Origin of the sequence: Aquimarina mycalae (assembly GCF_029906345.1) — a bacterium.
In the GTDB taxonomy this organism is placed as follows: domain Bacteria; phylum Bacteroidota; class Bacteroidia; order Flavobacteriales; family Flavobacteriaceae; genus Aquimarina.
Genome location: NZ_JARYGY010000006.1, coordinates 57,672 through 115,342, shown reverse-complemented (window position 1 = coordinate 115,342; position 57,671 = coordinate 57,672). Strand labels below are relative to the sequence as shown.

Here is a 57,671-nt window from a genome sequence, read left to right as displayed (position 1 = left end):
GATTATGCTGCACCATTACCGCAAAGAATCGTAACAATGAAATCATAATTAATCTCACTATAACTCAAGATTATTATACAAAAAAAAGCGTCGTATTAAATTAATACGACGCTTTTTAATTTATGAGCTTGTTTGTTATTTCTTTTTGTCAGTTGCAGGCGGTGCATTTAGTTTCTGACTCATTTCTAATGAAATAGCAGATTTATCAAATGTTAATTTACCAGCTCCTGTTTCGATAACCACAGCATTATTTTTTTCACTGAAATCAAAAACTTTTCCGTGAAGACCACTTTTTGTTACAACGCGATCTCCTTTTTTAAGCTCTGCAGCGAATTTCTTCTCCTTTTTTGCTTTTTGCATTTGTGGACGTATCATAAAGAAATACATCACAACAAAAATTAAAAGTATAAAAGGTAATTGTCCTCCAAATCCTTCCATAAAAATTACTCGCTTACTGGAGTTCCGCTTACTGGTTTAGCTTTTGGAGTTACCATAGCCTTAATCTTAAGAATTTCTTTTCCTGCTTCAGTATTAGCAGTAATAGTAACTTGTTTGTTCTGAGCGTTTGGCTTACCGTTAGAGTTAAACTTAACTAACATTGATCCAGAAGCTCCAGGAGCAACAGGTTCTTTTGTCCACTCAGGAACTGTACATCCACAGCTTCCCTTAGCGTTTACAATTACAAGAGGTTCTTTACCAGTATTCGTAAATGTAAAAGTATGCTCTACTACATCTCCTTCATTGATTGTTCCAAAATCATGCTCTGTTTGATCAAAAGTCATTACTGGAAAATCCTTGTTTTTTGCATCACGATCAGCAGCTTCTGCTACCTTTTCTTCTTTAACTTTTTCTGCTGCATTATCCTTGCAAGACATAAACGTCATAGCAAAAACACCAGCTAAAATTAAGATTCCTTTTTTCATTACTTGGGTTTTTAATTAATTGAGGGTTAAAAATACTATTTTTTTTGAACTACAAAAGTCCACGACCTACTTTATTTAATTTGCCATTCTCCTGATACTCTTTAGATATCTTATCTAGAATACCGTTGATAAATATACTACTCTTTGGGGTACTATATTCCTTAGCAATCTCTAAATATTCGTTAATTGTTACTTTAACAGGGATCGAGGGAAACTTCTGAAACTCGCAAATTGCCATTTTAATTACTGTTTTATCCAATTCTGCAATTCGATCTTTATCCCAATTTGGTGTTTTCCCTTCTATTTCTTTGGTAAACTCTACTCCATTAAGTGCAGTTTTCCTAAAAATGTCTTTAGCAAATTTCTTATCATCTACATCTTTATACAACTTTGGTAAAGACATATGCTCATCATGAGAAGCTTTTACTTTTCTAAGCATTTTGATGATTCCTGTATTAACAAGTGGTAGATCATCAATCCAGGTAAGTTTTTTATCTTCTATATATTCATATAGTTTATCATTAGGAGCAATTATTTCTTTAAAAATATCTGATACAAAATCTTTATCCTCTTTAAAAGAACTCATTTTTGTACTCATATAATCTGCATACAATTCACTCTCACTAATGTCTTTCCATAAAATTTTCACATACTCATCATCAAGATGCCAGCAGTTCATCTTTTTATGCTCCATAGCTTCCTTAAGCTCGGTATTATTTTCTAATAACAAAAGAACTTCGTTATTAATAAATTTTTGATTTGGATTTTTTTCTTCGGAAGTAGCTAAATACTTTTTCTGGCTTTTTTCCAGAAAATCTACTGCATGTTTTCTTATTTCTACCAGAAGTTGAAGATTTATTAAGAATAAATCATACATCTGTTCAATACTAAACAGTAAAAATTTCTCTTCTTTATCTAGGTTGTCACTCTGCGTCTGCTCTAGTGCATAGAGCGACTGCATTACTTTAACTCGAATATGTCTTCTGGTTAACATAAAAAATTACAAAGAACTTTAAATTAAAAAGGACGAAAGTGTAGCTCACTTTCGTCCTGCAAAAATACTATTATTTTTAATCTACCTCTGCTAAAAACTAATTTTTATGAAGTAAATTTTAATAAACTGGTTTATTGATTTTTTCTAGCCGCTATTCTTTCTTCTGCAATACTAACTGCAGCTGCATTGGTAGACATACCAGTTGCTTTAGCTTTATTTAAAATATCCAACGTAGTATTATAGATATTTTCTGTCTTAGTTATAATCTGATCTCTCCCATATCCCTCGATCTCTGCATATACATTAATAATACCTCCAGCATTGATTAAAAAATCTGGAGCGTATACAATTCCTTTTTCTTGTAATAAAGGTCCGTGAATACCTTCTGTAGCTAATTGATTATTCGCTGCTCCAGCAATCACTTTAACCTTTAGCTTATCAATAGTTTCATTATTAATAGTAGCTCCTAGTGCACAAGGTGCATAAATATCGGCAGACTCAGCATATAAATCTTTACCAGTATAAATCTGCACTCCATATTTAGTGCTCACTTGCTCAAGCCTTTCTTGATTTATATCAGTGATAATTACATTTGCTCCTTCTTCCGCAGTCAAACGTACTAGTTCCTCACCTACATGTCCAATTCCTTGTACCAGAATCTTTTTTCCTTCTAAATTATCCGTTCCATAGGCAAACTTGGCAGAAGCTTTCATACCCATATATACACCATAAGCTGTAACCGGAGATGGGTTTCCTGCTCCTCCTTTAGCTTCAGAAATTCCAGTTACGTATGGAGTAACTTCTCTTACGGTATCCATATCAGAAGTTTCCATCCCTACATCTTCAGCTGTATAATACTTACCACCTAAAGTATGTACAAACTCTCCAAAACGCTTCATAAGTTCGGTAGTCTTTATCGTTTTAGGATCTCCCATAATAACAGCCTTTCCTCCACCAAGATTCAATCCAGTAATCGCCGCCTTATAAGTCATACCTCTTGATAACCTCAACACATCATTTAATGCATCCCATTCGGTCTTGTAATCATACATTCTAGTTCCTCCCAAAGCTGGACCTAAAATTGTGTTATGCACTCCAATTATTGCCTTTAATCCTGTATCTTTGTCCTGACAAAAAACAACTTGTTCGTGATCGTTAAAAGACAGTTGGCCAAACACAGGAGCCTCTTTTTTTAATTGATTTGCAGTAAGCACTTCGGTTATCATTTTTGGAAATTTTAAAATGTTATAAATTATATAATAGTCAAAATTGAAGCGCTAAAATAATGTATTTTTACGAATTTCAAATTTTTTGTAGTTAAAGTTTAAGAATTTGTTAATAAATGAATTTCTAAAAATCAACACTTTATGCGTGCATTACGCCATCTAAACAAGTACTTTTTAAAATATAAATACCGTCTTATTGTAGGTTTAGTCATTACAATTATAGCTAGGGTTTTTGCTATTGCTGTCCCTACCTATATTGGAGATATGATTGACCTTTTTAGACAATATATTGATGGTGAAATTACAGATTTAGAAGAATTAAAAAGTAAAGTTTTACTAAATTTATTACTGCTCTTAGGATCGGCATTATTGGCAGCTTTTTTTACTTTCTTAATGCGGCAGACTTTTATTGTAGTATCAAGATTTATAGAATTCGATTTAAAAAATGAAGTTTTCAAGCATTACCAGATATTATCCCTAAATTTTTATAAAAAGAATCGGACTGGGGATTTGATGAATCGTATTAGTGAAGATGTATCTAAGGTAAGAATGTATGTAGGCCCTGCCATTATGTATAGCGTAACTACTATTACATTATTTGTTTTAGTGATTGGATACATGATTACTATAGCTCCAGAATTAACTTTGTATACTGTAGCACCTCTACCTATATTATCTATATCAATATATAAACTCAGTGTAGCCATCCATAAAAGGAGTACCGTTGTTCAAGAATTTTTATCAAAGCTTACCATATTTACTCAAGAATCCTTTAGTGGAATTTCTGTTATTAAGGCTTATGGTATAGAACCACAAACCGTTAAAAACTTTACTAAATTATCCAATACTAGTAAAGAAAAAAACATTGATCTTGTAAAAGTACAAGCACTATTCTTTCCATTAATGGTACTTCTAATAGGTATCAGTAATATTATGGTGATCTATATAGGAGGAAAACAATTTATTAACGGCACTATACAAGATCTCGGAGTAATCGTAGAGTTTATCATTTTTGTTAATATGCTTACTTGGCCAGTTGCAACAGTAGGTTGGGTAACATCTATTATACAACAAGCAGAAGCCTCTCAGGTACGAATTAATGAGTTTTTAAGCCAGGAACCCGAAATTACCAATAGTGTAACAAATAAAACTCCAATAAAAGGTAATATCGCTTTTGATAATGTTTCTTTTACCTATGATGACACTAATATTACGGCTTTACAAAAAGTAAGTTTCGAAATCAATTCTGGACAAACGATAGCTATTATCGGAAAAACTGGAGCTGGAAAATCTACCATATTAGATCTTATCGGTAGATTATATGACACATCAGAAGGTACTATTAAAATTGACGGTACTCCGATCAGAAAATTAAATTTAGAAGATCTTAGAGAATCTATTGGTTATGTTCCACAAGATGCATTCTTATTTAGTGATTCCATAAAGAATAATATAAAATTTGGTAAAATTGATGCTACTGATGAGGAAGTATTGGAAGCAGCTAAAAATGCCGCAGTGCATACTAACATAATCGGATTTGGTAAAAAATATGATACTGTATTAGGAGAAAGAGGAATCACATTATCTGGAGGACAAAAACAACGTGTTTCTATTGCCAGGGCTATTATTAAAGACCCTTCTATTCTTCTTTTTGATGATTGTTTATCAGCGGTAGATACCGAAACAGAAGAAGAAATACTCAATAATCTGAATAGAATTTCTAAAAACAAGACCACTTTTATCGTTAGTCATAGAGTTTCTACTGCAAGAAATGCAGATAAAATTATAGTAATAGAAGATGGAAAAATCATCCAACAAGGCACTCATAATCAACTAATAGACATAGATGGGTATTATAAAGAACTCTATTTAAAACAGCTTAGCGAAAAAGAAATTTGATATTTTGTTGTACGATTAACAATTTTTTTAGATTTTTGATTCCATTGTAACAGACTAATTAATTAAGAAATACGGATTATGAGTGATAATGAAATGTTAGAGAAAGAAGAAATTTTCTCAAAAGTTTTAAGGGCAGGAAGAAGAACATATTTCTTTGATGTAAGGTCAACAAAAGCTGGAGATTATTACCTTACCATTACAGAGAGTAAAAAATTCACCAATGATGATGGGTCTTTTCATTACAAAAAACACAAAATCTATTTATATAAAGAAGACTTTGTTGGATTTAGTGAAATACTAAGTGAAATGACAGATTTCATTGTAAATGAAAAAGGAGAAGAAGTAATCAGTGAAAGACATCAAAAAGATTATCAGAAATCTTATGAGCAAAATACTGAAGAATCTTCTACAGTAAACAAAGAAGTTACTGCTTCAACAGAAAGCTTTACTGATGTAAGCTTTGATGATATATAAGACATAGTTACTTATGTTAAACTTATGCAAACCGCTTCAATCTCTGAAGCGGTTTTTTTTATTTTCGAAAATTATTAAACACGCGGCGGCTACACAAATTATCAAACATGAAGTATTTCTTTACTATTCTCATATCTTTAATTCATTTCATCTCTTTTTCTCAAGACAACTTATCATTAGATTACTACTTACCAAAAACGGTATCGTATAATCCCCAAATACCAACACCGCAAAGCATATTAGGCTTTGTTCCTGGGAAATGGCATGTTACTCATGATAAGCTTGTAGAATATATGAAGGCTTTAGCAGAAGCTTCACCTCGTATTACTATAGAGAATCGTGGAAAAACTTTTGAAGATCGCCCAATTCTCTTATTAACGATTACTTCAGAAAAAAACCATCAAAATATAGAGAATATTAGGTCACAGCATATTAAACTTACAGAAACTAATAGCAATGCAATTGATATAACATCGATGCCAGCAGTGGTGTATCAAGGGTTTTCTATTCATGGTAATGAACCAAGTGGATCTAATGCAAGCTTATTAGCAGCATATCATCTTGCAGCCGCACAAGGAAGTGAAATTGATGAACTTCTTAATAATGTAGTAATTTTATTTGATCCGTCATTGAATCCTGATGGCCTTCAACGTTTTTCTTATTGGGCTAATACTAATAAGAGTAAGAATATAAGTACCGATCCTCAGGATCGTGAGTATAGTGAAGTATGGCCTGGCGGCAGAACCAATCATTATTGGTTTGATATGAATAGAGATTGGTTACCTGTTCAACTACCAGAATCAAGAGCTAGAATTAATACTTTTCATAAGTGGTATCCAAACATTCTAACTGATCACCATGAAATGGGCTCTAATAGTACTTTTTTCTTTCAGCCAGGAATACAATCAAGAACGCATCCATTAACCCCAAAATTAAATCAGGAACTCACTAAAAAAATAGCGAATTACCATGCCAATGCATTTAATAAAATAGGATCATTATATTATACAGAAGAGAACTTTGATGATTTTTACTATGGTAAAGGTTCTACTTTTCCTGACATAAACGGAGGCGTTGGTATTCTATTCGAACAAGCTAGTTCTCGTGGACACGCACAACAAACTGATAATGGAACACTAACCTTTCCATTCACCATAAAAAATCAATTTACCGCAATATTTTCTACTTTAGAAGCCGCAAAATCTATGCGTAAAGAATTGTTACAATACCAAAAAAGCTTTTATAATAACGCAAGAAAAGAAACTTCAAATGGCGCATATCTTTTTGGTAATGAGAAAGATGCTTCGTCTACATATCATCTAGCAGAAATACTAAAAAGACATCAAATCAAAATTTATAATTTAAAAAATAATATTACTGCAAATGGTAAAAAATTTGAAAAAGGATATAGTTATGTGGTACCTAAAAATCAAAAACAAAGTCGCTTGATCAAAGCTATGTTTGAGAAAAGAACTTCGTTTAAGGACAGTTTATTTTATGATATTTCTGCTTGGACATTTCCTTTAGCTTTTAATGTAGACTATATAGAAAAACCTTCCACTATAGATATGGGTTCTGAAATTAAAGATCTAAATTTCAGAACACCCAAGGCAATTAACAAAAGTAATTATGCATATCTTATGGAATGGCATGAATACTATACACCTGCAATTTTATATAAAATCTTAGATAAAGGATTACGTGCAAAAGTTGGTATGAAACCTTTTTCTGTAGAAGGTGATGATTATGATTATGGAACTATTATGATCCCAATTCAAAATCAAAAACTAAATCCCGAAGAAATACATTCCTTTTTGCAAAAAATAGCTTCAAAAAATCATGTGGATATCGTTGGAGTAAGCACAGGATTAACTAAGGGAATTGATCTGGGAAGTAATCAATTCAGAACTTTATCACTTCCAAAAATCGCCTTATTTACTGGTAACGGAATTACGCCATACGATGCTGGCGAAATATGGCATCTTATGGATCAGCGATATAATATTCCTATTACAAAACTAACCACCGATAATTTTGGAAGAAAGGATTTATCGAGATACACACATATTATTTTACCTAATAGCTGGAATCAAACCTTAGGTAAAAATGCTATAGACAAATTAAAAACCTGGATTAGAAATGGAGGTACATTAATCGGCTATAGAAATGCTGCTGGATTCTTTAAAAGTAATGAATTAATGAAAATAGAATTTGCTAAGACAGAAAATAATGCCAAGCGAATTTCTTTTGAACAAAAACAAGATTTCTTTGGTGCTCAGGTAATTGGCGGTGCAATTTTTGAAGCAAAAACAGATAGGTCGCATCCGATTAATTTTGGATATAAAAATGATAAGATTCCTTTGTTTAGAAATACCACTCTTTTTATAAAACCAGATAAGCAGAGTTATAACAATCCGATTCAGTACACTAAAACTCCATTATTAAGCGGTTATGTTAGCAAAAAGAATTTGGATTCTATTGCTGGTTCTGTACCTTTTAGACATCATAACTTTGGGAGAGGTAATACGATATTATTTACTGACAATACTAATTTTAGAGCATTTTGGTATGGAACTAATAAGTTATTAATGAATGCTATTTTCTTTAGTGACGAAATGTAATGTGTCTGTTTCAGATACGTACAAATTATTCTATGTCTGGTATATTCATTAAAGAAAATTAATTCTTGCAATACTATAACTGTTTCCTAAATTCACTATAGTGATATAGCACATCGTCAGGAGCTTCTGTTTGTGGATAGTGACCTATTTCATCTAATATAATCACATCTGCATTAGGTATAATTTCTTTGTAGAATTCTGCCATATGTCTTCCAGAAATTGGATCCACCCCTCCATCTATCAGTCGTTTTGGGACATCGGTATATTGTATTGATTCTCTCCATCGAATTCTATGTGTATCTCTCTCGGTAAGGTATTGTATCAGTTTTGGGATTACATTTTTACCAGAATTATAGGCTATCGTTTCCCAAAATTCATCTATTTCCTGATCACTAGCTTGTGTATGTTGCCCGAATATTTTTTTGAAATTTTTGGCCAACGTATTTCTGCCCATAAAATACTTAAGAACAGTGCCAAATGGAGTAAGTAACATTCTTTGTGTTAATGTCGGAAAATTGGTCTCAGGAAACATCCCTCCATTAAGGAAACAAACAGACTTGATATCGAATTCATAGTTGGGATTCTCCTTCAATCTAGCTAACATTTCTTGAATAACTGTATCTCCAAAATCATGTGCTAGAATATGAAAAGTGGTAATATCTTTTTCCTTTAAAAAACTTTCCCACAGATCGACTTGTGCAGCAATTGTATATTGAAAATCAGTAGGTTTAGAAGAAAATCCATACCCCAACATATCGATAGCATATAGTTTATATTTTTTAGCAAGTGTTCCCCATATCTTATTCCAGTCCCAAGAAGAAGTTGGGAATCCATGAACCAAAATTAGCGGTACTCCTTCTCCTTCTTCCTTATAGAAAATTTGATGGTTTTTATATGAATAATATGATCCTGAGTTTTTCCAATCCTGTAATTTCATCTATTCGTTATTATTTTTAGATGCCAGATGGAATTTGTCATTGATAATTTTAATTAGTACTAACGTATAGTTATGGAGCATTTTGTATTATTTTTTTCCAAACATTTTTTGGATTACCCAAGCAGGTCCTATTAACAAAAACTGTAAATCCTGCGCTGCAGAAGGCTTCTTTCCTTCTAGGTGATGCCCATAGAACTGGCCAATCCACGCAACTACAAAAATAATAACAGACACCATCCATAATGGTGCATATTGACTAATATAATAATTAGCGATAATACAAAAAGCAACAAAAACTAATATCTGTAATGCCATTTTTACCGACAACCTAACGTAGAACAATAGAATAAGTAAGGAAACTACAAAAGCCCAATTTTCTATAAAAGGGTTTTCACCAGGAATAATTGAAGCTAAAAACCCACTAGGGATACTCATGATTAAGCCTACCACAGAAAAAAATATTGCAGGAACACATATAAAATGAATTGCAATATTTGTTTTGTTTTGATGGCTCACAGCATATTCTTGAAACCAAGTATCTAAAGTTTTCATAACTATTGAATTTTAATGTAACTAAGATAGCAATTTTTAGACTTATATAGTATAAAATTGTAATTTCGAAAACTTAAAAACTAGATAAAATGGCTCGTACTCCTTCTAATATGATACCTTTAGGCACAGTTGCTCCAGATTTCATTTTGGTTGATGCTGTCACGAATAATGAGGTGTCATTAACCGATATTAAAGGTAAAAAAGGCACTGTAATTATGTTTATTTGTAATCACTGCCCTTTTGTAATTCATGTAAATGAAGAGATTGTAAGAATAGCAAATGACTATCGTGTTCAAGGATTTGGTTTTGTTGCAATAAGCAGTAATGATATTGAGAAATATCCACAAGATGCACCGCATCATATGTGGAAAACTGCTCAAAAAAACAATTACACTTTTCCTTATCTATATGATGAAACTCAAGAAATTGCTAAGGCTTATGACGCAGCGTGCACACCTGATTTTTATCTTTTTGATGCAGAGTCAAAACTAATTTACAGAGGGCAACTTGATGATTCCAGACCTGGAAACGGGATTCCTGTAAATGGTCGCGATCTTCGTCAGGCATTAGATGCGGTGCTTAAAAACTCTAAAGTTATAGAACCACAAAAGCCTAGTATAGGTTGCAATATTAAATGGAAAGAATAATTCTTAACAAAGTATAGTAAGAAATTTTGAAAATAGTATATCTACATCATTTATACTATGTATTCAATCCTGCAATAATTCTAAGGTGTTCTAAATGATGATTTCCATGCCAAGCATATATACCGATATCTTCTGCTAAAGAAATTGCCACATTCCCTTCTGGGTGAATAAATGTTTTTTCTAAGTCTTCATCAGACAAACCCTTTAAAAAATACACCCATTTTGCATGTAGCGTCTTGATTATATCTAATGATAAATAAATTGGTGCATGTTTAGTATCGGATAATTCTGCCCATCGATCTTCATAGTATGCCTTAATTAATGGAGTATCTTCGGTAAGCGCCCACTTAAATCGGATATACCCATTATGATGACTATCATGGATATGATGAATAACCTGCCTAGCTGTCCAACCTTCTGGTCTATATCGAGTCTCTAACTGTTGCTCTGTAAAACGCAATACCAGATTAGAAATCTTATCTGGTAGTTCTTCAATGTCTTTAATCCAATTAGAAATATGTTCTTTGGTAATCTTATTTGGGCTTTCGAATTTTCCAATAGGATATTGAAGATTCATAGAATATATTTTTATTCTTCTTTTTTATATAGCACCAAATCCGAAGATGAATCTTGCAAATCTTTCACTACTAATTCATACTCGTTTAGCGATTCTATTTTATATTTATAAACGTACTCATCCTTTGGAGAAGAACAATACATTATACTATCTTTAATTTTAACTTTTAACCTTTTTAGAAATTTACCCTCACGAAAATTAAATCGTATCGTTTCTTCAAAAATCATATGCTCATCAGGAAATCGAACATTCACCCATTTTCCTTGTAGCGTTTCATAGGTACTTCTATTCTCAAACTTGTTATCTAGTAGAGCCTTCATTCGTAAACTATAGGATACAAAAACTTCTTCAGGCTCCACATTATCAACTGGTTTTCCAGTTACTTTTTTGTCAATTTCTTCGCCTTTATTAAAAAAGTGATCCGATTCGAATTTAGTAAATGCATTGGAGTAATCCATTACTACTTGTCCAGCTTCATTTCTCCTCTCCATATACTGACGTTGTTTATAGTTTACGTGAATCAATTGATCATTCCAAAAATAAAAGACAGTAACTACCATTGCATTAGGCATCCCAATTTTTCGAATAATTTTCTTCAAGCGTTCATGTTCGTAGTATCCATTAAGTTCTGCGCCATGATCTGCCATTTGATCAAGAAATTCCTCAGGATCCAAAGAAAACACATCAGATTCCATGTAACTATCAATGATTTCTATCTGATCCTTGATATTACTCATGGTCTCCTCATTGCTCTGGGCAAAAGAGAAATTTACACAAAAAAACGTTAAAAAAAATATTAAAATCCACTTCATAACTATCAATAATTGGGGCCCCTAGATTTGTTAACAATTCCCCAAAGGGGTGTAAATATCTAAATTATAGACGGAAAAGTTAAATCTTTTTATCAAAACTTATTATGAATCAAAAAAATATTAACATTTTAAAGCAACGTACAAGTGTTAATCAAACGTTAATAAATTACGACTTTTTTTATAATTAATCAACAAAAAAACCTCTGAAATTAATATTTCAGAGGTTTTTAATTTTGTGTGTATTAATATATTTATTTTACTTCTACTAGTTCTACATCAAAAATTAATGTTGCGTTAGGAGGAATAACACCACCAGCACCACGTTCTCCATATCCTAAAGATGGTGGAATTACAAAACGTGCTTTGTCTCCAACTTGCAATAAAGCAATACCTTCATCCCATCCGGAGATTACTTGCCCCATTCCTAAAGGAAAATCAATAGGTTGGTTACGTTTATAAGAAGAGTCGAAAACAGTACCATCAGGTAGACTTCCTTTATAATGCACAGAAACCGTTTTTCCGTTCTCTGCCTTTATTCCATCTCCTTTTTGAATTATTTTATAGCGTAAACCACTCTCTGTCTTATCAAACCCAGCAGCTAATTCTTCTAATATTTGTTCTGCTTCTTTCTTTGCTGCAGCTTCTCTCTCTGCTTTAGCTCCGTTAAATTGTCTAAATGTTTCGATTGCATTAAAGCTCTCTGCATCAGCTCCAACTCTGATAATCTCCAAAGAATCAATTGTATCTCCTTGAGAAACTGAATTTACCACATCTAATCCTTCTACAACTTTTCCAAAAACGGTATGCTTACCATCTAACCAAGCTGTTTCTACATGGGTAATAAAAAACTGACTCCCATTAGTTCCAGGTCCTGCATTAGCCATAGATAACACTCCTGGTCCGTCATGTTTTAAATCAGGATGAATTTCATCATCAAATTGATATCCTGGTCCACCAGCTCCAGTTCCTTGTGGATCTCCTCCCTGAATCATAAAGTCTGCAATAACTCTATGAAATTTCAGTCCATTATAATATGGTTTACCTTGCGGAATTGCTTGATTTTCCATATTTCCTTCAGCCAAACCTACAAAGTTTCCAACTGTTCCTGGAGTCTTTTTATATTCTAGATTTACAAGGATACTTCCTTTTGTAGTATTAAATTTTGCGTATAATCCGTCTTGCATAACTGCGTGTTTTAAGCTTTTTAAATTTTAAGCTGCAAAGATAGGTAATTGCTTAATGTTTAGTGTATAAAAACCAATGATTGTTTATTGATTTATGATATATAATTTAGAAAACCATATCATAAGAAAAAACTATTCTCAATACGTTTTACCTTGATTTTATAACAACAGAATACCTGAATTAACGTTTATTAAAGATTTTAAAATACGTCAGTCAAGTTAATCAATCTTCTTTAAAAGTTCTTGCGCCTCTTTATATTTATAATTGCTTTTATCTCCTGTGATCGTTTGTAAAACTTTTTTAAGTTCACTTTTGTTTTTTTGTTTTAAAAACACCAATGCCTTATACCAATTTGCCTTTTTAGATTGAAGGGTATTAGAATTAGATAGTTTATCAAATTGTTTTAATGCTTGATCAAACTCACTAAGTTCTGTCAAAGCAATACCATAGTAGATATAACTAAGAGGTTCTACCAATGTCTCCGATTTATGATATGCTTCAAAGGATTCTGTAGCTTTTTGATACTTTTTATCTTCAAATAACAACTGAGCATTTTCTAACAGCTTATTTGTTTCTTCTCCTCTGGTTACTAGTGATGGTATTTCGTCAGTTTGAATATATTCTGCATACAATTCATCATAATCATCACTCTTAAAAACGAATAAAGAAATAGTAAATAAAATTGCGATAGACGCCGCAATTCCCATATACCAATAGGATTTATTTAAAGATACTGATCTGTTTTCTATAACAACATCCTTTATCGTAGCTTTTAGGTCAACAGCTTCATCACTTTCAAAAAAGGATTTCAGCTTTGTAGCTTTATCTGTTTGTAATGCTTCCTTATTTCCTTCTAACCATTCCTTATCTTCATATATGGTTAGCATATCTTTTTGCAACTTCAATTCTTTTGCCAATACAGCATCAGTGCGAAGTCTTTCTTCGAATGCTTGCTTTTCTGAGTCTGACATCATATCATTAAGATAATCATCAATTTCTATGGGATATTCTTTCATAATTCTTTGATTTCACTATATCTAGAATCTTTTTTAATCAATTTAGTTAATTGCGACTTACAATTAAAAATACGTTGTCGAACCACATTATCACTATTATACCCTAGTTTACCAACAATATCTTTATAAGGCACTTTTTTAAAAAACATCTGTAGTAATTGTTTACAATTATCTGATAGCTGTGATAGTTTTTCCTGAAACAATTCCCATTTCTCTTGTTCTAAAGTAGCCATAGTCATGTCTTCGGTTTCTCTAGATAGTTCCACAACTTCGTTATTTGTTACTATACGTTTTTGTTTATTTAATTCTCTCCGCCATAAATTTCTACAAGCAGAAAAAATATATGCATTAAAAGAACTATCAATCACAAATGCTTTTACCTTATACCTTGCGATCAATTGCAATAGTACTTTCTGAAAAATATCTTCAGCATCAGATTGAGTTCCACTATTACTCCTGATAAAACTAGCTATTTTGGGGAAAACATTTTTATATAGATCTTCTATAGTGTCTTTATTCCCTTCTGCTAAATTTTGTAAGCGATCGTTATCATTAATAGGCATAAAAAATCTTTAACAATTATTTTTTTTTACTTTTGCGCAGTAACATTTATTAGATGAAGGGAACATACTAATAAATAATGAAAACAAAAAAATATTTAAGAATGAAAAAAATCATGTTACTTTTAGTAGCTGCAATTTTTGTAATTGGGATACAAGGTTGCTCTACAGATGACAAACAAGAACAAATAGGAGATATTATTCCTGAAAATGCGTTAAATGTTGATGATTTACTAAATATCAATAACTCTAAGCTACAATTACAAAGTGATCAATCTTCTTGTTATAAAAAAATACTCGTAGCTTCTGGAACACACCTAACTCAAGAAGATTACCTGGATCTTGTAGAGACGAATAGAAAGACTAAGTTTAGTTCTATATTCGCTATACTTAGACCTTCAGACGTATGTCTTAACGGAGCAATCTATGAGTGGTACGTACCTTGTGATGAAGTCCCTTCCATATTGTGTACAAATCAATGTACCATGACAGCAAATTTTACTGGTGGCACAACAGTTTTAAAGGGTGACAAAAGCACAACACTAGAAGATCCAGATGGTGATGGAGGATGTGGTGGTTGTACAGATGAGACTGACTTTTTGTTTATTGAAATTCAGAATCCGTCTTGTCGCGAAATATTTCTATCTTTAGAGTATTACTAGAGCAATTTTAATTGAGAAGAAAACAGTTCTCCAAAATATTATTATTATCAATATTATTATTCCTGACCTTTACTAGTAAAGGTCAGGATATATCTATTCAACTAGATTCTGTTTATAAGCTCCCGAACAGTAATTACGAAAAATTAGCTGATTATTATAAAATTTTAGATCAGCATCTTCAAAACAAAGACTACAAACAATTAGGATCAGATGCACATCAGTTGGCCAAATGGATCCATAAAGAAAAGCATTGGGATGAATCTATTAAGATTATTAAAATAGCTTATGAAGCAAGGGAGAAAGTAAACCCAATTGATAATAACCTTTTAAAAAGGAGTTATTACAATTATGCTATTTATAATAAAAGAAGAGAAAATTATAGTATTGCCATTAAGTCTTTTGAAAAAGTTTTAAATGTAAAAGGAACTAATTTATTTAAAGGGCGAGCAGCAGCAATCATTGGAGATAGTTATGATCGGATTGGAGATTTATTTAAATCTATTGAATATCAAAAAAAAGCTTTTAGTTACTTTGATCCGGAAAGGCAAGTAAAGTATATAATTGCCAATCATATCAATATCGCGTTTACCTATAAAAAAATTCGTAATCGCAAAAGTGCTAAACAAGGACTTTTTCACTTACTTAAAGCGGATTCTTTACTTAGATTAGAAAAAAACCCAAATTTATCAGATGCATATGCTGTACAAAGTAATCTTGGAAATTTGTATTATGAAGGCGTTGGAACTAAAAACACAAGTAAAGCATTAGCCAGTTTTCATAAAGCTTTGGATATTGCTAAAACACTTGAAAGCAACCAATATATTGCTCACGTATATTATAACCTTGCGGTAATCAATATTAAAAAGGATTTTGGTTTATCCGAAATATACTTTCAAAAATCGTTAGAATATGCAGAAGAAAACTCAGAAATTCTTCCAAAAATTCATTCAGGATTAGGTATCAAAGCTAATACAGAAAAACGATATCTAGATGCTCAAAATCACTTTAAAGACGCATTTTCTGCTTACTTTGATCAGGAAATCCCAGATATTTATTGGTTACCAAATAAAGAAGATCTTACAAAAATAAAGGCGAAATCTGAATTCCTAGATCTTTTAAAAAGAAAATTAAAAACATGGAATCTATTAGCTGAATATCAGGATGATTATTCTTATTCTGAAGAAGCTATCAAGACCACAATGACTAGTGATCAATTAATTGACCTAATAATAACGGAAGACTTTTCATTCAGCTCTAAATTGTTTTGGAGAGATTTAGCTTCTGAAATATATATTATGGGATTAAAAGCCTGTTTAAATCTTAAAAAAAATAAAGAGGCTTTTTATTTTATTGAAAAGAATAAAGCCATACTATTAACTCAGGAAATAACGAAAAATAAATTAAATATTCCTGAAGAAATTTTGGAACAAGAAAAAAGATTAGAAAACAAAATAATTTTATTTCAAAATTCTTTACAAGAAGTTTCCATTCATAAAAAAGACTCTATTTCTAACATAATTTCTAAGGGAAAAAGTAATCTACAACAATTTAAAGATTCTCTTTCTAAGGAATATCCAGAATATTTTTATTCTAATACACTTCCAAAAATTGTTTCCTTTAAGGAAACAAAATTAAATCAAAATGAAGTACTAATAAATTACATCATGGCAGAAAGAGGAGCAGAAGTAATTCCTGAAGCATATGGAATGATATTGACTGCCAATCAAAAATTGCTATTTAGATTAGACAATATTCAAACACTTTTAAACAATATTCGCTCTTTGAGAAAAAAATTAGATAGTCCTTTTAAAACATCTGAAGACATTATTTCATATAAAAAAGTTGCACATCAACTCTACAATTCTCTTATCCCTTCTGAAATAAGAAATGACCTAACTAACAAAAAAATTACAATTAGTGCTGATCACATATTGGGGTTTATTCCTTTTGAAGCTCTAGTTACAAATATTAATTCAGGGAGATATTTAATTGAAGACTGCGAGATCAATTACAAATACTCTTTATCTTTTCACAAAGAGAATTCTACTATATCTAGGCAAGCAAATAAAGAATATCTTGGAATAGCTCCTGTAGATTTCCCAAACAGATTAACAACCTTAAAAAAAAGTGAAGAAGAAATCAGTAGCGCTAATAAATATTATAACGGTTTACTTTTGATTAAAGAAGAAGCTACCAAGGAAAATTTTAAAAAACAGGCTTCTGAATACAAGATTCTACATTTAGCAACTCATGCCGATGCCTCTGATTCGTTAAATCCTTGGATCGCTTTTAGACAAAAAAAACTTACTGAATTAGAACTTTCCGTAGTTGATAATCAAGCAGAATTGGTTATGCTTAGTGCATGTAATACTTCTTTAGGAGAAGTGCGCCGTGGTGAAGGTGTATTAAGCCTTGCTCGTGGATTTTTTAAGTCGGGAGCACATACTGTCATTCCTTCGCTATGGAGCACTAATGATAAAGCAACTGCTACAATTACTTCTGATTTTTATAAAAACCTAAGTGAAGGTCAAACCAAATCAGCAGCTTTACGAACGGCAAAATTGAATTACTTACACAATAATTCAGATGCAGAAGCTTCTCCTCATTACTGGGCTTCATTAATACTAATTGGAGATACAGGTACATTATTACCACAATCTAATAACTTGTTGTTTTTATGGATTGGAATTGTTACACTTCTTATAACTATTCTATTTATATTTTTATATCAAAAAAAGAAGGGTAGACTCTAAAATAGAAAAGTGCTGTATCTATACGATTTTGAAACTATTATCAAATAAAAATAAAAAAGCTTTAATAATTATTTTTTTTACTTTCGCGCAGTAACATTTATTAGATGAAGGGAACATACTAATAAATAATGAAAACAAAAAAACATTTAAGAATGAAAAAAATCACTTTATTAGTAGTAGCTGCAATTTTTGTAATTGGAACACAAAGTTGTACAACAGATGAAAATGTATTTGAAGAAGAAACTTTTATCAATAATGAAACTAATGCTAAAAACTTAATATATCCTGGGTCTACCAACCTTAATAAGGAATGTAAATCTTGTGTTACTGCATTTTATCCTGAAAGTATGCCAGAATCAACAAGGGAAGCTTTTAGAAGCCTTATGAGAGGGCAAGTTTTTAGTACCTTATTAAAAGATATAGAAAATTCTTGTGGAACTAAAGAAGCATGGGTAATCGATCAATATGATCCTATACTATTCAATCGATCAGGAGTTGATATGGGAGGTGATCCTAAAATTATTGTAACAGAAGGTACAATCGCTGTAGCAGTAGAAACTAGTGATATAGAAGAAACTCATAGACTAGGTAAAAAAATATCTACTGGCGCTATCGGAGATTTTACATATGAAATTTATAGAATGTATGAACGTCCTCTTTCTTGTGGAGGTGGATTTTAAACTAGTTTAATTAGTTCAATGAACATATCAGTAAAAAAACATATTAGTGGCAAAAGTATAGCAATATATATATTTGCCACTTTTTTTTGTGGTGTAAACAATTTTATAGTTGGGCAAACTATCTCTAAAGAATTAGATTCTATATATCAATTAGAAAAAGAAGATAATGAAAAACTTAAGCTGTATTATCAATTACTTAAGAAGTATGAAGATATAGAGGGTTATACTCAATTAGGATTTGATGCACATCAAATAGCTAAATGGCTTAATAAAAAAGATGTAACAAAACCAGAAGCCATTAAGGTATTAAAAAAAGCTATTAGTGCACGTATTAAAGCAGTACCTTTTGATCCTGATTTACTAAAACGCAGTTACAATAACTATGGACTCTATAGCTATAGAGAAAAAAAATATGAACTAGCGATCGAAATATACAGAGATCTTATTTCTGTTCCAGGATCAGACTATTTGGTAGGAAGAGCATATTCTAAAATTGGGGATTGCTACCGGTTTTTACAAGATCCATATTCTGCTATTGACAACTACAATAAAGCATTTGTTTTTTTAAAAAAAAGAAAAAACAATGCCTTTTTAATAAGTAATCATATTAAAATAGCAGATGCTTTAAAATTCATTAGAACTGATAAAAAAGCTGATCAGGCATTAAAACACTTAAAAAAAGCAGAAGTACTACTATTAGAATCTCAGAATACTAATGAAAGAAATCTATATGTAGTTTATAATAATACTGGTGGTTGGTATTATGAAATCCTTCATGATACATTGAGTAGCCAAAAATACTATGAAAAAGCTTTAAAACAAGCTACAAAACTTGGAATAAAGGAATATATATCAAAAACTTCTTACAATCTTGGCCTGTCCAATATTCATAATAATAATGAGGAGGCGAAAAAATACTTCGAACAATCTTTAAAAAATTTAGGCGGTGATCCATCTTTTCCTCGAACAATTTATATAGGAATAGGGTTACTTGAGAATTCGAATAAGAATTATGAAAAGGCTACGAGAAGTTACTTCAAATCCTTATCTATATTTTTTGATAAGGAAGTAAATATCGATAACATCTCCCTGATTTTAAACAAAAAAGAAATATCTTCTATTAACAACAAAATGTTATTATTAGAAGTATTGAAAGCTTCTATTGACAATTATATTGATCAAGGAATTTATGAAAAGAATGTAGAACACCATAAAAAAGCTATTGCCTTAGTAAAAATATCCGATAAATTAATTGATCTTATATTAAAGGAAAACATTTCTGATAACACAAAACTTTTATGGAGAAGTATCGCCTCTGGAACTTATGCTTCTGGTATTGAAGCTAGTTTTGAAGCTAATGAAATGGATTATGGATTTTATCTTTCTGAAAAAAATAAAGCACTGTTACTAATTCAAGAAATTTCAAAAGAAAAAATTACTATTCCTAGCTCTATATTAAAAGAGGAATCTAAATCTAAAATGAACATTCTAAATTTAGAAGAAGGCTATAGTACTGCTTCTGGTAAAACTAAAGATTCTATTTTTGATCTCCTCTTTACTCAGAAACAAAAACTACAATCATATAAGGATTCTATCGCTTCCTCCTATCCTGATTATAAGACAACATTACAAATACCAGAAATAACGCCTCTTTCTAATATAAGTTATGATGATGATCAAATCATTATACAATATATGATGACTGAAAGAATTTCTGGTTTATTTCCGAATACATATTGTCTGATCTTATCTAAAGATTTCCAAAAATTAATTAAACTAGAAAATACTAAATCATTACAGGACAAAATATATAAACTTAGAGAACAACTAAATGCCCCCTTTAGAAATGAAGAAGATATCATCTCATATCGAGAAAAGTCGCATAATCTATATACTTCTCTTATTCCCAAAGAAATTAGACCTCTTTTAAAAGATAAAAAAATCACTATTATTCCTGATCATTTGATAGCGACTATTCCTTTTGAGGCTCTGGTTTGCGATCTTAGTTCTGGAAAATATTTAATAGAAGATTCTGAAATCAATTATACGTATTCTTTATCTTTTCAAAAACAAAATACAAACAGAGAGCGGTTTGCTAAAAAAGAATTTTTAGGTATTGCTCCTAGAGATTTTGACAATGACCTTACAAGTTTAAAAAATACTACAAAAGAAGTAACAAGAGCTAATTCGTATTATTCGGGTCTCTTATTACTTAATGAAGAAGCTACAAAAGATAATTTTGTCAAAGAACTCTCTGATTATAAAATTATTCATTTAGCAACTCATGCATTTGCTACTGACTCTATTACTCCTTGGATTGCTTTTCAAGATCAAAAAATGATCAATCCTGAAATAGATTTCCTCAAGAATAATGCAGAAATGGTAGTCTTAAGTGCTTGTAACACCTCTTTAGGAGAGGTGCGTAGTGGTGAAGGTGTATTGAGTCTAGCTCGTGGATTTTTTAAATCAGGAGCTAATACTGTCATTCCTTCGCTTTGGAGTACCAATGATAAAGCAACAGCTACAATTACTTCTGATTTTTATAAAAACCTAAGTGAAGGTCAAACCAAATCAGCAGCTTTACGAACTGCAAAATTGAATTACTTATACAATAATACGGATGCAGAAGCTTCGCCTCATTATTGGGCCTCTTTGATATTGATTGGGGATAGCGGGACGTTGCTGCCTCAGTCTAACAACTTGTTGTTTTTATGGATAGGATTGATTCTTATTACACTTGTTTTTGCGATATATCGCTTTGCTTTCTATAAAAAGAAATAAAATTCATATCAGTTTATACAACTTACAAAAGGGTTGGTGAAAAATTTCATCAACCCTTTTCTTTTGTTTATCAGACACTTACTACTACATAAAGTTATATTTCTTAAAAAACTACAAAAAAAACAAGTTTACATAGTAACATATAAATCACTTCTTGAACAAGAGTATATATCAAAAAATTATTTGTTATTAAAACTATACTCATGATTCAAAAGAAGATCTTACTACTAATTGTATTGGTAGGTTTTTTATCATTCTCTCAGGACGACACAGGCACCTCGGGAGAAGAAAAAGACGTAAACCTGTTTTCATTTCCTGTATCTCCTGAAGCAGGAAGATTAGGAACATACGGAAACGTACCTGTAAACTTAAGCACTGGACAGGTTAATTTTCAGGTACCATTGCATACTATAGATGCGAGAGGTTATTCATGGCCTATATCACTTTCTTATAATTTTAAAGGACTTATCTATGAAGATAAACCTTCCTTAACTGGTTTAGGTTGGTTACTTAATGCTGGTGGAGTTGTAACTAGAGAAGTGCGAGGTATTCCTGATGAGCATCCTAATGGTTATTATGGCATTAATAACGTTAATGGCACATATCTAAATCCATATTTTTCAAATGGAAGTATTTCTAAAGAAACTACACAACAGCTTATTTCTGGTGATATCGATGGAGAAGCAGATAAGTACTATGTAAGTGTTAATGGAATTAGTTTTTCGTTTAAGGTAGGATTAGATAAACAACCAGTTTTTATATCAGAACATAATTACCAATTACAATTTGAGTGGAAAAACGAATATGAATTAGACGGATTTATTGTTACTGACGACAACGGAATCAAATACTTTTTCTCAGAAAAAGAATACAATTCTCCTACTAATATTGGAAGTAATTTTAATGTATTTAATGATTCTTTTACTGGATATGTTTCTAGTTGGAACTTAAAACGTGTAGTTTTTCCAAACAATGAAGAAATCAATTTCCAATATCAGGAAAGAAATTATTACAGTAGTGATTTTTTTGCATCAGGAAGCAAAAGCAGTGATGAATTTAATTGCGGTACACAGTTTATATCAGACACTAAGTATAATGAAGGTTATTCAAAAACGCTTATAAGACGAAAAATATTAACCAGTATTACTTCTTCTACGGCTAGGCTATCCTTTGAATTACCTTTTACTCAAGGAATAGAAACTGAAGGCTATCGTATTACATATTCTGCTATCTACATCAATGACACTTATACAAATCAAATGCTTTGGAATTATGGTTTTTCTTACCAAGGAGCAAGAGATTTATTAATGAGTATCGATAGAAATGGAGAAAACTACTACTCTTTTGATTACTCTAATAAGACTGGTGTTCCTGGTTTTGTTGATAGTGAAAATGACAATCCATTTAAACAAGATTTATGGGGTTTCTATAACGGTGTTAATAATCAACACGGAGTTACTATCCCACAAAGTACATATGAAACGGATAAGCGTCCTAATTTTTCATACGCAAGTGTTGGAGCTCTTACTAAGATTACCTACCCTACAGGAGGTTATACTCAAATAGCTTATGAAGGGAATACTGTAAAAGACACCTATCAAAACATTCTTGAAGAAAGTCAAAATTTTGCATCTAATTGGCAAATACATCTTCAGTTCGAATCAGATCAACAAACAAACACTAGTTACAAAGAAGAAAAATATCAATATACTTTTAATGACACTGTCGTTGCTGACATCAAATACCTGATAAAAGCACTACCAGCTTCTAGATCTGGAGTCTCTATGCTAAAACTTAACGGTTGTGCAGGTAACACTAATTCTGCTTCCGACCTAGGAGAATATGCCAGTCATTTAAGAGCCATTACAGATGATCCAATACCTTCATTTTGTCCAAGAGTATATAAGGTTATTGATGATGGGGATATTGATGGAGCATATCACGATCCAGTTACCAAAAGAGGAAATACTAGAGGTAAAATCAAAATAGAGCCTGGCACCTATGAATTTAAGATTTGGACAAACTCTAATTACGAAGAAGTAACAGGAGAAATTAAAGTACGGTTTTATTTACCTCCAAATTCAAATACTACAGATACTGAAGTACCACTATATGACAACAAACAAGTTGGTGGAATTAGAATTTCGAAACTTATCAATTATACAAGCGAAGGAACAGTCGCGGATACAAAAAACTATGAATACACGGATGAAGATGGGTTTTCATCAGGAGAAGAATTACAAAAAGCTATACAAACATATAGTCATGATATTGAGTATTGCTGTTGTGTTCCTTCAACAACTACGAATGGTACTGTGTCCTGTGGGTTAAGCCTTTTTAGTCGAAAAAATTATTCTTCAAAAACATATAATAGCTTAAACCTAAATCAAGGTGTTCCAGTAATTTATACGAAAGTAAGAGAGTTTTCAAAAAAAGCAGTCAAGACATCTCTTATTGGAATGCCAGATTGCAATACACCTGGTTGTTTAGTTCCTATAGGCACCACAGGAGGAGTATTAACTTACATTGGCTCTGGAGACCCTTATGGATCAAATAATTCTTCTGTAGATACATATTATTATCCTAATGGGTATACAGAATCTAGTTTTGGATATGATCCCATAGATCAAATTCATTATCCTGTTGTCCCAAAAGGAGTAGATAAAGATAAGGGAAGGCTTCTAAATCAATCAATTTACAGATATGTCGAAAACGGTTTTACAACAGAGAAACTCTCAGAACAAACTAATAATTATTTAGGTATTGGATTACTTGCACAGCAAGATAGTTTTGATCAGAATCCAAACCATCCTACAAGTGTAAAAGTAGCATATAGAATAAAAAAGGAAGGAGATTGTTATCAATACCCTGCCGAGTACAACCTGTTTAACTACTTTAAATTTGTTAAGTATCGCGAAAAAGACTGGAGTTATCTTCCTAATCAAACGATCTCTAAACAATATTTCCCTCAAGAAGTAGTAAACATTCAAAACTTCACATATGATGAAAAATATCAACGAAAAAAATCAATTACTACTGATAGTGAAAATCACACCATAGAAGTCGAAAGCTTCTACCCTTATGATGTTGCTTCAGGAGGTGCAGCAGAGTTAACCGAACGAAATATTCTAACACCAGTTATTTCTACTATCATTAAAAAAGATGGTGAAACTATTAACCAATCCAAATTGGATTATACAGAAGTTCAAACCCCAAACAGGTATTATGAAAAAATATTTAAACCTATAAAGAAGCTAATCGCAATTGGTGATGAACCTCTGCGAGGCATTGTTAAATATGATCAATATGATACCTATGGAAATCTGTTACAGTATTTCAAAATTATTAAAGACGGTACATCATCTACTTCTCCTAATACAAATCCTATCCCAGATGAAGGAGGAGTTATTACCTCAGCAATCTGGGGCTATGATTACAAATACCCTGTTGCACAAATCTTAAATGCATCATATGATGAAGCTATATCCCATCTTTCTGTATCCATAGATGAGTTACAAAATTTAGATGGGGAGCAATTAAGAATTGAATTAGATAATATCCGTCAGGCACTTCCAGACGCACAAGTAACTACGCATACTTACAAACCTCTTGTAGGAGTAACAAGTATTACCGATCCCAGAGGATATACCATCTTTTATGAATATGATGAATTATACAGACTTCAATTCGCTAGAGATCATGATGGCAACATACTTACAGAAAACCAATACAACTACAGAGATTAACCTGAAATACATCAAAAAATGAAAACAAAACATATTATATACATATTATTATTTATCATTTCAGGTTCGGTACAGAGTCAGATTATACTTCCCGGAGGCGATGATAAACCAACATATTATCGAGATGCAGATGGAGATGGTTTTGGAACCAATAGTAATGCCATTAATGATATCAGTTCTTTCCCGCAATCTGGGTTCGTGCTTAACAACTCAGATTGTAATGACAGTAACAGTAACGTTTATCCAGGAGCCATCGAAATTTGTGACGGAATCGATAATGACTGTGACGGTTCTGTAGATGAAGACAAACCTGGTATACCAGCCACAGCATCGGTAGCTAACAATTGCGGAAGCAGTATATTAACACGTAGTAATCCTCCGAGTGGTGTTACCTGGTATTGGCAAAGTTCATCTACAGGAACTAGTACATCTAGCAGCAGTACTTCAATCACCAGAACCAGCGGAAGCACTTATTATTTAAGAGCTAGAAATAATAGCACAGGATGCTGGAGTAATGCAAGATCTATTTCTTATAGCATACCGACACTTCCACCTGTTCCAACTAGTAGTAATATCACGGTAGTAAACAACTGTGGTATAAGCAAATTAACAAGAGGAGCTGTTATAAGCGCATTAACTTGGTATTGGCAAAGTAGTCCTAATGGAACTAGTACATCAGATTCGTCTGCATCCATAACTAGAACTTCTGGTAACAAGTATTACATTAGAGCTAGAAATAATAGTACAGGTTGTTGGAGTGCTGCACGAACAGTAAATTACAGCATCAAAGCTAAACCTGCTACTCCTTCAGCACCTACAGTAACTAATAACTGCGGAAATAGTGTATTGACACGTAGTAATCCTCCGAGTGGTACTACTTGGTATTGGCAAAGTTCAGTTGCTGGAACTAGTACTTCTAATAGTAGTGCCTCGATCACTAGAACCAGTGGTTCTACATATTACTTAAGAGCTAGAAACAATAGTTCAGGATGCTGGAGTACTTCACGAACTGTAAATTACAGCATCAAAGCTGTAGCTGCAACACCTTTAGCACCTACGGTAACCAACAACTGTGGAAACAGTGTATTGACGCGTAGTAACCCTCCAAGCGGTAGTACTTGGTATTGGCAAAGCACTGCTTCAGGAACCAGTACCTCTAATAGCAGTACCTCAATCACTAGAACCAGTGGTTCTGTATATTATCTAAGAGCAAGAAATAATAGCTCTGCTTGTTGGAGTGCTGCAAGAACCGTAAACTACAGTATCAAAGCTGTAGCTACTACTCCTTCTGCACCTGCAGTAACCAACAATTGTGGAAACAGTGTATTGACACGTAGTAATCCTCCAAGCGGTATCACTTGGTATTGGCAAAGTATTGCTTCAGGAACCAGTACTTCTAATAGCAGTACCTCGATCACCAGAACCAGTGGTTCTACATATTACTTAAGAGCTAGAAACAATAGTTCAGGTTGTTGGAGTGCTACACGAACTGTAAACTACAGTATCAAAGCTGTAGCTACTACTCCTTCTGCACCTGCGGTAACCAATAACTGTGGAAACAGTGTATTGACACGTAGTAACCCTCCAAGCGGTAGTACTTGGTATTGGCAAAGTACTGCTTCAGGTACCAGTACTTCTAATAGCAGTACCTCAATCACTAGAACCAGTGGTTCTGTATATTACCTAAGAGCAAGAGATAATAGCTCTGCTTGTTGGAGTGCTGCAAGAACCGTAAACTACAGTATTCAATCACCTATTACTTGGTACAAAGATGTTGATCGTGATGGATTTGCAATCAGTACTGTTACCCAATGTGGTAGTCCAGGAAGTCAATATACGCAATCGATATTACCATTAACAGATTGTAACGATAATGATGCTGCTGTTCATCCAGGTAAAAAATGGTATGCAGATACAGATGGAGATGGTTTTGGAGATCCTAGTTCAACTCTAACGCAATGTATACAACCTGTAGGTTATGTAAGTACCTCAGGAGATCAATGTGTGAATCAAGCTGGAACAAACAATGGATGCCTTGCACAACTTTACGAAATGCCTTCATTAACTCAAACAGAGAATTACATATTTAACAGGACCTATCAGAGAGCGTTAATATCACCTGATTCTATACAAAATCAGCAAGATGTTATCGAATCTATAACCTATTTTGATGGTTTAGGAAGACCAAAGCAAGAGCATGCCATCAAGGCGTCAAGCGTTTATAATCATCAAATAAGTAACAATGAACTTACCATCGATTGGACTCAAAGCTCTGGTAGTACAGGTTTTTTTAATCAAAATGGTAGTACATATGAAAACCAAAGAATTATTGGGGCGGATCCAGAAGGTAAACTCTCCTTACTATGGCAATGTGGTAACGACACAGGTAGTAATGCAGATGGAGGGTGGAACACTGATTACTTTGCTATTGATAAAAACGTTGGATATCGATATACTGTGTGGGTAAAAAGAACTGGATCACAAGATGGAAGAACTTACCACGGAACACAAAGAGTAAACAACCTTAATGGCACAGCCAATGGCAATCCATACTTTTGGTCTGGAGACTTACCACAATTAGATACTTGGTATCTACTTGTTGGGGTTATTCATCCGCATCAATATACAGAAGGTAACTCTGGTATCAGTGGAGTATACGATATTAATGGTAATAAAGTAATCAATGGTAACGAATTTAAATGGGGTGATGATACAATTACCTCAAGATTTAGAAGCTACCTATACTATAGTACCGATGTTAATACCAATCAATTCTTCTGGAATCCTATAGTACAAAAAATAGACGGAAATGAAACCCCAATACATAATTTGATCGAGGATCTTCAAAGTGAACACAAAGATATCGTTACTCATATTGAATATGATGAGTACGGAAGAAAGGCCAAACAACATTTACCTTTTGTCTCAACTGCCCCAACAGGTAGTTATAAAACAGTGAATATCCATACCGATATTAATGCATATTATCTAAATAAGCATACAGCTGATTTTACAGGTATTACAAAACTGGAAGATGTAAACCCTTTTTCGCAAACCGTTTTTGAAACTTCTCCTTTAAATAGAGCCTTGGAACAAGCTGCTCCTGGAAAGAGTTGGAAATTTGATTCTAAAAATATTGAATATGTAAATCCACAGTATGTACCTATGCCTAGAAGTTATTATGGATACACTAGTAAACAATGGGATGCAGTATTTTTCTTTGATCCAGAACAAGGACAACCAGAAGTTGAAAACAATGAAGAGATCAAATTTGATAGGATATTAACACATATTGATCACGACAACATATTGACATTCGAAGCAAAAGGATCACCATTTCCTTTAGCAATGCAAACAAACAATGAAGCACATCCTTTACAATTGGGAACCATTGATTATATCAGAATCATACCAGCAATTAAATACCTGGATTTAGGAAATTTAGTAGATGGCAATGGGAACCCTACCTCCTATCGTTTAGAGTTAGTAAACAATAACTTTATACTATCGTCTGATACAGAAGTGCTGCAGGAAATTGTAAGTCTAAATACTTCTATTACGATTGACCTTAATCAACCTATTTTAGAAGATTATGATGACAAAATCTCACTGAACCATACAATCAAATTTGATTATAAAACTAATGGTATCAACGAAGTAATTAACTATGATGTACAAGGAACAGGAATGAATGTTGCCTTGTTGGATAATGGATTTCATACAGCTAATGAACTTTATCTAACCGTTACCAAAGATGAAAACTGGCAACCAGCAGATGGAGATAATCATACAACAAAAGAATACAAAGATAAATCAGGTCGTGTCATACTGAAACGTACCTATGCTTCCACTAGTTCAGCAAGCTCAGAAGCTCATGATACTTATTATGTGTATGATGACTTTGGAAATTTAACCTATGTAATCCCTCCAAAAGTGATTACCAGCAATGGAGTCTCATCCACCGAACTTAACGAGTTATGCTATCAGTACAAATATGATAGTCGTAACCGATTGGTAGAAAAGAAAATCCCTGGCAAAGGATGGGAGTATATTATATACAATAAACTAGATCAACCCATTTTGACGCAAGATGCGAATCAAAGAGCTAAAAATGAATGGTTGTTTACCAAATATGATGCTTTGGGAAGGGTAGCTTATACAGGAATCAAAAAAGTTAATTTATCAAGAATTATTTTTCAGCAAGTAGTAAATGATCCAACAAGAGTAATACATTACGAGCAAAGAACTGCAACTCCACAAACAATAGCAGGTACAACTATTTATTATACGATAGAAGCTACACCAATTGTTGTAGATGAAATATTAACCATTAACTACTACGATGATTATGCACTTGGTAATCTGGTCAACCCAAATCCAACAACGACAACGATATCTTGGGAAGGGATGACAGCAATAGCAAATGTAAAAGGGTTATCAACCGTATCACAAGTAAAAGTGTTGACTACTAATAAATGGATTACTACGATCACTTATTATGATGAAAAAGGAAGACCTTGGGAAACTATTGTAAAAAATGATTATTTAGGAACCACAGATTGGAATCTCGCAAAATTAGATTTTGCGGGTAAAGTAGAAAAAAGTATAAGTATTCATCAAAAAGATGATAATCCAATGATCTTTACTACAGATACATTTACTTACGATCATATAGGTAGATTACGTACCCAAAAACAACAGATTAATAATCAGGAGGAAGAATTAATTGCTGATAATGTTTATGATGAACTTGGGCAGTTAGCAATTAAAAAGGTAGGTAACACAGAACAAGCACCATTACAAGCGGTAGATTACACCTACAACATACGTGGATGGTTACAGGGAATCAATGATCTACATACTATGGAGAATGATCTCTTTGCCTTCGGTATTCACTATGACACTGCTACAGAAAATCTTGGAGCCACAGCATTATACAATGGTAACATTAGCGAAACCATCTGGAAAACAGCTAATGACAATACCAAGCGTGCCTATGGATATCAATATGATGCCTTAAACAGAATTAATACGGGTATGAGTAGTGATGGTAAGTATAATCTTTCTGGTATTACCTATGATAAAATGGGGAATATTATGTCCCTTGCCAGAAAAGGACATATTAACGAAGCCGCAACCTCCTTTGGCGATATGGATCTTTTATCATATACGTATGATAATGGTAATAAATTATTAACCGTAACCGATGGAGGAAACGACACCTATGGTTTTAGAGATGGTACCAATACCAATACTGATTTTGAATATGATGTTAATGGAAATATGACTATCGACCGTAATAAAAATATTACTGAAATTCTCTACAATCACCTAAACTTACCATATATTGTAACTGTCAATGATGAAAACCAGATATTTTATACATATGACGCTACAGGTGTAAAATTGAGAAAAGAAGTAGTAGATGATACTGCAGAAATAGTAACGATTACGGAGTATGCTGGTAATTATATCTATAAAAATGGTACGTTACAGTTTATGAATCATCCTGAAGGATATATAGAACCTAAAAGTGATGGAAATTTTGATTATGTCTACCAATTTAAAGATCATTTAGGGAATATCAGACTCTCTTACTCAGACACTAATAATGATGGTAATGTAGATGCTACTGAAATTAGAGAAGAAAAGAATTATTATCCTTTTGGGTTACAACATAAAGGGTATAATAATACTGTTACAGGAAGCAAACATAACTATGGATTTGGTGGGAAAGAAGAACAAAGTGAACTTGGTCTAGAATGGATTGATATTACAGCTCGAAACTATGACCCTGCAATTGGACGTTGGATGAATCTTGATCCACTTGCAGAAGATATGACAAGACACTCACCGTATAATTACGCTTTTGATAATCCTATAAGTTTTATTGACCCTGATGGAATGGCTCCTTTTTGGATAAACAATGGAGATGGAACTTATACAGCACAAGCAAATGATAGTGCTTGGACTTTAGCAGAAGATGCAGGAATCACATTTGATCAGGCAAAAGAATTATTAGCTGGTCAGAAAAAACAGAACCAAAATTGGAATATGGATACCTATATTGATCCAAAAGATAATGTTGAAAAATCTAGAGTTGATGTAGGTGATATAGTTGCAGTACCACAACAAGTTGCTGAACATGAAGCTGAATTAGAAGAAACTGAAAATCAACGAAGAATTGATTCAGAAAATAAAGAAGCTAGCCTGCAAAAAGTAGCTGAATTAGAAAATAAAATTGATTCTATATCTCAGGAAGTAACCAAATTCCATAGTAGATTTGAAAGTCACCAAGCAATAATAGAAATTACAGGTTATGACCCTTTTGAAATGGCTTCAGATGAAATAAAAGTTGCACATGGTCTACATGCAGCAAGAAATGAATCCGACAGTGTAAGAAGTGTTAAAAGAAGAAATAAACTGAAAAAAAAGCGAGATTCAATTGAAAAAACTATCAAAAAAAATCCTAAAGTAATAACAATTGAGAATACCAATTGGCAATAACTGCGCTAAACTAAGGGCTACTAGAGTTTACCCAGATGGCTTGGAAATGTTTTCCGTGCTGAATAAGAGTAAGCAATAAAAGTAAGAAATAAATATTAAGAACCAGTTACAGAAATGTAGCTGGTTTTTTTAACCATACAAATCAAAAACTTTCTCTCACTACCACTTGAGTGTCTCTAGTGGCGGTATAAGTTAGAAAGCGAATAAAATAAATATTCCTATAGAATCAGATTTCTCTTAAATCAATATCTGCTACACTTATCATTTATTTACAAACGCTCATACTTTTGCATCTGTAATATTTCAATAAGGTATGTAAGTTTACACGCTTATGTAAACTGATTATGGCAAATAATACTAGAATTTCGGAAGGAATCATAGCTGGAGATAAAGTGATACTGAAAGAGTTTTATAAAAGAAATTTTAAACATATTCAGAATTATATCATTAATAATTCTGGTACCAAAGAAGATACTGAAGATATTTTTCAGGATGCCTTATTGATTGTATATGCAAAATTTAAATCGGGATCCTTAGAAATGAGCTGCTCGATTCATGCTTATTTTTATGGCGTATGTAAAAACTTATGGAGAAGTAAGTTGCGAAAAAAACATCTACTCATTTTTGACAATAACATTTCTAATATATTTCCAGAAACAGTAGATACGATCATAAATACAATTGAAACAGAAGAACGAGAAAACCTATATCATAAACATTTTACAAAACTAAGTATTAACAACAAAAGGTTACTTGATTTAGTATTTGAAGGAAACAACACTGCAGAAATTGCTTCTAAAATGAACTACTCTATAGGATACGCAAGAAAAAAGAAATCTCTGTGCAAAAAATATTTATTAAAAAAAATAGAAAAGGACCCAAAGTATCAAGAATTAAGGTTTAGCCTTTAAACCCATATCAATAAAGTAATACGCAAAACATATACAATAATTTGGCAATCAATCACTACAATCCAAAATCACAGAACTACGATTCTATTACATAAGGAAGTAAGACATTAACTTCTGTTCCTTTTCCTCCTGCAAGTTCTTTGGTGATATATTTTGCTTTCTTATTCAATGATTGAGAGTAAATTTTTAATCTTTCCTGAATTATTTTCCCAGAGAAAGATTCATATTTGTTTTCATTGGTATTTACAAATTTTGAAGCTTTAGAAATTCCAATTCCATTATCAATAATCTTACAAACTATTAATTTGCTTTTATCATTAATAGTCATATTTACTTCTACTAAACCATCGGTAATACCTCTTAATCCATGTTCGATTGAATTTTCAATAAATGGTTGGATAAACATTGGTGGGATATAAGTCTCTTCTTGATCTATAGTATGCTCAATATTTATTTTATAATTGAATTTTTGAGAAAAATTAGACTGTAATTCCAGATAATCTTCAATTGATTTTAATTCATCTTCTAAGGATACAAATTCTTCTCTAGAGTTTTTAAGAATCAACCTGATGAGACTACTTAATTTAGCAATATACGGTGTTGTGTTTTTTGAATTCTTACTTGCCAGACTATTTACTGTATTTAAAGCGTTAAATACAAAATGTGGATTCAATTGTGATCGCAACAAACGCTGTTCTAAATTTGCTGTTTCGTATTTATTTTTAAGCTTCCTCTGTCGAAGGAACAATAAGCCGATTATCAATATCGAAAGTAACAACACTCCCAAGGCAATAGTAATGACATTTCGTTGTTTAATAATTACTTGTTGTTCTTCTGTTACCGTTTCTAATTGCTCAATAGACTCATCTTTCTCCTTTACTTCATAGGCTACATTAAGATCTCGTAATTTTTCATCCAGTTCTTCTTTATGAAAAATTTCTAAAAAATCACTTTTCTCTTTAGAAACAGCAAGAGCTTCTTCAAATTTGCCACTTTTCTCGTAGGCTTTGATAAGATAATCCATGTTTCTCACTTTCAAATCTCTATCAAGTTTGTTTAGCTTACCAACTGCATTTAAACTATCCAAAGCCTTATTAAGTAGTAATATACTAGCATCATATTTTCCTTCATCTAAAAGTATATAGCTATAATTTACATGTGATGTAAATCTAGAATAACTCGAAACTTTCTCTGAATGTACATCTACTATGCTTTTGGATTTTTTATAATGATAAAAAGCTGAGTCTTTATTTTTTATAGTATAGAACAAATTTCCAAGATAATTATGAGAAGTAACTTTTATACCGATAATAGTATCTAATAAAGCCTTTTTATAAAAATACTTCGCAGAATCTATTTTCTTAAAGTCAAAGTACATACTACCAATACTATTGTATAAAGGGCCATAATTATATGGGTTTTTTAAATAGTTAGTATCTCTTGATGTTTTTAGCAAATATTTTAAAGCCAAGTTATTATCTCCCATTTCTAAGTGATTGCTAGAGATATCTTTAAGAATATAACCTTTAAGGTATTTTGAAAATTTAGGATACTTTTTAATCACTCTTAAAGCATTCATCAAGTAGTCTAACGACTTGTTATAATTTTTATAGTGTACTCTAAGTGCTCTACCCCCATTATAATATGCTCTGGCAAGCTGTTCTTCATCTTCTTTACGTTTTATAGTCGATGTTTCATAAGATTCTATTGCCTTATTCGAATAGTAATAACAAGAATCCAATGTATTCTCACCCAGATGTAACACACTTAATTTACTATAGTAATAAGGCCAACCCATTAGGTTATTATCACTTTTTAGCATATCCAGATACTCATTAATTCTTTCTCTCTTTGTAGGATTAATTATAAACTTATCTACCTCCTCTTGTGTATATTTTTTTTGGGCATTAATGGTAGTTGTAAACAGTATAATTATTAAAATGGATATGAACGATCTTTTCATAAAAGTAATTTTAAAGAATTCAATAAGTGGTTACAAGTATAATTAATTAATTTAGCTATCCTTAACAAAAAACATTAAAAATACCCACGTCATAATGAATAAAGGCATCTCTGTTGTTATTATTGAAGATGAAAAAGAGTCTTTAGAATTTCTTTCTAAAACACTCGTAGAGAACTTCAAAGAAATAGAAATAGTCGGTAATTCGGATAATATACAAGATTCAATCAAGCTTTTGAAACAACAAAATCCTGAATTGGTATTTATGGATATTGAGCTCATTGATGGAAATTCTTTTCAGATTTTAGATGAGATCAAAAATTATGAGTTTGAAATCATTTTTACTACTGCGCATAATAACTATATTGAAAAAGCAATGGAATATTATGCTTTTAACTTCTTATCAAAACCTATTGACGTTAGTAAATTAAAAAATATTGTGCAACGATATATCAATTTAAAAGATCGAGTTTTCACAAAACAAAAGTATGATTTACTCAAAGGGTTTCTTACTGAGTCTCGTTTACTAATCCATACTGGAAATGAGCATATTGCAGTAGACATTGATAACATCATCAAATGCGAAGCTGATGGAAACTACACCTATTTCGTAACAACAAATAAATCAAAATATTTAGCATCAAAATCCTTAAAGCATTACGAAAGCTTATTAATAAGTAAAGGGTTCTTTAGAGCGAATCGATCCACTTTAATCAATATTAAACATATAGCTTCTATTTATAAAAAAGAAGCTATCATACTTACCAATAAAGAAAAAATAATAGTCTCGGTTAGAAATAAATCTAAACTATCTGATCTTATAAATCTTTTCTCTTAAATAGATTAGTTCTGCGTTTATCCGGTAATCTACCACACTTATCAATTTATTATAGAATTCACTAAGAAGGCATATTAATTTTGCCAAGGTTAATTAATTATACCATACTATTTGGTATAGGAATTTAACAAAACAAAAAAGATTCTAAAACCAATTTATTTTCTGTATAAGGCAGCCTACAGCCTTTTAACAGTTTACAAAATAGCAATGTACATATCAATTAAAATCTTAAAAACGCATTATTAATTACGATGTATCAAAAGACATTTGTTTTTATGATAAAACCAATTGTAAAACGTCTGCTATATAACAGAAAACAACACAGAAAAGAATTCTAAAGATTACAAAATATTAAATCTTGTTTTTAAATCTACAAAGAATAACCAGCAAGCATCATCCAATTATTGAGTTAAGGAAAAAATGTTGATATCCCTATTATACAATGGTTATCCTATTGAAAAAAGGAAATGGGTTATAAATTATTAATTACTTTTTTATGAGAAAAATTATTGGATTAGTATTGGTTGCATTATTGTGGCCATCATTATTTTACAGTCAGGATTATCCAGATGCACCAATTCCTGATTTTTATCCAGCTTCTCCAGAAGCTGCAGCTTTAGGATCTTATGGTTCTATAGAAAGAGCATTACAAAGCGGTAACATGAGCTTTTCAGCAGCTATTCATAGCTTTAAAATGGGGAATTACTCCTGGCCAATAACTATGAATTATAGTTATGGAGGACTCTTATTAGAAGGGAAACAATCCATTTTGGGATTAGGATGGAGTCTTTCTGGTGTTGGAGCTGTTAGACGAGAAGTTAGAGGTCTACCTGATGAACATCCCGAAGGCTATTATGGACCACGTAATCGAGGTGTTCGTATCAAAGATTATATGGAAAATGGAAACAATTTCTCATTAGCAGAACTTAAAAAATATCTAACAGGAGAATGGGATAAAGAAGTAGATATCTATCACGTGCAAGCGGGACCTATATCTTTTTCATTTAAACAAGGTGAAAATGGAAATCCTGTATACTTATCTCAACATAATCATAAAGTACACTATACCAATCAACAAATTACCGTTACAGATGATAATGGAATCGTATACATTTTTGCTGATACAGAAAATAACTTGCCTTCTGATGCTACTCCTAATACAGCTTTTGAATATACCATCACCTGGAATCTTTCGGAAATCAGATACCCTAACGGTAAAACTATCACATATACCTATGAGGATGATCAATACCTAAGTTATGATTTTTATGCCTCTGGAGGAAATCAATATTTCCCTACAGGATTGGAAGATGATTCTGCAGATGGTAATACTGGACCTACCTATGGCATTGGCACGTATCAAGATGGTGTAAACCAATCTATTATTAATAGAAAGATTTTAAAATATATTACTTCTTCAGATAATACGACGATTACTTTTTCTATTGGAGAAATTGATGGAAAAAGAAAAATATATACAGGTATTTCTGTGGCAAAAGCAGGAGATTTTAACGCATATGAGCTTTCATACTTAGGAGCAAGAGATGTACTAACAGAAATTACTAAAAATGGTCAGTTAGTATATGGTTTTGAGTATTATGATCAATATAATATCCCGGATTTTATTGACTCTATGGATGACCGTGCAAGAGCTCAGGACGACTGGCGTTTTTATAATGCCAGCATTAATTCGGCAGCAATAAACGTACCTTCTTCTGGGAATACGGTTGATAAATCTCCTAATCTTTCTGCTACACGAATCGGAGCAATGAAAAAAATAAACTACCCAACAGGTGGATATTCCTTAATAGATTATGAACAAAATCAAATAAAAAAGGAATATAATAGTGGTTCTTCTGGTGCACAAGGTAATATCGCAACCAGTGTTTCTTTTAATAAACAAATACTATTAAAGTTACAATCAGATAACAGTGCTTCAGCTCCTGAAATCAAAACATCACAGTTTACTAAAACTTTTGACCAACTTACTGTTGCCACCATCTCATCATCCTTTAGAGGGACAAGACAAAGAAGTCATTTAACAATGAGTATTTCGCGCGCAGATAATTGTCCTCCTAAGATTGATCCAATAACAGGAGAAGAGGAAGCCGATATTGATCCTATATCAGATGATTATTATATTAATGCACCTTATTTTAGAAATATATTAAACGAGGCTCCAGAAATGTGTCCAACACTGGGTATAGAGTTTGGTCCGGATGATGGTGATCCTGGATATTACAGTGAATCTCATAATTCAGGAGGTAGGATTATCATCAGGCCTGGCACATATACTTTTAAGATAATCAATGACTACAACCGATCTTCTGATGCCTATGGTGAAATTAAAGTACAATTTCATGAACCTGTTTTCAACTCAGATACGTCTAATCACATTAATGTTGATATTGGTGGCATTCGAGTAGAAAAAATACAACATTATACAACCAATGATTCGATAGCAAAAACACAATACTTTGATTACAATACAGATGATAAGTTATCTTCAGGATTACTTTTAAACAAATTTCAGAAAGAAGTATCCTTTAATATTGTAAACTATAGTGCTTCCACACCTGAAAACCCAAGTGGGCGAACAGAATACGATGTTATAGCCTATCGTTTAAATCGATTTAATTCTTTGACAGTTAATCAAAGTGCTCCAGTATACTATACACATATAAAAGAGTTTGATAGTTTTGATTTAATACCTATCGAAGACACAACAAATGACGACTGGGATGGACCTCCTCTAATACCTTTCACCAATGAAGATGGTACATTGGTATATTCAGATATAGGAGATTCTAGTACGTTACAGAATTATATTAAAACTTTCCCGAATGGATATAAGCTAACAGAGTTCGAAGCTCCTGCTCAGAACTATGATTTTGAACATCCTAATTATCCACAGGCACAAGATCTAGATAAAGGTAGAGTAAAGATGGTGTCTGTATTCAAAACCAAAGACAGTATCACATCTTTGATTCAAAAAAACGTAAACGAATATCAATTATTTAGAGGATTGTTGGATCAAAATTATCAAGACTTTAATAATAATCATCCTTGGAGTTTAAAAATCGCTCAAAAGCTTAATATCATTGCCGACTGTAGAATAGAAGGAGCTTGCGACGAGTTTCCTATACCATCGCAAGAGCACTATCAGATCGACAGGTATATTGTAAAGCCTTACAGAGAACTGAATACAAAGTACAAACCACTATCATCGGTAAATACTAGCTATTATGACAAAGATGGAATTCAACAAACTCTTATAAGCACAACTACCAATACTTATAACAGCCATTTTTCTTTAAAAGAAAGTACAACTCAAGGTACTAACGGAAACGAAATAAAAACAGTATATAAGTACCCATACAACAATATAAGTGATTTTGAGAATCTAAGTAATGAAGCATCGAATGGTATTCTAGCATTACAATCTACGAATCAGATTGCATCCCCCATTGAAACAGAGACGTACAAAAAAGAAGGAACTACAGAAACGCTTCTTTTTAAGAAAAGAACTGATTATACATCCTGGGGAAACAATATACTAGGAAACACATTATGGCTTCCTAAAAAAGTAAGGATAGCCAAAGGAACTAATAATCTTGAAGAACGTCTTGCATTTCATCAATATGATGCACAAGGTAATCCTATTGACATAGCGCAAATAGATGGAACCCATATCTACTATATCTGGGGATATGAAGGACAATTTCCTATTGCCAAAATCACAAATTTCAACACAACTCAAGCGGCTAGCATTCAAGGATTAATTACTACAGCAATTACAGCATCCAATGATGATGTTAGTTTTCCGAATGGAGCATCATCAACAAGTGAGCAAGCATTAAGAGATGCGTTAGAAGCCATTCGTTCACATGCTGCATTACAGGCATCACAGATGAGTTATTACACCTATGACCCACTTATTGGAATCACCAGTATGACAGATGCTAGAGGATACACTATGTATTACGAATACGACAATCTAAATCGATTAGAATTCGTAAGGGATGAAGAAGGAAATCTGGTATCAGAAAACAAGTACAATTACAAAAACTAAACAACCGATGAAAAGATATTTAATATATATATACTTGTTCTTACCTATTTTAGGATGGAGTCAATTTACTCCTATTTCGGGAGATGATTGTAGTGATGTAGCACCTAATGCAACCAAATGGTATATTGATAATGATGGAGATGGTTATCACGGATTGCAATACCGATGTGAAGTAAACAGACCCAATGGATATATTGCTCAGGGAACATTTGATTGTAACGATAATGATAGTAGCGTTGGAGGTTTTCGAACCTGGTATCGTGATGCAGATGGTGACGGATATGGAACCAGCAGTACTACCGCAAAAAACTGTTATCAACCTTCAGGATATGTTGCTAATGCAAATGATTGTAATGACAGTAACCCTTCTATAAATATAACTAAAACTTGGTATCGTGATGCAGATGGAGATGGATATGGAGTAAGTAGTAATACCAAAAGTTCATGTAGTCAACCTTCAGGATATATTAGCAGAGCTGGTGACTGTAACGATAATAACGTTACCGTAAATCCTGGAGCTGTCGAACCATGCAATAAAGACAATATAGATAATAACTGTAATGGACAGGTAGATGAAAGAAGTGCTTCTACTCCTACCTTTTCGATTACAAAAAATTGTGGGAATACGATAATAGAAAAAGGAATTCATAATCTTTCTATAGAAACTTGGTTCTGGCAAAGCAGTGCCACAGGGACTAGTACTTCTAATTCTAGTCAAGCTATTACAAAGACCAGTAATGGAACAATTTATCTTAGAGGTCGAAATAACAGCAGTAATTGCTGGGGAACTGCTAAGCAGATTACCTATAATGTAAATACCTTACCTTCAGTACCAACAGCAACTGTTAGCAACCAATGTGGCAAGAGTATACTTACAAGAAATAATCCACCTAGTGGAATCACTTGGTATTGGCAAAGTAGTTCAGGAGGCACAAGTACGGCTAATAGTAGTACTTCTATCACCAGAACTAGTGGAAGTACCTATTACTTAAGAGCTAGAAATAACTCCACAGGATGTTGGAGTGCCGTTAGAACGGTAAATTATAGTATCAAATCTGTACCTACTGCACCTTCTGCGCCTACAGTATCTAATTATTGTGGAAACAGCGTACTTACCAGAAGTAATCCACCTAGTGGCATTACTTGGTATTGGCAAAGTAGCTCAACAGGCACCAGTACAACTAACAGTAGTACTTCTATCACCAGAACTAGTGGAAGTACGTATTACTTAAGAGCTAGAAACAACTCCACAGGATGCTGGAGCTCAGTAAGAACGGTTAATTATAGTATTAAATCTGTGCCTGCTACACCATCAGCACCTACAGTATCCAATAATTGCGGAAACAGTGTACTTACTCGAAGTAATCCACCTAGTGAAATTACTTGGTATTGGCAAAGTAGTTCGGTAGGCACCAGCACAACAAACAGTAGTACTTCTATCACCAGAACTAGTGGAAGTACCTATTACCTAAGAGCAAGAAATAACTTCACAGGATGTTGGAGTACAGCCAGAACAGTGAGTTATAATATTAAATCTGTACCTGCTACTCCATCAGCACCTACAGTATCCAATAATTGTGGAAACAGTGTACTCACCAAAAGTAATTCACCTAGCGGCATTACTTGGTATTGGCAAAGTAGCTCAACAGGCACCAGTACTGCTAATAGTAATACTTCTATTACCAGAACTAGTGGAAGTACTTATTACTTAAGAGCAAGAAATAACTCCTCTTTATGTTGGAGTACTGCCAGAACAGTGAGTTATAGTATCAAATCAATACCAGCTACTCCTGCTGCACCTACAGTAGTCAATAATTGTGGTAATAGTGTACTTACTAGAAGTAACCCAATTAGTGGTATTACTTGGTATTGGCAAAGTAGTTCAGGAGGGACAAGTACCGCTAATAGTAGTACTTCTATCACCAGAACTAGTGGAAGTACATATTACCTAAGAGCTAGAAATAACACCACTGGATGTTGGAGTACTGCCAGAACAGTGAACTATAGTATTAAATCCGTACCTCCTACACCTAATGCACCTACAGTAGTCAATAATTGTGGTAACAGTGTACTTACTAGAAGCAACCCTCCTAGTGGAATCACTTGGTATTGGCAAAGTGGTTCAACAGGCACTAGCACATCTAATAGTAATGCTTCAATCACCAGAACCAGTGGCAGTACATATTATGTAAGAGCAAGAAATAACTCCACAGGATGTTGGAGTACTGCCAGAACAGTTAGCTATAGTATCAAATCCGTACCCGCTACTCCTACTGCTCCGATAGTTTCTAACAACTGTGGTAACAGTGTACTCACCAAAAGTAATCCGCCAAGCGGAGTTACTTGGTATTGGCAAAATACTTCGGGAGGAACGAGCACAGCTAGTAGCAATGCCTCTATCACTAGAACTAGTGGGAGTACATACTATTTAAGGGCCAGAAATAACACTTCAGGATGTTGGAGTTCAACAAGAGTTATAAATTATAGTATACAACCAACTCCTACTTGGTATAAGGATATGGACAATGATGGTTTTGCAACCACCACGGTCACCCAATGTAATAATCCAGGTACAGGCTATACACAAACCGTTTTATCCTTAACCGATTGTAATGATAACGATGCATCAGTACATCCAGATAAAAAATGGTATGCAGATACAGATGGAGATGGATTTGGAGATCCTAACTCAATTATTACACAATGTATACAACCATCTGGATATGTTGCTAACGCTGGTGATAATTGTCCATCTATAACAGGAACAGCAAATGGATGTAGTGAAGGATTATATAATGATATTACATTAAGTAATGAGAATTATGTATTTACTAGAGTATATCAGAAAGGCATGATATCTCCTAATTCTATACAATATAACAAAGATGTGATCGAAAGTATCAGTTATTTTGACGGATTAGGAAGACCAAAACAACAGGTGTCTATCAAAGCGAGTCCAACCTTACCCGATAATAACTACACTAATGAACTGTCTATCGACTGGTCTCCAGGAAATGGAAGCACAGGTTTTTTTAATCAAAATGGTAGTGCTTCGGAAAACAACAGAGAAACTGGGGTAGATCCCAACGGAAAACTCTCTTTACTCTGGAAATGTGGTAATGATATCAACAGAGATGCTGATGGCGGTTGGAATACTGATTATATAAACGTAGATAAAAATGTTGGGTATCGCTATACAGTTTGGGTAAAACGAACTGGTTCACAGAATGGAACTACCTATCATGGAACTCAAAATGTAAATAACCTGAATAATACTGAAAATAGCAACCCATATTTCTTTTATGGAGACCTACCTCAATTAGATACCTGGTATCTAATGGTAGGAGTAATTCATCCATATCAATACAGTGGAGAAAACTCTAATATCAGTGGAATCTATGATATTAATGGAAACAAAGTATTAAATGGTAACGAATTTAAATGGAGAAATAACACGACTACTTCCAGATTTAGAAATTACCTGTATTACAGTACAGATCCAGGTACCAATCAATTCTTTTGGAATCCAGTATTACAAAAAATAGATGGGGATGAAACTTCTATTTCTGATATGGTTAACAATTTGGAGGACAGTCCTAAAGATATCATTACGCATATAACATACGATCAATACGGAAGGCAAGCTAAAAATCATCTTCCTTTTGTGTCAAACGGATTACCTGGCAGTTATAATGCTGTGGATATTCATACAGATATTAACAGCTATTATCAAAATAAATACGCTGATGATTTTTCTGGGATCACAAATGTTGCCGAAATAAATGCTCATTCTGAAAGTATTTTTGAAGCCTCACCCATAAACCGCGTGTTAGAACAAGGAGCACCTGGAAAAGATTGGAAAGCGGATCACAATAACGATAGCGATCACACTATTAAATTTAACTGGAGTACCAATACGTTAAACGATAATATTCCATATTTTAAGGTAGCGTTTATTAATGAAAATACAGAAGCACCACAATTAATACAGCAAGAGTATTATAATGCTGATGAACTTCATATTACTTTCACCAAAGACGAAAACTGGCAACCTGGTCAAACGCATGCGAATGACCACACAACCCAGGAATATAAAAACAAGCTTGGTCAAGTAATTCTGAAACGTACTTTTAACAATAATGAGGAACACAATACGTATTATGTATACGACGACTTTGGGAATCTCACTTATGTGTTACCTCCCAAAGTAGATACTAGTGATGGTATCTCTGAAGGTGAGCTTACTGAGTTATGTTATCAATACAAATACGATAGCAGAAACCGATTGGTAGAAAAGAAAATTCCTGGTAAAGGTTGGGAGTATATTGTTTACAATAAACTAGATCAACCAGTGATGACGCAAGATGCAAATCAAAGAGCTAAATCCACAAAAGAATGGTTGTTTACGAAGTATGATGCTTTTGGAAGAGTTGCATATACAGGAATGCGACAACATAACGGTAGCAGGATTGAATTACAACAAGCAGTTAATTCTGATAATTTCACTCAGTTTATAGAAAGGAGTGCCACTCCAATTACAATTGCAGGAACTCAAATATATTATACCAATACATCTGTTCCCGTAGGAATCACAAAAATTTACACTATTAATTATTATGATGATTATAATTTTGATCTTTTTGGGATGGATAAGCCAACTAGTGTGTATGGTGTAATTACCAGCAATGATGTTAAAGGGTTACCTACAGGATCTAAAGTTCGAGTACTAGATACTAATAACTGGATAACAACGGTTACTGCATATAACGATAAAGCGCAGGCTATTTGGACTGGAAGCAGAAATCATTACCTTAGTACAATAGATAGAACACAGACTAAACTGGACTTTGCAGGTAAACCATTAGAGGTTCTTACTAGCCACGTTAAAAATGGAAGTACATCTTTAATCACCAAAGACACCTTTACGTATGATCATATGGGAAGATTATTGACCCAAAAACAACAAATTAACAACCAAGAAGAAGAATTGATAGCTCACAATGTATATGATGAACTTGGTCAGTTAGAACGTAAAAAAGTTGGAAATACAGCACAAGCACCATTACAAACCATAGATTATAAGTATAACGTACGTGGATGGTTGACTGATATTAATGATGTAGGTAACATCGGCAATGATCTCTTTGCCTTTGGTATAAACTATAATACCACCAGTGAAAATCTCGGAGCTACTGTTTTGTATAACGGTAACATTAGTGAAACACTTTGGAAAACTGCTAATGACAACACCAAAAGAGCTTATGGATATCAGTATGATGCGTTAAACAGGATCACTAAAGGATTGGACAATACTACAAATAATGATTATGGTTTGATGAATGTGGTATATGATAAAAACGGAAATATAACAACTCTGGCACGTAGAGGGCAAGCAAACCTACAAGCTACCTCTTTTGGATATATGGATGTATTGACGTATGAATACGATACTGGCAATAAACTTGCTAAAGTATCCGATAATGGAGGATCATATGGTTTTAAAGACGGTACCAACACCAATAATGATTTTGAGTATGATATCAATGGAAATATGATCATTGATAGAAACAAAGGGATTTCTAGTATCACGTATAATCATCTTAATTTACCAAATACAGTTGCCATTGCTAATAATACGGGAACAGGAAATATTAGTTATATTTATGACGCCACTGGAGTGAAACTAAAAAAGATTGCGACAGAAGGAAGTTCTGTGACAACAACGGAGTATGCTGGTAATTATATCTATAAGAATGGTACGTTAGAATTTATGAACCATCCAGAAGGATATATAGAACCTAATACATCTGGTGGATTTGATTATATATATCAATATAAGGATCATTTAGGGAATATCAGACTCTCTTACTTAGACACTAATAATGATGGTAGTGTAAATGCTACTGAAATTAGAGAAGAAAAGAACTATTATCCTTTTGGACTACAACATAAAGGGTATAATGACACAGTGTTATCAGAGCATCCGTATGGGTATAATGGTAAGGAAGAACAAGCTGAATTAGGCCTTAATTGGATAGATTATGGAGCAAGGAATTATGATGCTTCATTAGGTAGATGGATGAATCTTGACCCACTTGCCGAAGTATATCATACCGATACGCCATATGTTTATGTATTAAATAACCCTTTGAGTTTTATAGATCCTGACGGAAGAGAAGTAGTTGGTGTAACTAAAAATGATGCGAGTAAGTTTCATTTTTCTTTAAATAGGATTTTTAAAGGAGATCAGTTTAATAGTTTAAGGAGTTTATTTACAAGAGGAAAAAGGAATAATAAAAAGACTTTTGATAAAATAGATGAAGGAGCATTAAAAGAAGCTTTATCAGAATTAGAAGGCGATGACTTAGCTTTAGCACAAGTCGTTGCAGGAGCCATTAATTCAGATGATGAACATAAAGTTGAATTTATTGAATTAGATGGTGATATTTCAAGAGAAGGTAGTAGTGCTGTTGTAAAACACCTTAGTACTACAGGTATAAACTTGAAACTTAATGAAAATCAAAAATTAGAACATTCTACTATATTAGAACTAGGAAAGGGTGGATTTAATGTTCCTACTAACAAAGGCTCTCATTCATTTATTTCTGAGAATGCATATCATCCTAATGGAAAAGATGTTACAGGAATTCATGAACTCATTGGTCATGGAATTTCTAGTGCAAAAGGTCTTTCTTCAAAAATAAATAATGCAAATGCAATTAGAACAGAGAATTTAGTTCTGAGAGTTTTAGGAAAGCCAGAAGATCAAAGAGATGGTTCTGGTAAAGATGGTAAAGCTTTTCATGGAGGTGGGAAAGTTGAAAATTCAAGAGCCTTACCTTTATTAAAGAATTAAAATATGAGTCAATTTAAATTAAGTATTGTAATATTAACATTTTTTCTTTTTACCACCTGTAATGGACAAAATTCAGATGACTTTTTAGCGAAAAGTCAAATTAGAAGTTCTTTAGTTACTAATGAAGTTTTAAGTGAGAAAGAAAACAATAAGAACCCGTACATATTGTTTTCTATTTCAGATTCATCTTATATAATTGTTGAAAATACAGAGTCTAATTATTTAGAAAAAATAGTTGAATTAACTGATAATAAAATAGTAAATATATTGTCAGTTGAAAAAATCGAAAAACCAAATCATATTTTGCAAAAAGGATTTAATAAAGAAAATTATTATAAAGAGTTTATAAGTTTTGAATCTGATTTTTACAAAGATGGTTATGAAATAGCTAAAGGAAGCAAAACTTATTTTGTTATGGTAGATACATTAGGCGATAAATATGGCGAGTCGATTTTATCAATAATCGTAAGACCAAATCCTATTGACGAAGAACTTTATAGTTATTTAGCATCAAAACTTTTAAATTTTAACAAATAATCCAGCGCGATGGCTCATTCCCCAGCTCCGCAAAATCTCCTGACTTAGCGTGATGACCAAAGGTAGATTTATAAAAGTAAAGACCAGTTACATTGATTTGTAGCTGGTTCTTTTATAAAATAGTTTGCACCTGTTTTTTGAAACCCCTTTTTAAAAGTTGATTAAAAAAATAAAAACTCATAGTAACATTTCTTCTAAGTATGGAACGTACTAGTAGACATAGGTTCTGAATGTCTATAAATGTTCAGAAAAAATCTTAAACAAAATAAATATTATGTTACAACAAATTTTAAATTTAGAAGGAGTACAAAAACTAAGTATTGATCAAAGACAAAACATCCAAGGAGGATTCGGTCCTAACGTTGGAGAAGATTGGGAAGCCGAGTGTAGACCATCTAATTGTCACCCTGCATGCTATGCACAGGTAAGAGGATGTTTCTAAATATATTCCATAATAATCTTAAAACTAAAAATATGTTACACAACATTTTAAAATTTAATGGCACACAAAAATTGAACAAAAAAGAGCAACAATCAATTAACGGAGGTACATTGCCAGAATGCCCTACATTTTTTCCTGGAGGTTGTTTTGCTGGCGCTCCTTTTTATTGTAATACGCAAGGATTGCCAATATGTGGTCCGCAGGATCAAGAAAATTAATTACAAACAACTTGTTCAACAGAACAACCTATCTCCTCTCATTAGTCTATGACTAGTTGCAATACGAGTGAGAAATAAAAGTAAAACCAGTTACAGAGATGTAGCTGGTTTTTTTATAAAAACAATCTAATAACATCTTCTTTATAGTTGATAAGAACATTAATTTCAAAAAAAAAGAATATCCCGTAGTAACATTCTCTTTTTTCTTGAACATCATAGCAAGACATATACTCTGAGTGTCTCTAAATGTTCAGGATACAAATATTTTTAAAATTAAAATCATGAAGAAAAAAAAGTTAGAAGGGTTATCTCTAAACAAAAACATCGTCTCTAGACTTAATAGTGCTGCTATTAAAGGAGGAACCGCGGGAACAGCAACTTGTCAACTTCCTGGAACAAGGCATTGTGCTACTAACTCTGCTGCAACACCTTGCTTCTCTAGAGAATGTATAGTTCAAACAGGAGAATGTGAAATTTCGAAAGATCATTTATGTCATTCTATAGATCTTGCTTGTGAGTAATTCTGATTAAAATGAAAGAATAGTGGTTTCCACTATTCTTTCATCTTTACAAAGTATAAACTATAAAATTCTATGAACAGAGATACTTTTTATCAAAAATTAGAAGAGATTAATCAGATTATTGATCAAAGCAAATATGAAGAAAATAATATTGGCGTTTTATCTGGATTATCTGGTATCGCCTTGTTTAAATTTTATTACAACAAATTTCTTAATAACAATGATCATGACCTAGGCAGTATGCTTCTAGAACAAAGTATCGCATCGATTAATCAAGGATATGATTATGGGACATACTGTTCAGGAATAGCAGGTTTAGGATGGGTTATGGATCATTTAGAAAAAGAAGAGTTTATAGAAGTAAATCTTGATGATTTGTTCTGTGACTTGGATGAATATCTTTTTGATCTTATGAAAAAAGATTTACAAAGAGGAGATTATGATTTTTTACACGGAGGTATTGGATATCTATTCTACTTCCTTAATAGATTTGAAAATACAACATCAGCACCAGCAAAAAAAAACTACAAAACATACATTTTAGAATCTATAGAACTTCTAAAAAAAGGATCAGAAACTGATGGAAAAACTTTGAAATGGATTTCGAACATAAGCTCTAAAAACTCCGAAAAAGGATACAATTTTAGTCTTTCGCACGGCATGTCTAGCATTGTAGGTATTCTTACTAAACTTTCTCAACATTCAGCATTCGAAGAAAAGGCAAGACCTTTGTTAGAGGGAGCAGTAACCTACATACTAAAATATCAAAATCCAGATAGCAACGGTTTTTCTCTTTTCCCTAGTGTGATACATGAAAACGGACATTATGAATACCAAAGCAGAGTTGCATGGTGTTATGGCGATTTAGGAATAGGAATAAGGCTTTGGTTTGCGGGTAAAGCATTACAAAATACATCCATAAAAGACAACGCAATCGATATCCTAAAACACACTGCAAAAAGAACAACCACTGCGCAAACATTGGTACAAGATGCTGGATTATGTCACGGATCTTTTGGAAACGCACAGATGTTTAGCAGAATGTATAAAGAAACACACATGGATGTTTTTAAAGATGCTTACGATTTTTGGTTGCAAGATGGTATTCATAAAGCTTACCACTCCGATGGATATGCAGGTTTTAAACAGTGGAAAGCAAAAGACACATGGAAAAAAGAAATTAGCCTATTAGAAGGAATAGCAGGAATAGGCTTGTCTATCATTGATTATTTGGCTGATTTCGAAACCAACTGGGATGAATGTTTAATGATCAGTTAATCCAAAGAAATAAAAATATGAATAGTCCATACACCCACTTTCCTAAATACTTATTAAGGTCTCCATTACTACCTTTCAGTTTTTATGAGAAACTTACATCCAAAACAGTTATTCAAGAAGATGATCTCAAAGAAATTTTAAAGGATCCAATCCTTCAAGAAGCAGTTTTCTTAGCATCGCCAGACCTACATGGTGAAATTGAAAAATGGCTACTTGGTAACATCAAGGAGCACAATAAAACAGAACGATTACAACATGCTGTGTTCAAATATATTTCAAGAATGTCTTCTAGATGTACTCCATTTGGTTTATTTGCAGGATGTGCTGTAGGTTCTTTCTCGAATCGAACCAATATCATAGCAAAAGGAGCAGAAGAAAATCAGAGACATACACGTCTAGACATGAATTATCTAGTTGCCTTATCTCAAGAGCTAGTTAGAAAAGAACCCATTAGAAATCAATTACTGTTTTATCCTAATAACTCTATTTACAGAATATATGACAAATTAAGATATGTCGAATACAAATATGATCATGGGCAACGACAAAACCATATCGTAGAGGTTGATGATTCCTTTTATCTAGACGTTGTTTTAAAAAAAGCTAAAAAAGGATCCTTATTAACAGATCTTGCAAAAACCTTAGTCGATGACAACATTACGCTACAAGAAGCTTCTTCATTTATCAATAGCTTAATAGACAATCAACTTCTAATAAGCGAATTAGAACCTTCAGTTTCTGGAAATGAATTCATGGAGCATATTTTTTCGACATTACATGCTATGACAGGAATTGATGAACTGGTAGCTGACCTAAAAATAGTAGATCAAAATCTTAAAGAGTTAGACCTTTCTATAGGCAATCCCTCTGATAAATACATAAAAATCAGTGAGTCTTTAAAAACCTTCGGAACAGGTTTTTCATTAAAACACCTCTTCCAATCCGACATGATCAACACTTATCAAGAAAATACGCTTGATGATAAAATTGCCAATGATATACAAAAAGGACTTGCGCTTCTGAACAAACTTACGCTTCCTCCAAAATCAACAATGTTATCTAATTTCAAGGATGCATTCTTCGAAAGGTTTGAAGAACGCGAAATCTCTCTTTCAAAAGCTTTGGATGTAGAAATGGGCGTAGGATATTCACAAAACCATGACTCAGGAATTGTGAATTCCTTAGTTGATGATTTATTTATTCCTAGCTCACAAAATAAACATTCCGAAAGAAAAATAAAATGGAATATTATCGATAGTTTCTTTCAAAAAAAACTAGTTCAGGCATATAAAGAAAATGCATATACAATTACCATTGAGGACAAGGATTTTGAAGATTTAGAGACGAATTGGGATGATTTGCCAGATACGATATCCTGTATTGTTGAAGTATTAAAAGATGATTCTGGAAAAGAAAAAATCAAATTTAAAGGTGGAGGCGGATCAAGTGCTGCCAATCTTTTAGGGCGTTTTTGTCATGCAGATCATAATATTTATGATTATGTAAAGGAAATAGTAGCTATCGAAAACGAAATAAATCAAGATAAAATTCTTGCAGAAATTGTACATCTACCAGAATCCAGAGCTGGTAATATACTTATGCGACCTGATCTAAGGAAGTTTGAAATTCCATACTTGGCGAATTCAACAAAACCAAGTAAAGAACAGATACAAATTGATGATTTATTGGTATCCGTAAAACAAAACACAAAAGTCTTCTTAAGGTCAAAAAAACATAATAAAGAGGTCTTACCTAGACTTAGTAATGCTCATAATTACTCATACAACTCCGTTCCAGCTTATCATTTCTTAAGTGATTTACAAACCCAAAATAAAAGATCTGGAGTGTTTTTCGATTTAGGTCCTTTTGCTAATGAATATGAATTTCTTCCAAGAATAGAATATCGTAATCTTATACTTCATCCAGCTACTTGGAATCTAAACAAAACTAATATCAAAGAAATTGTAAATAATATTAATGATGAGAACAATTTATTAATCGCAGTTAAAAATGTAAGAGACAAATATACAATCCCCAAATATATACTTCTAGTTGAAGGTGATAATGAATTACTTATCAACCTTGAAAATGTAAATTCCATACAAATGTGGATACAACAAATAAAAAAGAAATCAAATTTTAAGATCACAGAGTTTTTATTTACGGAGAAAGGAATAGTCGCTAATGGCAATCAATGTTACACGAATCAGATCGTAGTTTCCTTTTATAATCAAAAAAAAATGTAGGATGGAAATAGTTAAGAGTAATACGGTGAATCGTAATTTTATAATCGGAAGTGAATGGCTTTATTATAAAATTTATACTGGTGCAAAAACTTCGGATATGATACTCACTGATGTCTTAAAGCCATTAACAGAAAAATTAATTAAAGAAAAACAAATAGACAAATGGTTTTTTATTAGGTATGCAGATCCTAAACATCATATTAGGGTTCGGTTTAACTATAAGCATCCAGAAAAAATAGGTGTCATCATTAATGCAATGCATACTGCATTACACACATATGTTACCGAGGATCTAGTATGGAAAATCCAAATTGATACCTACCAAAGAGAAATCGAGCGTTACGGCTTAAAAACTATAGGAATCTCAGAAGAACTATTCTATTATGAAAGTAAAATGATTGTAGATTTTATAGCTATGATTGATGATACAGAAGGAGAAGAATTACGATGGTTATTTGCACTAAAGGCTATGGATAACTTGTTAAACATATTTGACTACAAATTATCAGAAAAGCTTCACTTACTGGATACTCTTAGAATTAGTTTCGCGCAAGAATTTTCCATCCAAAAATCCACCAAAAAACAAATTAACGCTAAATACAATACTCATAGAACTAAAATATCCGAATTTCTGGACAACTCTATAAGTAATCCAGAGTTTCAACCAATAGAAGAAATCCTCAAAACTAATTATAGCGAAAGCAAAGAAATTGGAAAGTATATTAACCAATTAAACGAAGAAAACGGATTAGACATCCCTCTAAATCAATTGATAGCTAGTTATATCCACATGCTAATGAATCGAATTTTTAAATCAAAAAATAGACTACATGAAATGGTATGTTATGATTTCTTAACCCAATATTATAAAATGCAAACTTTTTCGAACTCAAAAAAGCAAAAAGTAACTGTTAAGAAAACAGATAAGAATACAATTTCTGCCTAGATCCATATTGCAGTTTTTTTCTTTGTCTTTTTATCTGGTAATTCTTTAAAATATCCATTGTATTTATAAGTTAACATCAACTATTGACTGTTATAAATTATATTTTAAAGTCAAACTCACTGATTTTTAGCAAAAAAGCTATATTTGTTGCTTCACAAACTCAGATCATCTAATTAATGAAATCATTATTTTGTTTTTTAGTAGGCATATTTTTAATGTCTGCTATTAGCGCGCAGAGCATCTATGAAGCTGGTTATTTTATTGACAACAATGGAACCCGAAAAGAATGCTTAATCAAAAAACTATCCTGGAAAAACAACCCTACAGAATTCGAATGGAAGAGAACCATATCTTCTAGTTCCAAAACAGAAAACATAGAAAACATTAAAGAATTTGGTGTTGGAGAGGAATACGTTTTTAAAAGATATATATTAGAATTTGATCTTAACGGAGATACCGTTGGAAAGGCAACAAAATCGAAAGATCCTAATCTAAAAATTCGTAAAATATATCTTCGGGTTATCCTTAAGAGTAAGGCTACATTATATCAATACTCTGAGAACAATGTACATCGTTTCTTCTATACAGATCAGAAAACCGTATATCCAGAATTATTAGTATACAAGGTATTCTATACTCCTGATGAAAGCAAAAAACCAGGTAAAAAAATCATTCCCCAACAAAATAATACCTATCAAGAACAACTACTCAAAAAGCTAAATTGTAAAAACCAAGATGTATCTAAATTAACATATACTCAAAGTGATCTGAAAAAATACTTTAAAAAGTATAATGAATGTAAAGGATATGATATTGAATACATCATTCGTAAGAAAATTAATCAAACCAGAATAGGCGTTGTAGTAGCAGCTGATCTTACAGGTTTTACGCATAATTCTCTACTAGGAAGTGCAGGAGATGTAAACTATGATAATGTCTTTAATCCTAGATACGGTTTATTTATAGAAACCTTTATACCGTTCTCTAAGGTTGATTTAAGTTTCTTTCTGGAGTCTACCTATAAAGCTTTCAAAACAGATGGGAGTGATCGTGCCATTGCCAATAGCGAATTCGAGCTGGATTATAAAAGTATCAATGTGGCTGTAGGGCCGAGATTTCATATTTATCTAAGCTCTAAGTTCGAATTATTTCTAGAAGGTGGTTTGACTGTAGATTTTAACATTGGTACAACATCAAGTGAGTTTGAAGAAAATGAAATAGAAAATACAACAACAGATTATTTCTATGGTGGAGGTTTTGGATCTGGTCGTTTCAAGATAGGATTTAGACAATATACCAGTAAAAACATATCCAAAAGTACAGCAATACCAGATTCAGCATTAACTACATCTAGTTTGTATTTGTCGATGAATATATTTTAATTTAAACTGAGTTGACGATAGAAATGCCTTTTTCGAAATTATTTGTCTAGCATTATTTCAAAAAAAACACTCTAGTTGATCGTTTTTAATCATTGACATCCATAACTAGGACTCAAGTTAATGTAGATATACCCATTCAATGTTTTACTTAACAAAAAAGGCTCTGAAAATGTTTCAGCGTCTTTTTCTTTGTTCTGACTAAAGCGCTAGTTTTTAATAAATCATCTCAATTACAAATTTAATCTAGCAAAGTAAAAGTCAATATCTATATTTATTTAACATAAAATTAAGAAACTATTCATCTCTATAGAGCATTAACTACTAGAAGAGACATATACCTTAAGTGTCTTTAAATGTTTAAGGAAATATAATTCATTATCAAAATTCAGTATGTTAAAGAACATTTTAAAAGAAAACGGAGTTCAAGAAATTAAAAAGAATCAACAAAAATCCATTAATGGAGGATTTGGAAACTATTGTCCAAATGAAGGTGATGCTTGTATCCCTGGAACGGCAGTATCTTGCATAACAGCTACTCCAGTCTGTGAAGATGGTTCGTGGACTTATGGAGGATTAGGAGGCGGTAATGATCATGATATCATACATGATCTTACACTCATCGTACTTCCGTAATTTTTAAAACAGCAAAAAGGCTTAACACTGATGTTAAGCCTTTTTAGTTATTTATTTTTTATTCTTTTAATTCGCTACATCACTGATAAATTTGATACGATATAATCTTAGTTCTTCATCATCATAATCTCCATCAAACTCTTCAATAGCGGTATCTATTTTATCATTTTCGGCTTCTATAAAGTACTCATGAATTTCTTCTTGTTGATCCTCATCCAGAATTTCATCGATCCAATAAGTTATATTAAGTTTAGTACCACTATATACAATAGCTTCCATTTCCTTAATAAACTCTGGCATATCCATACCTTTTGCCGCTGCGATATCATCTAGTGGTAACTTACGATCTACATTCTGAATGATATACAACTTAAGACCACTATTAGCTCCTGTACTTTTTACTACAAAATCATCAGGACGCATAATATCATTCTCTTCTACATATTTAGAGATTAATGCTACAAATTCTTTTCCATATTTTTTAGCTTTACCCTCTCCTACTCCATGTACATTTCCTAATTCTTCAATACTAACAGGATATTTCAGAGCCATATCTTCTAATGAAGGATCCTGAAACACTACAAATGGTGGTACGCCTAATTTTTTGGCAACACTTTTTCTTAAATCTTTTAGCATTCCGACCAATCGATCATCCGTCCCGCCTTTTCCATCTGATTTTGCAGCGGTAATGATTGAATCATCATTTGTCTCATTATACACATGATCTTCGGTCATCATAAAACTAATGGGAGCATCTATAAACTCTTTTCCTAAAGGAGTTGTTCTAATTACACCATACGTTTCTATATCTTTTCGCAAATAACCTGACACTAATACTTGCCTGATTAAAGCCATCCAATATTTATCATCTCTTGATTTACCTGTCCCGAAAAAAGGTTGTTCATGTGTTTTATGCGAAATGATTAATGCATTGCTCTTCCCGATAAGTGTATTTACTAAATCTTTAGACTTATATATTTCTCCAGTCCTATTGACTACTTTTAATAAAAGCTGTACCTCATCCTGAGCTTCGTGTTTTTTCTTTGGATTACGCACATTATCATCCATATCAGCACCATCTCCATTGACATCATCAAACTCTTCACCAAAATAATGTAATATAAACTTACGTCTAGAAATCGAAGTTTCGGCAAAAGCCACTACTTCTTGTAAAAGTGCATGCCCTATTTCCTGCTCTGCGACAGGTTTTCCACTCATAAACTTTTCTAGTTTCTCTATATCCTTATACGCATAATATGCAAGGCAATGTCCTTCTCCTCCATCTCTTCCTGCTCGCCCTGTTTCTTGATAATAACTTTCTATACTTTTAGGGATATCATGATGAATCACAAAACGCACATCAGGTTTATCAATCCCCATACCAAAAGCAATTGTAGCAACTACTACATCTGTATCTTCCATCAAGAACATATCCTGATGTTTTGCTCTTGTCTTGGCATCCAGACCTGCATGATAAGGAACTGCTTTTACACCATTTACCTCTAAGGTTTGTGCAAGTTCTTCTACTCTTTTTCTACTCAAGCAATATACAATACCACTTTTACCACTATTCTGTTTCACAAAACGGATAATATCTGCATCGACATTTTTTGTCTTCGGACGTATTTCATAGAATAAATTCGGCCTATTAAACGATGCCTTAAATGTTTTGGCATTGCTCATTGCTAAATTCTTAAGAATATCTTCCTGAACTTTTGGTGTAGCAGTAGCGGTAAGACCTATAATTGGAATATCTTCTCCAATCCGTTTTATAATACTCTTTAGGTTTCTATATTCTGGCCTAAAATCATGTCCCCACTCACTAATGCAATGTGCTTCATCAATTGCGAGAAAAGAGATTTTTTGTTCCTTCAAAAAATCTACATATTCTTCTTTGGTGAGTGATTCTGGCGCAACATACAATAGTTTAGTTACACCACTAACAATGTCTCCTTTTACCTTCTTAACCTCGGATTTATTAAGGGAAGAATTTAGTACATGTGCTATTCCTTCTTCCGAAGAAATACTCCGAATAGCATCTACCTGATTTTTCATTAGTGCTATCAGAGGCGAAACTACAATAGCTGTTCCTTCAAACATTAAGGCAGGAAGTTGGTAACAAAGGGATTTTCCACCACCTGTTGGCATAATCACAAAAGTATTCTGTTTATTCAAAATACTTTCTATTACCTTTTCCTGCAATCCTCTAAATTGACTAAAGCCAAAGTACTTTTTTAAAGCTCCTTGTAAGTCGATTTCGTTCAAACTCATTAAATCATTTAACTTTTATATACCAATTAAATTAAAATCGCTATCACTAAAACTTTTTTCCCCAATTAAGATTTAGTGGATTGTTCTTTTTTAAAAAATCACCAAAGATAACAAAACTAAAAATAGTAAGCTTTTTTTAGTGCTATTTAAAATTCATAAGGTATTACATACCTTTGCATAATTAAAGATAATAAAATCTTTAATTATAACACGCAAATTTTATAAATTTTGAACACCCTCGATACGATTATTTCTTTTGCCCAAAAAACTATTAACGAAGAAGCTAAAGCTATCGCTAACCTTGAACAACTAATTGATCAAGAATTTGCCGAAGCTGTGCATACGATACACAACTCCAATGGTCGAGTTATTATTACAGGTATTGGCAAAAGTGCTATTATTGCTTCAAAAATAGTAGCTACTATGAATTCTACAGGCACACCAGCAGTCTTTATGCATGCTGCAGATGCCATCCACGGAGATCTAGGAAATATTCTTAAAGATGATGTGGTGATATGTATTTCTAAAAGTGGAAATACACCAGAAATCAAAGTACTTGTTCCTTTAATTAAAAACTTTAACAATACTTTAATTGGGATCACCTCTAATAAAGAATCATTTCTAGGCAAAGAAGCAGATTACGTTTTAAATGCATTTGTAGAAAAAGAAGCTTGTCCTAACAATTTGGCTCCTACCACAAGTACTACAGCTCAATTAGTAATAGGAGATGCTGTAGCTGTATGTTTATTAAACCTGAAAGGGTTTTCTAGTAAAGATTTTGCCAAATATCATCCTGGAGGAGCTTTAGGCAAGAAGTTATACCTTCGTGTACAGGATATTGTATCAAAAAATGAAAAACCAGAAGTAACATCAGATTCTAATATCAATGCCGTTATTGTAGAAATGACAGAAAAAAGATTGGGTGCTACAGCAGTAACCGAGAATGATAAAATTATTGGAATCATCACAGATGGGGACTTGCGTAGAATGCTAACGGCTAATACTTCT

At 32.6% G+C, this 57,671-nt stretch carries 38 protein-coding genes (2 of these 38 cut by a window edge); 25 read left to right on the top strand and 13 right to left on the bottom strand.

Annotated elements, in window-relative coordinates:
* Positions 1 to 48: the final stretch of a mechanosensitive ion channel family protein gene (locus QBK95_RS15025; RefSeq protein ID WP_280935235.1), read on the top strand. The gene continues 831 nt to the left of window position 1, outside the view; the window shows 48 of its 879 coding nt (coding positions 832-879); its start codon lies off the left edge, out of view; it ends in the stop codon at positions 46 to 48.
* An 87-nt stretch (positions 49 to 135) separates the two neighbouring features.
* Here the strand turns inward: QBK95_RS15025 and yajC are convergent, their stop codons facing one another.
* The 4 genes from yajC to QBK95_RS15005 all read right to left on the bottom strand — a co-directional run bounded on the left by yajC (position 136) and on the right by QBK95_RS15005 (position 3,143).
* Positions 136 to 438: a preprotein translocase subunit YajC gene (gene yajC, locus QBK95_RS15020; RefSeq protein ID WP_280935233.1), complete on the bottom strand. Its 303-nt coding sequence runs from the start codon at positions 436 to 438 to the stop codon at positions 136 to 138.
* A gap of 5 nt (positions 439 to 443) precedes the next feature.
* Complete coding sequence (locus QBK95_RS15015; protein WP_280935231.1) at positions 444 to 923, bottom strand: DUF1573 domain-containing protein; 480 nt, start codon at positions 921 to 923, stop codon at positions 444 to 446.
* A 49-nt stretch (positions 924 to 972) separates the two neighbouring features.
* On the bottom strand, positions 973 to 1,917 hold the full coding sequence (nusB, locus tag QBK95_RS15010) for a transcription antitermination factor NusB (protein ID WP_280935228.1): 945 nt from the start codon (positions 1,915 to 1,917) through the stop codon (positions 973 to 975).
* Positions 1,918 to 2,048: 131 nt separating this feature from the next.
* A complete protein-coding gene (locus QBK95_RS15005) occupies positions 2,049 to 3,143 on the bottom strand; it encodes a Leu/Phe/Val dehydrogenase (protein WP_280935226.1) in 1,095 nt (364 codons plus the stop codon).
* 141 nt (positions 3,144 to 3,284) lie between these two features.
* On the opposite strand from QBK95_RS15005, the gene QBK95_RS15000 reads away from it, so the two are divergent.
* The 3 genes from QBK95_RS15000 (at position 3,285) to QBK95_RS14990 (ending at position 8,137) form a co-directional block, all read left to right on the top strand.
* Positions 3,285 to 5,042: an ABC transporter ATP-binding protein gene (locus QBK95_RS15000; RefSeq protein ID WP_280935224.1), complete on the top strand. Its 1,758-nt coding sequence runs from the start codon at positions 3,285 to 3,287 to the stop codon at positions 5,040 to 5,042.
* A 78-nt stretch (positions 5,043 to 5,120) separates the two neighbouring features.
* Positions 5,121 to 5,516: a PUR family DNA/RNA-binding protein gene (locus QBK95_RS14995; protein WP_280935223.1), complete on the top strand. Its 396-nt coding sequence runs from the start codon at positions 5,121 to 5,123 to the stop codon at positions 5,514 to 5,516.
* A gap of 107 nt (positions 5,517 to 5,623) precedes the next feature.
* Positions 5,624 to 8,137, top strand: a complete 2,514-nt coding sequence (locus tag QBK95_RS14990; RefSeq protein WP_280935222.1) for a M14 family metallopeptidase — start codon at positions 5,624 to 5,626, stop codon at positions 8,135 to 8,137.
* Between the two features lie 73 nt (positions 8,138 to 8,210).
* Here the strand turns inward: QBK95_RS14990 and QBK95_RS14985 are convergent, their stop codons facing one another.
* A complete protein-coding gene (locus QBK95_RS14985) occupies positions 8,211 to 9,074 on the bottom strand; it encodes an alpha/beta fold hydrolase (protein WP_280935219.1) in 864 nt (287 codons plus the stop codon).
* A gap of 87 nt (positions 9,075 to 9,161) precedes the next feature.
* A complete protein-coding gene (locus tag QBK95_RS14980; RefSeq protein WP_280935217.1) occupies positions 9,162 to 9,626 on the bottom strand; it encodes an Mpo1 family 2-hydroxy fatty acid dioxygenase in 465 nt (154 codons plus the stop codon).
* A gap of 89 nt (positions 9,627 to 9,715) precedes the next feature.
* On the opposite strand from QBK95_RS14980, the gene QBK95_RS14975 reads away from it, so the two are divergent.
* On the top strand, positions 9,716 to 10,273 hold the full coding sequence (locus QBK95_RS14975; RefSeq protein ID WP_280935215.1) for a thioredoxin family protein: 558 nt from the start codon (positions 9,716 to 9,718) through the stop codon (positions 10,271 to 10,273).
* 55 nt (positions 10,274 to 10,328) lie between these two features.
* Here the strand turns inward: QBK95_RS14975 and QBK95_RS14970 are convergent, their stop codons facing one another.
* From QBK95_RS14970 to QBK95_RS14950, 5 genes are all read right to left on the bottom strand, one after another.
* Positions 10,329 to 10,850 (bottom strand): YfiT family bacillithiol transferase, encoded by a 522-nt coding sequence (locus QBK95_RS14970; protein WP_280935213.1) that lies wholly within the window; start codon positions 10,848 to 10,850, stop codon positions 10,329 to 10,331.
* A gap of 11 nt (positions 10,851 to 10,861) precedes the next feature.
* A complete protein-coding gene (locus QBK95_RS14965; protein WP_280935211.1) occupies positions 10,862 to 11,587 on the bottom strand; it encodes a hypothetical protein in 726 nt (241 codons plus the stop codon).
* 326 nt (positions 11,588 to 11,913) lie between these two features.
* Positions 11,914 to 12,846, bottom strand: coding sequence for a peptidylprolyl isomerase (locus tag QBK95_RS14960; RefSeq protein ID WP_280935209.1), 933 nt, complete (start codon positions 12,844 to 12,846; stop codon positions 11,914 to 11,916).
* A 219-nt stretch (positions 12,847 to 13,065) separates the two neighbouring features.
* The gene (locus QBK95_RS14955; RefSeq protein WP_280935207.1) at positions 13,066 to 13,863 is read right to left on the bottom strand and encodes a tetratricopeptide repeat protein; all 798 of its coding nucleotides are present in this window, start codon (positions 13,861 to 13,863) and stop codon (positions 13,066 to 13,068) included.
* Positions 13,860 to 14,426 (bottom strand): RNA polymerase sigma factor, encoded by a 567-nt coding sequence (locus tag QBK95_RS14950; protein ID WP_280935205.1) that lies wholly within the window; start codon positions 14,424 to 14,426, stop codon positions 13,860 to 13,862. Before QBK95_RS14950 ends, QBK95_RS14955 begins: the two co-directional genes overlap by 4 nt.
* A 101-nt stretch (positions 14,427 to 14,527) precedes the next feature.
* Here QBK95_RS14950 and QBK95_RS14945 point away from each other — a divergent pair, with 101 nt between their 5' ends.
* From QBK95_RS14945 to QBK95_RS14915, 7 genes are all read left to right on the top strand, one after another.
* Complete coding sequence (locus QBK95_RS14945; protein ID WP_280935202.1) at positions 14,528 to 15,085, top strand: hypothetical protein; 558 nt, start codon at positions 14,528 to 14,530, stop codon at positions 15,083 to 15,085.
* A gap of 11 nt (positions 15,086 to 15,096) precedes the next feature.
* Positions 15,097 to 17,838, top strand: coding sequence for a CHAT domain-containing protein (locus tag QBK95_RS14940; protein WP_280935200.1), 2,742 nt, complete (start codon positions 15,097 to 15,099; stop codon positions 17,836 to 17,838).
* 152 nt (positions 17,839 to 17,990) lie between these two features.
* Positions 17,991 to 18,518: a hypothetical protein gene (locus QBK95_RS14935; protein WP_280935196.1), complete on the top strand. Its 528-nt coding sequence runs from the start codon at positions 17,991 to 17,993 to the stop codon at positions 18,516 to 18,518.
* An 18-nt stretch (positions 18,519 to 18,536) separates the two neighbouring features.
* On the top strand, positions 18,537 to 21,299 hold the full coding sequence (locus QBK95_RS14930; protein WP_280935194.1) for a CHAT domain-containing protein: 2,763 nt from the start codon (positions 18,537 to 18,539) through the stop codon (positions 21,297 to 21,299).
* A gap of 203 nt (positions 21,300 to 21,502) precedes the next feature.
* Complete coding sequence (locus tag QBK95_RS14925) at positions 21,503 to 25,045, top strand: hypothetical protein (protein ID WP_280935192.1); 3,543 nt, start codon at positions 21,503 to 21,505, stop codon at positions 25,043 to 25,045.
* An 18-nt stretch (positions 25,046 to 25,063) separates the two neighbouring features.
* Complete coding sequence (locus tag QBK95_RS14920) at positions 25,064 to 31,552, top strand: DUF6443 domain-containing protein (RefSeq protein ID WP_280935189.1); 6,489 nt, start codon at positions 25,064 to 25,066, stop codon at positions 31,550 to 31,552.
* Positions 31,553 to 31,896: 344 nt separating this feature from the next.
* The gene (locus QBK95_RS14915; RefSeq protein WP_280935187.1) at positions 31,897 to 32,463 is read left to right on the top strand and encodes an RNA polymerase sigma factor; all 567 of its coding nucleotides are present in this window, start codon (positions 31,897 to 31,899) and stop codon (positions 32,461 to 32,463) included.
* Between the two features lie 76 nt (positions 32,464 to 32,539).
* Here the strand turns inward: QBK95_RS14915 and QBK95_RS14910 are convergent, their stop codons facing one another.
* On the bottom strand, positions 32,540 to 34,426 hold the full coding sequence (locus QBK95_RS14910) for a tetratricopeptide repeat-containing sensor histidine kinase (RefSeq protein ID WP_280935185.1): 1,887 nt from the start codon (positions 34,424 to 34,426) through the stop codon (positions 32,540 to 32,542).
* A gap of 94 nt (positions 34,427 to 34,520) precedes the next feature.
* Between QBK95_RS14910 and QBK95_RS14905 the strand changes: the two genes are divergently transcribed.
* From QBK95_RS14905 to QBK95_RS14850, 12 genes are all read left to right on the top strand, one after another.
* A complete protein-coding gene (locus QBK95_RS14905; RefSeq protein ID WP_280935183.1) occupies positions 34,521 to 35,261 on the top strand; it encodes a LytR/AlgR family response regulator transcription factor in 741 nt (246 codons plus the stop codon).
* A 496-nt stretch (positions 35,262 to 35,757) separates the two neighbouring features.
* Positions 35,758 to 39,333, top strand: coding sequence for a hypothetical protein (locus QBK95_RS14900; RefSeq protein ID WP_280935181.1), 3,576 nt, complete (start codon positions 35,758 to 35,760; stop codon positions 39,331 to 39,333).
* Positions 39,334 to 39,340: 7 nt separating this feature from the next.
* Complete coding sequence (locus QBK95_RS14895; protein WP_280935178.1) at positions 39,341 to 46,189, top strand: DUF6443 domain-containing protein; 6,849 nt, start codon at positions 39,341 to 39,343, stop codon at positions 46,187 to 46,189.
* Positions 46,190 to 46,192: 3 nt separating this feature from the next.
* Positions 46,193 to 46,726, top strand: a complete 534-nt coding sequence (locus tag QBK95_RS14890; RefSeq protein WP_280935176.1) for a hypothetical protein — start codon at positions 46,193 to 46,195, stop codon at positions 46,724 to 46,726.
* A 274-nt stretch (positions 46,727 to 47,000) separates the two neighbouring features.
* On the top strand, positions 47,001 to 47,168 hold the full coding sequence (locus QBK95_RS14885) for a hypothetical protein (protein ID WP_280935174.1): 168 nt from the start codon (positions 47,001 to 47,003) through the stop codon (positions 47,166 to 47,168).
* 32 nt (positions 47,169 to 47,200) lie between these two features.
* Positions 47,201 to 47,386, top strand: coding sequence for a hypothetical protein (locus QBK95_RS14880; protein ID WP_280935173.1), 186 nt, complete (start codon positions 47,201 to 47,203; stop codon positions 47,384 to 47,386).
* A 281-nt stretch (positions 47,387 to 47,667) separates the two neighbouring features.
* Positions 47,668 to 47,907 (top strand): hypothetical protein, encoded by a 240-nt coding sequence (locus QBK95_RS14875; RefSeq protein ID WP_280935171.1) that lies wholly within the window; start codon positions 47,668 to 47,670, stop codon positions 47,905 to 47,907.
* Positions 47,908 to 47,979: 72 nt separating this feature from the next.
* Positions 47,980 to 49,185 (top strand): lanthionine synthetase C family protein, encoded by a 1,206-nt coding sequence (locus tag QBK95_RS14870; protein WP_280935168.1) that lies wholly within the window; start codon positions 47,980 to 47,982, stop codon positions 49,183 to 49,185.
* Between the two features lie 17 nt (positions 49,186 to 49,202).
* The gene (locus QBK95_RS14865; protein ID WP_280935167.1) at positions 49,203 to 51,431 is read left to right on the top strand and encodes a lantibiotic dehydratase family protein; all 2,229 of its coding nucleotides are present in this window, start codon (positions 49,203 to 49,205) and stop codon (positions 51,429 to 51,431) included.
* Between the two features lies 1 nt (position 51,432).
* On the top strand, positions 51,433 to 52,377 hold the full coding sequence (locus QBK95_RS14860; protein ID WP_280935165.1) for a thiopeptide-type bacteriocin biosynthesis protein: 945 nt from the start codon (positions 51,433 to 51,435) through the stop codon (positions 52,375 to 52,377).
* Between the two features lie 176 nt (positions 52,378 to 52,553).
* Positions 52,554 to 53,759, top strand: coding sequence for a hypothetical protein (locus QBK95_RS14855; protein ID WP_280935163.1), 1,206 nt, complete (start codon positions 52,554 to 52,556; stop codon positions 53,757 to 53,759).
* Between the two features lie 390 nt (positions 53,760 to 54,149).
* Complete coding sequence (locus QBK95_RS14850; protein ID WP_280935161.1) at positions 54,150 to 54,392, top strand: hypothetical protein; 243 nt, start codon at positions 54,150 to 54,152, stop codon at positions 54,390 to 54,392.
* 66 nt (positions 54,393 to 54,458) lie between these two features.
* On the opposite strand, the gene QBK95_RS14845 is transcribed toward QBK95_RS14850, so the two are convergent.
* Complete coding sequence (locus QBK95_RS14845; RefSeq protein ID WP_280935159.1) at positions 54,459 to 56,663, bottom strand: RecQ family ATP-dependent DNA helicase; 2,205 nt, start codon at positions 56,661 to 56,663, stop codon at positions 54,459 to 54,461.
* Positions 56,664 to 56,891: 228 nt separating this feature from the next.
* On the opposite strand from QBK95_RS14845, the gene QBK95_RS14840 reads away from it, so the two are divergent.
* On the top strand, positions 56,892 to 57,671 hold the 5' portion of the coding sequence (locus QBK95_RS14840; RefSeq protein ID WP_280935157.1) for a KpsF/GutQ family sugar-phosphate isomerase. 186 nt of this gene lie beyond the right edge of the window; 780 of the gene's 966 nt are visible here — the first part of the coding sequence; its start codon is at positions 56,892 to 56,894; its stop codon lies off the right edge, out of view.

Coding starts and splice junctions, on each gene's coding strand:
- yajC (WP_280935233.1), bottom strand. CDS start 438: ATGGAAGGATTTGGAGGACAATTACCTTTTATACTTTTAATTTTTGTT.
- QBK95_RS15015 (WP_280935231.1), bottom strand. CDS start 923: ATGAAAAAAGGAATCTTAATTTTAGCTGGTGTTTTTGCTATGACGTTT.
- nusB (WP_280935228.1), bottom strand. CDS start 1,917: ATGTTAACCAGAAGACATATTCGAGTTAAAGTAATGCAGTCGCTCTAT.
- QBK95_RS15005 (WP_280935226.1), bottom strand. CDS start 3,143: ATGATAACCGAAGTGCTTACTGCAAATCAATTAAAAAAAGAGGCTCCT.
- QBK95_RS15000 (WP_280935224.1), top strand. CDS start 3,285: ATGCGTGCATTACGCCATCTAAACAAGTACTTTTTAAAATATAAATAC.
- QBK95_RS14995 (WP_280935223.1), top strand. CDS start 5,121: ATGAGTGATAATGAAATGTTAGAGAAAGAAGAAATTTTCTCAAAAGTT.
- QBK95_RS14990 (WP_280935222.1), top strand. CDS start 5,624: ATGAAGTATTTCTTTACTATTCTCATATCTTTAATTCATTTCATCTCT.
- QBK95_RS14985 (WP_280935219.1), bottom strand. CDS start 9,074: ATGAAATTACAGGATTGGAAAAACTCAGGATCATATTATTCATATAAA.
- QBK95_RS14980 (WP_280935217.1), bottom strand. CDS start 9,626: ATGAAAACTTTAGATACTTGGTTTCAAGAATATGCTGTGAGCCATCAA.
- QBK95_RS14975 (WP_280935215.1), top strand. CDS start 9,716: ATGGCTCGTACTCCTTCTAATATGATACCTTTAGGCACAGTTGCTCCA.
- QBK95_RS14970 (WP_280935213.1), bottom strand. CDS start 10,850: ATGAATCTTCAATATCCTATTGGAAAATTCGAAAGCCCAAATAAGATT.
- QBK95_RS14965 (WP_280935211.1), bottom strand. CDS start 11,587: ATGAGTAATATCAAGGATCAGATAGAAATCATTGATAGTTACATGGAA.
- QBK95_RS14960 (WP_280935209.1), bottom strand. CDS start 12,846: ATGCAAGACGGATTATACGCAAAATTTAATACTACAAAAGGAAGTATC.
- QBK95_RS14955 (WP_280935207.1), bottom strand. CDS start 13,863: ATGAAAGAATATCCCATAGAAATTGATGATTATCTTAATGATATGATG.
- QBK95_RS14950 (WP_280935205.1), bottom strand. CDS start 14,426: ATGCCTATTAATGATAACGATCGCTTACAAAATTTAGCAGAAGGGAAT.
- QBK95_RS14945 (WP_280935202.1), top strand. CDS start 14,528: ATGAAAAAAATCATGTTACTTTTAGTAGCTGCAATTTTTGTAATTGGG.
- QBK95_RS14935 (WP_280935196.1), top strand. CDS start 17,991: ATGAAAAAAATCACTTTATTAGTAGTAGCTGCAATTTTTGTAATTGGA.
- QBK95_RS14930 (WP_280935194.1), top strand. CDS start 18,537: ATGAACATATCAGTAAAAAAACATATTAGTGGCAAAAGTATAGCAATA.
- QBK95_RS14925 (WP_280935192.1), top strand. CDS start 21,503: ATGATTCAAAAGAAGATCTTACTACTAATTGTATTGGTAGGTTTTTTA.
- QBK95_RS14920 (WP_280935189.1), top strand. CDS start 25,064: ATGAAAACAAAACATATTATATACATATTATTATTTATCATTTCAGGT.
- QBK95_RS14915 (WP_280935187.1), top strand. CDS start 31,897: ATGGCAAATAATACTAGAATTTCGGAAGGAATCATAGCTGGAGATAAA.
- QBK95_RS14910 (WP_280935185.1), bottom strand. CDS start 34,426: ATGAAAAGATCGTTCATATCCATTTTAATAATTATACTGTTTACAACT.
- QBK95_RS14905 (WP_280935183.1), top strand. CDS start 34,521: ATGAATAAAGGCATCTCTGTTGTTATTATTGAAGATGAAAAAGAGTCT.
- QBK95_RS14900 (WP_280935181.1), top strand. CDS start 35,758: ATGAGAAAAATTATTGGATTAGTATTGGTTGCATTATTGTGGCCATCA.
- QBK95_RS14895 (WP_280935178.1), top strand. CDS start 39,341: ATGAAAAGATATTTAATATATATATACTTGTTCTTACCTATTTTAGGA.
- QBK95_RS14890 (WP_280935176.1), top strand. CDS start 46,193: ATGAGTCAATTTAAATTAAGTATTGTAATATTAACATTTTTTCTTTTT.
- QBK95_RS14885 (WP_280935174.1), top strand. CDS start 47,001: ATGTTACAACAAATTTTAAATTTAGAAGGAGTACAAAAACTAAGTATT.
- QBK95_RS14880 (WP_280935173.1), top strand. CDS start 47,201: ATGTTACACAACATTTTAAAATTTAATGGCACACAAAAATTGAACAAA.
- QBK95_RS14875 (WP_280935171.1), top strand. CDS start 47,668: ATGAAGAAAAAAAAGTTAGAAGGGTTATCTCTAAACAAAAACATCGTC.
- QBK95_RS14870 (WP_280935168.1), top strand. CDS start 47,980: ATGAACAGAGATACTTTTTATCAAAAATTAGAAGAGATTAATCAGATT.
- QBK95_RS14865 (WP_280935167.1), top strand. CDS start 49,203: ATGAATAGTCCATACACCCACTTTCCTAAATACTTATTAAGGTCTCCA.
- QBK95_RS14860 (WP_280935165.1), top strand. CDS start 51,433: ATGGAAATAGTTAAGAGTAATACGGTGAATCGTAATTTTATAATCGGA.
- QBK95_RS14855 (WP_280935163.1), top strand. CDS start 52,554: ATGAAATCATTATTTTGTTTTTTAGTAGGCATATTTTTAATGTCTGCT.
- QBK95_RS14850 (WP_280935161.1), top strand. CDS start 54,150: ATGTTAAAGAACATTTTAAAAGAAAACGGAGTTCAAGAAATTAAAAAG.
- QBK95_RS14845 (WP_280935159.1), bottom strand. CDS start 56,663: ATGAGTTTGAACGAAATCGACTTACAAGGAGCTTTAAAAAAGTACTTT.